This is a genomic window from Rhodococcus sp. C1 (assembly GCF_020809065.1).
GTDB lineage: Bacteria > Actinomycetota > Actinomycetes > Mycobacteriales > Mycobacteriaceae > Rhodococcus_F > Rhodococcus_F qingshengii.
On sequence record NZ_CP078080.1, the window covers coordinates 2,532,527 to 2,590,197 of the forward strand.

Consider the following 57,671-nt stretch of genomic DNA (forward strand, 5'->3'; position numbering starts at 1 on the left):
TGAACCCCGACAAACTCCGTGCGGGCCTCGATCAGATCAAGCAGACTCTCGACGACAACGGGATCGACGTCCTGATCCCGATCGGCGGCGAAGGCACTCTCACCGCGGCCAGTTGGCTTTCCGAGAGCGGCGTACCCGTGATCGGTGTGCCCAAGACGATCGACAACGACATCGATTGCACTGACGTGACTTTCGGTTTCGACACCGCCTTGGCTGTCGCCACCGACGCCATCGACAGGCTCCATACAACGGCCGAATCGCACCAGCGCGTCATGCTCGTCGAGGTCATGGGCCGGCATGCGGGCTGGATCGCGCTGCAGGCCGGACTGGCGTCGGGGGCACACCTGACTCTGGTTCCGGAACAGCCGTTCGACGTCGACGAGGTGTGCGCGATGGTCAAGAAGCGCTTCCAGCGTGGCGACTCCCACTTCATCTGCGTCGTGGCTGAAGGTGCGATGCCCGATCCCGCGTCGATGACCCTGCGCGAAGGTGGCATAGACGAGTTCGGCCACAAGATCTTCACCGGTGTCGCGCAGCAGCTCGGAAACGAGATCGAGCGCCGGATCGGCAAGGAAGTTCGCACCACCGTCCTCGGGCACATTCAGCGCGGTGGCACCCCGACGCCGCACGACCGCATCCTCGCCACTCGCTTCGGCGTTCATGCCACCGACGCAGCTCACCGCGGAGATTTCGGTCAGATGGTCGCGTTGCACGGAACGTCCATCGACCTCGTTCCGCTCGCCGAGGCGACCCGCAAACTCAAGACGGTGCCCAAGGAGCGCTACGAGGAGGCAGCCGCATTCTTCGGCTGAGCCGCAGACGCATAAACTGATCACCATGACTGCTGTCGATGCGCCCGACATCCTCGATTACGACGAAGTACTGACCAAGTACGAGCCTGTGATGGGTATGGAGGTGCACGTAGAACTCGGCACCGCGACCAAGATGTTCTGCCCGTGCCCCACCGAGTTCGGTGCCGAACCCAATACCCAGGTGTGCCCGGTCTGTCTGGGCATGCCCGGTTCGTTGCCGGTGGTGAACGCAGCCGCTGTCGAGTCCGCGATCCGGATCGGCCTTGCGCTCAACTGCTCCATCACGCCGTGGGGCCGATTCGCACGCAAGAACTACTTCTACCCGGATCAGCCGAAGAACTACCAGATCTCCCAGTACGACGAGCCGATCGCAACCGAGGGTTACCTCGATGTGATCCTCGACGACGGCACGACGTGGCGCGTCGAGATCGAGCGCGCCCACATGGAGGAGGACACCGGTAAGTCCCTCCACGTGGGTGGCGCTACCGGTCGTATCCACGGTGCCAGCCATTCGCTGCTCGACTACAACCGTGCGGGCGTTCCCTTGGTGGAGATCGTCACCAAGACCATCCACGGTGCCGGTGAGCGCGCCCCCGAGGTTGCTCGCGCGTACGTCACGGCGCTTCGTGATCTGCTGAAGTCCCTCGACGTCTCCGACGTCCGCATGGACCAGGGATCGATGCGCTGCGACGCCAACATCTCCCTCATGCCGATCGGTTCCACCGAACTGGGGACCCGCACCGAGACCAAGAACGTCAACTCCCTCAAGAGCGTCGAGGTCGCAGTTCGCTACGAAATGCGCCGTCAGGCAGCAGTTCTCGACGCCGGCGGTGAGGTCATCCAGGAGACCCGCCATTTCCAGGAAGGCGACGGCACCACCGCCGCGGGACGCCGGAAGGAGACGGCCGAGGACTACCGCTACTTCCCGGAACCGGATCTCGAGCCCGTCGCTCCGAGCGCCGAGTGGGTCGAAGAACTGCGCGGTACCTTGCCGGAGCTTCCTTGGATTCGCCGTGCGCGGATCCAGAAGGACTGGGGAATCTCCGACGAAGTCATGCGCGACCTCGTCAACGCCGGTGCCATCGATCTGGTGATCGCGACCACCGAGGCCGGTGCTTCGCCCGAGGCAGCGCGCTCCTGGTGGCTGTCCTACCTGTCACAGCAGGCGAACACCCGTGGCGTCGAACTCGGCGCTCTGCCGATCACCCCGGCGCAGGTTGCCCAGGTCGTAGCTCTCATCGACAGCGGCAAGCTCAACAACAAAGTGGCTCGCCAGGTCGTCGATCACGTCCTCGACGGCGAGGGTGACCCGGAGCAGGTTGTCGCGGCCCACCCGGAGTTGGTCGTCGAACGTGACGAAACCAAGCTCAAGGCAGCCGTCGACGAAGCGCTCGCAGCGAACCCCGACATCGCGGACAAGATTCGCAGTGGCAAGGTGCAGGCCGCCGGAAAGATCGTCGGCGACGTCATGAAGGCCACTCGTGGACAGGCAGACGCGGCTCGTGTGAAGGAACTTGTCATCGAGGCGTGCAGCTAGCGCACACTGAATTTCTGACACTGATGCCCGGCCGAATCGAATTCGGCCGGGCATCAGTGTTTTTCGCTGTCGTTTTGCCGCTGTCGGTCTACAGACCAGGGACCACAACCGCGCGGCCGCTGAGCGTTCCGGCGGCCAGTCGTCGATACGCTTCGGCGCCGTTGTCGAGACTGAAGGTCTCCACCGCGATGTCGAAGATGCCGGCGTGCGCCAGGTCGATCAATTCGATCAGCTCGTTGCGGGCACCCCAGTACGGAACTGTCACAGAAGCCTCGTAAGGACTTTGGAAGAACCCGACTTTGGCATGGGCCTGCCCGTCGCCGATCCCGACGATCGTGACGTCCGATCCGACGCCGGCGACAGCCATCGCGGTGTCGATGGTGGTCTGATAGCCGACGAAGTCGAGAACCAGTGCGGCGCCCTGACTTCCGGTGATCCTGCGGACGTTCTCGGCCGCGTCCTTGTCGGACAGAACCACTTCGTGAGCTCCTACCTTGGTTGCCAGTTCGAGCTTGTCCGCGCTCACGTCGAGTGCGATGACGGTTGCTGCCGAGAGGTGGCGGAGGAGTTGGATGGCGACATGGCCGAGACCGCCGGTACCGATGACGACGGCGTACGAGCCACCGCGAAGTTTCGGCAGTGAACGCTTGATCGCGTGATACGGAGTCAGACCGGCGTCGGTCAGCGGCACCGTCTTGACCGGATCGAGGTCGCCGATCGGGACGAGGTGGCGAGGTGAATCGACGATCATGAATTCGGCCAACGCGCCGGGTGCACCGAGACCAGGAGGATTGATGCCGAGTTCTTTTGCTCGAGAACAGTAGTTTTCGAGTCCTTGCGAGCAGTGCCAACAGCTGCCACAGCCCCAGGGTCCGTAGACGACGACATTGGTTCCGATGTCGAGCCCTTCGACGCCCTCGCCGACGGCGGCGACCCGGCCGGCGCCCTCGTGGCCGAGCGTGAGAGGAAGGCCGTAGGTGTACTGCTCCTCGGGCAGGCTCATGATGAAGTCGTCCGAGTGGCAGACGCCGGCAGCGGTGACTTCCAGGAGCACTTCACCTGGACCGGGCTCGGGTTTGGGAATCTCCGTGAGTTCGGGTTCTGCGCCGATTCTCGTGTACTGGATTGCCTTCATACCGACTCCTTTGTCGTGGTTGGGCCAACCGGTCCTGGCGAATGCGTGGTGTTTAGCCCCGCTAACAAAAGAGTACGCATCTGTGCATGTTCGGTCACGGGATCCGTGACCGAACAGACATGGCGGCTCAGTCGATCCCGCCGCTGCCACTCGGCATCGGGATCTTCACCACCTTGTCGTCGTTCGGACCCGGCTCGCCCGCGGTTTTGTTTATCGTGCTCGCCCACATCAAACCGTCGGATCCGAGTGCCAAACCGCCCAGCTGGCCGTACGTGTCTTTCGCCACTGCCGACGGCGCGGTCGTAACTGCTCCTGTTCCTGGATCTGCGGCCAGCGCCGAGATCGCTTTGCCGGCCCCCAGCGCGACAGCTACCACTCCCTGCGCCGCGATGCACCCGCCGACTCCGGGTCGGTCGGGCCACGTCCATGCGGGGGATGTCACCGTGCCGTCGGCGCCGACGCGTTGGAGGCGATCCTCGAGAGTGGTTCGGTCCGTGACCCACGTCGCGATTCCCGGATCGACGCACACGCCGCCGCCGTTTCCGATTCCGGACAGAACAACTTCCGGGCGAGGCGGCGCAGCGTTGGGTGTCAGCGATCGGACCCGCAAGAGTTTCCCCGCCAACGAGGCGGGATCCTGAGCAACCGCGGGGTTTCCGGTATCGCCTGTCAGAACCATGAGCTGGTCCGGGGCCGCGAACTCCAGTGACCCGCCGTTGCCGCTCGCGCCGCGCGGGATTCCACCGAGTACTTCCTTGGCGGTGTCACCCGGAGCGATGCGGACCACCCGGTTGTCCGTTCCGGTGGTGACGTAGGCATAGATCAGGTTGTCTTCGACAAACGTGGGGGAGAGTGCGATGTCGAGCAGGCCGCCGTCACCGCTGCCGTCGACGTCGATCTTGGCTACCTCGACCGGTGTCGTGTTGGGAGCTACCTGCATGATCCGGCCGGTCCGCCGTTCGGCGACCAGTCCGGAGTTCCCGTCCGGGAGTGTGACGAGCCCACCCGTGGTGTCGAGACAGGTTGCGATCACGGCGGTGTCGGCATCCTGACACGGTCCGAGGGGGCCGGTCCGCGGCGCCGGCGGCGTGGTCGACGGCGGCGGGTTCTCCGGCTGCACTTCCGCGCTGGCCTGGTTGGTCGGTTCGGGTGTGAACGGCGAGGCAGTCGATTCGTCGAAGTCGGCGCAACCTGCGAGCAACGATGTCCCGAGCACCAGCGCCAGTGCGCCCAGCGCTGCATGCCTACCCGTAGTCATGCCCAAGACGTTACGTAATGCACGGCAGATGCCGCCACGCCGGACCAAGGTTCCCCGTCGAGTTCGTGAATCGGTCATAGGCTCACCTACGTGACTGACGAGCGAAAAGATCCCAGCGAGTTGTCGGATGCGGACAAGCCGACGGGCAATGTGTCCAGTCCGTATGATTCGCCCACCGAACAATTTCCGACGGTGAGCGCCAAGAATCCGTTGCCGCGGACCGACGACGATCTCGATTTCGGTTCCACGAACGCCAACTCCCTGACCGAACAGATACCGACATACCGAGCACCTGGCGCGGATCAGCCGACCGTGGCTCTCGAGCGTGAGACGGCGTACGACGCTCCGATCGCCGCCGTTCCCACCGCCGAAGCCGTGGCAGGTACAACTGAGTCTCCGCGGGGCCGAGGCACTCTCGACCTCGGGTTGCTTGCACTGCGATTGGCCGTCGGTGGAACTGCGTTGGTGCACGGTCTGCAGAAGTTGACCGGTATCTGGAACGGGCCGGGGCTGAACGGGTTCGAGTCGATGCTGGCGGACGCCGGGTTCCAGCAGGCGAAGTGGATGGCGATACTCGGCGCCGTCGGTGAAGTCGCAGGTGGCGCCCTCCTGATCCTCGGGTTGCTGACTCCCGTTGCGGCAGCGTCGGTTCTGGCGGTGATGATCAATGCGTGGGCGCTGCGTCAGGCGAGCGCACCCGGCCTGGAGTACTTCGCCCCGGCCGGGACCGAGTACGAGATGCTGCTCGGAATCTGTGCGGGCGTCATCATTTTGACGGGACCAGGTCGTATTGCGCTCGACGGTCGTCGTGGCTGGGCAACTCGTCCGTTTATCGGATCGCTCGTGGTTTTGATCCTCGGTATCGCTGCCGGCGTCTGCACCTGGATCTTCCTGAACGGTGCCAATCCGCTCATCTGAAACTCGCGCCGTCGAACCAACGAACCGCCGCTCTCCGAATCGGAGAGCGGCGGTTCGTTTGTAAAGGATCAGTCCTTGACGAGTACCGGGTCGGCGTTCGCGGACGGGATGGCCGTTCCGTCCTTGAGCTTGCGACCGAGGACCGACTTGCGGTGACCGTAGGCGAAGTACACGAGCACACCGATGGCCATCCAGACGAGGAACCGGATCCAGGTCTCGACCGAGAGGTTGAGCATCAGCCAACCGCAGGCGAGCACGGCGACGATCGGAACGAACGGCACCAGCGGGACGCGGAATCCGCGCGGCAGGTCGGGGCGGGTGCGGCGAAGGACGATGACACCGACACAAACCAGGACGAAGGCGAACAGCGTTCCGATGTTGACCATCTCTTCGAGCGTGCCCATGGGGAAGAACGCTGCCAGGACGGCAACGATGCCACCGACGATCAACGTGATGCGCATCGGGATGCCCTTGGCGTTGGTCTTGGCCAGGCTGCGCGGCATGAGGCCGTCACGGGACATGGCGAAGAGGACGCGGGTCTGGCCGAGCATCATGACCATGACAACTGTCGTGAGGCCGGCCAGGCCACCGAAGTTGATGGCGGTTTGTGCCCAACCAATGCCGTTGGCCTCGAATGCGGTTGCGAGGGTGGCGCTGGAATCGCCGACCAACGGACTGCCGTCCTTGAGTTCGGTGTACTTGACCATGCCGGTCAGTACGAGCGTGACGGCAACGTAGAGAACCGTGACGATGGCGAGCGAGCCGAAGATTCCTCGCGGCAACGACTTCTGCGGGTTCTTGGTTTCCTCGGCGGTGGTGGCGACGACGTCGAAACCGATGAAGGCAAAGAACACGAGGCTGGCGGCTGCGAGCAATCCGTAAGCGCCGTAGCTACTTCCGCCTGCGCCGGTCAGCCAGGAGAACAGGGTCTGATGGATTCCGCTTGCAGAACTCTCGGTTCCTTCGGACGGCGGGATGAAGGGGGAGTAGTTCTCCTTCTTGATGTAGAACGCGCCCACGACGATGACGAGCAGGACTACTGCGATCTTGATCGCGGTGATGATTGCGGAGACTCGCGAGGAAACCTTGGTGCCGATCGCGAGGATCAGCGTGATCGCGCCGATGATGAGCAGAGCGCCCCAGTCGAAGCTGATCGAACCGATGTGGGCGGTGGTGCTTCCGCTGGCCCCGATGACGTTGCCGAGGTACAGCGACCAGCCCTTGCCGACGACGGCGGAGGCGAGAGCGAACTCGAGAATGAGGTCCCAGCCGATGATCCAGGCGGCGAACTCCCCGAACGTGGCGTAGGAGAACGTGTATGCGCTGCCTGCGACGGGGACGGTGGAGGCGAACTCCGCGTAACACAGCGCGGCGAGGCCACAAGCGATGGCAGCGAGAACGAAGGCCAGTGAAATGGAGGGTCCTGCGACATTGCCTGCGGTTCGAGCAGTCAGCGTGAAGATGCCTGCGCCGATGACGACGGCGACTCCGAATACCGTGAGGTCCTTCGCGGTCAGTTCCTTCTTGAGCTTTGTCTCAGGCTCGTCGGTGTCCGCGATCGATTGCTCGACGGATTTGGTGCGCCATATGCCGACTCCGGGCATGTATTGCTCCTTGGTTGTTTCCCGTCGACCTTGTGGGTGACGGGCGGTGGCTGACTGTCGTCGTTGTGATGTGCGTCTCAGCGACCTGATGAGGGAACCACTGGTGAGCGCCGTGTGCAAGTCGGCTCGCTCGAACTGACCGAAATGATCACCTGACTGAAAGTCATCCCCCCTCATGTATCTGAATTGATCAGCTGGTGTCTGAAACCCTACGTCCAAGTGAATTCGCTCACGAGCCGGACGCGCGATTCGGTCTGAAATGTCTGATAGCTCATATCGTTCCGTTGGTGCTCCGCGTGTCGCCCGACTATTCGGTACCTGTCGGTCGGTCTTGCTGTCGATGAGTTGCACTGTCGCTGTACCAGCACGTCCCATTTCACCCGTATCGGGGCGACAGGCGAGAGGACCACCGCGTACCTGGATCCGGTCGAGCGTCCATCACGCGTCGTGGCAGAGTGTGTCGGCGACGGGATGATCGGATTGGGTTGTGGTTCAAGCTCATACAACACCGGAGGAAGTATGGCGTGTTCGGACGCAGTCGGTCCCGCGTTCTTCTCCGAGGTGAAATGAACCCGACTCTGTCGACCCTCTGTCGTGGCCCGTTGGCGAGCATTCTCGTGGAGCTGAGTTGGTTGCCGCACGTGCGGCTGCCCGAAAACCTTGTGTGACTGTCACATCGGCTACGGGCGTCTCGAGCCGCACGAGCGCTGACAGAAAAAATCCCCGGCCGAAAAGCGGCCGGGGATTTTTTCGATTCGTGGCAGAACTTACGGAACGTAGCGAACCGCGCCCTTGTCGGCGGACGTCGCCAGAGCGGCGTAGGCGCGCAGTGCTGTCGTCACGGTGCGCTGACGATCGACCGGCTGCCACGGGCGCTCCGAGGCCTCCATCTTCGCGCGTCGCTCGGCGAGGACGTCGTCGTCGACCAGGATCTCGAGCGTGCGCGAGGCGACGTCGATGCGAACCTGATCGCCGTTCTGGACGAGACCGATGATTCCGCCTGCGGCAGCCTCGGGGGAGATGTGACCGATGGACAGCCCGGAGGTTCCGCCCGAGAAACGACCGTCGGTGATCAGCGCGCATTCCTTACCGAGGCCTGCGCCCTTGAGGAAGGCAGTGGGGTGCAGCATTTCCTGCATGCCGGGGCCACCCTTGGGGCCTTCGTAGCGCACGACGAGAACGTCGCCGGCCTTGATCTTCTTCTGCAAGATGACCGAGACGGCTTCTTCTTGGGATTCGACGACGAGCGCCGGGCCCTGGAAGGAAAACAGTTCCTCGTCGATGCCGGCCGTCTTGAGGATTGCGCCGTCGAGTGCGATGTTGCCGCGCAGGACAACCAAGCCGCCTTCGACGGTGTAGGCGTTCTCGACGTCGCGGATACAGCCGCCGGCCGCATCGGTGTCGAGGGCAGACCAACGGTTGTCCGTGGAGAACGGTTCGATGGTGCGCACGCCGCCGGGAGCCGCGTGGAAGAGTTCGATTGCCTCGTCGGTTGCCTTGCCGGAGCGGATGTCCCAGTCGTCGAGCCACTGGTCGAAGCTCTTGGTGTGCACGGTGGACACGTCGGTTTCGAGGAGCCCGCCGCGGCGAAGCTCACCGAGCAGGGCGGGGATTCCGCCGGCGCGGTGGACGTCTTCCATGTGGTAGTCCGAGTTGGGAGAGACCTTGGACAGGCACGGAACCTTTCGGCTGATCGCGTCGATGGTGTCGAGGTCGAAGTCGACCTCGCCTTCCTGCGCCGCAGCCAGCGTGTGCAGGACGGTGTTGGTGGAACCACCCATGGCGACGTCGAGAGCCATCGCGTTGCGGAACGCTGCCGGGGTTGCGATGTTGCGTGGCAGCACCGACTCGTCGCCGTCGCGGTAGTACTTGAGGGCCGCCTCGACCACGGTGGTGCCCGCACGAGAGAAGAGTGCGTGACGAGCCTTGTGAGTTGCCAGCGTGGAGCCGTTGCCCGGCAATGCGAGGCCGAGGGCCTCGGTCAGGCAGTTCATGGAATTGGCGGTGAACATTCCGGAGCAGGACCCGCATGTCGGGCACGCGCTGCGCTCGACCTCGTCGAGGCCTTCGTCGGACACGGCATCGTTGGCAGAGGCGGAGATCGCGGTGATGAGGTCGGTGGGGGCTTGGGCCACGCCGCCGACGACCACTGCCTTACCGGCCTCCATCGGACCACCGGAGACGAAGACGGTCGGGATGTTGAGACGCATCGCAGCGTTGAGCATGCCGGGAGTGATCTTGTCGCAGTTGGAGATACACACCAGTGCGTCGGCCGTGTGGGCGTTTGCCATGTACTCGACCGAGTCGGCGATGATCTCGCGGCTCGGGAGCGAGTAGAGCATTCCGCCGTGGCCCATTGCGATGCCGTCGTCGACTGCGATGGTGTGGAACTCACGAGCGACGCCGCCGGCCGCACTGATGGCCTCGGCAACGATCTCGCCCACGTTCTTGAGATGCACGTGGCCGGGTACGAACTGGGTGTACGAGTTCGCTACGGCGACGATCGGCTTTCCGAAGTCGGAATCCGTCATTCCTGTGGCGCGCCACAGGGATCGGGCTCCGGCAGCATTACGTCCGATGGTGGTGGTGCGTGACCTCAACGGGGGCATGGGCGTGTTCCTTATGTGATCGTTGCTGGTCCACTCAAATAGAAGCGAGGGCCTTTCAACGCTACTCGCGTGCTACGGGCGCTTCTCTTCGGGCTGGTCCTGTGTGTTCTCGACGAGCTCGGATTCTGCTTCTGCTTCTGCAGCTGCTTCTTCCTCTTCGGCTTCCTTGGCGGCGAAGGCTTCTGCGGCAGATGCATAGGGATCGGTGATGCGGCCGCCGCTGGCGATCGCGATCTCGGGAAGCCTGACGAAGCTGACCGCAGGCAGGGTCACCTCGGTTCCGTCGGTGAGTTCCGCGCGCGCCCAACTCCGCTTCGGGAAGCGGAAACCCTTGACGTCGTCCCAGGCGAGGGTGCGCTTGGAGAACGTCGAGCGGACCTCGAGGCCGTCAGGGCTGACGGTGGTGCGCAGTCGCGCGACGAGATAGACGGCGATGATCGGAAGGATCAGCAACCAGCTGAAGGCGACGGGCCACCCGAAGATCGGGAAGCTGACCGCGAACAGAAGGAACGCGCACGCCATGTAAGCGAGCTGCGAAATGCGGATGACGTGCCGAAGTGGTTTCGGCGTGTGGGATGATTGAGCCGGTGGCACGGGCTGCTGCGAAGTTGACACCTCTACATCTTCGCATTGCAGCCGATGTATCTCAGATTCTGGGACGGTCGACTCACCAAGTTTGCCGTTCGCGACTAGCGCCTCTACTGTCGAGTGCGTGAAACAGAATGAGTTGCTCGTAATCGGCCGGCGCGTCGTCGCCTGAGTCGATTTTTCAACTCACCAGATAACGACGCGCCACCCTCGCTCAGCAGATGCTGACGGGGGTTTTTTGTTGCCCGGAGCCAGAATCAGAGGATTTCCCAGTGAGCGCACCAACAGCACGGCCTCAACCCACGCCGCGCAAGTCAGGGACACCGAGCCCGACAACCGCGGCTGCCGCAACCCAGACGGCCAACCGTCGCCAGCTCCCGCCTGAGCGGGTAACCGGCGCGCAGTCTGTGGTTCGAGCCCTCGAAGAGCTCGAGGTCGACACGGTATTCGGCATTCCCGGCGGTGCCGTGCTCCCGGTTTACGACCCACTCTTCGATTCGGTCAAGGTCCGCCACGTGCTCGTGCGCCACGAGCAGGGTGCAGGCCACGCTGCCACCGGTTACGCCCAGGCGACCGGCAAGGTCGGCGTCTGCATGGCCACCTCGGGTCCCGGTGCGACCAACCTGGTCACGCCGCTGGCCGACGCGCAGATGGACTCCGTTCCGATCGTCGCGATCACCGGGCAGGTGGCGCGCTCGCTGATCGGTACCGACGGCTTCCAGGAAGCCGACATCTCAGGCATCACGATGCCGGTCACCAAGCACAACTTCCTGATCACCGACGCGATCGACATCCCGCGCATCATGGCCGAGGCCTTCTACCTCGCGGCCAGCGGTCGCCCCGGCGCCGTCCTGGTCGATATCCCCAAGGACATCCTGCAGTCGCAGACCACGTTCTCGTGGCCGCCGGAGATGCGTCTGCCGGGCTACCGCCCGGTGACCAAGCCGCACGGCAAGCAGGTTCGTGAAGCTGCACGTCTGATCGCCGACGCCAAGTCGCCGGTTCTGTACGTCGGTGGCGGCGTCATCAAGTCCGACTCCTCGCCGGAGCTGCTCGAATTGGCCGAGCTGACCGGTATCCCCGTCGTCACCACGCTGATGGCCCGCGGCGCGTTCCCGGACAGCCACGACCTCAACTGCGGTATGCCGGGAATGCACGGCACCGTTGCCGCAGTCGCCGCTCTGCAGCGTAGCGATCTACTGATCACCCTCGGTGCGCGTTTCGACGACCGCGTCACCGGTCAGTTGAATTCCTTCGCGCCCGACGCCAAGGTCATCCATGCCGACATCGACCCGGCCGAGATCGGCAAGAACCGCTACGCGGACGTCCCGATCGTGGGCGACTGCAAAGAGGTCATCACCGAACTCATCGAGGCGATCCGTGCCGACATGGCCACGGGCACCACGTTCGACCTCACCGAGTGGTGGGCGTACCTGAATGACATCCGTCGTACGTACCCGCTGAGCTACGACCGTCCCACCGACGGTCAGCTGAGCCCGGAGTACGTGATCCAGACCGTCGGCAAGCTCGCCGGACCGGATGCCATCTACTGCGCCGGCGTCGGTCAGCACCAGATGTGGGCCGCGCAGTTCGTCGGCTACGAGAAGCCGCGCACGTGGCTCAACTCGGGCGGGCTCGGCACCATGGGGTACGCGGTTCCCGCAGCCATGGGCGCCAAGATGGGTATGCCCGACACCGAGGTGTGGGCGATCGACGGCGACGGCTGCTTCCAGATGACCAATCAGGAACTCGCAACCTGCGCACTCGAAGGTATTCCGATCAAGGTTGCCCTCATCAACAACGGTAACCTCGGCATGGTGCGCCAGTGGCAGACACTCTTCTACGAAGAGCGCTACTCCAACACCAACCTCGGAACGCACGGCGCCATCCGCATCCCGGACTTCGTGAAGCTCGCAGAAGCATTGGGCTGCCACGGAATTCGTGTCGAGCGTGAAGAAGATGTCGAAGCTGCGATCCGTGAGGCGCAGTCCATCAACGACAAGCCTGTCGTGATCGACTTCATCGTCACCGCCGACGCACAGGTGTGGCCGATGGTCGCTGCCGGAACGAGCAACGACGAAATCATGGCGGCCCGGGGCATCCGGCCGCTGTTCGACGACGACGAGGCAGTTGCCGAGCCCGCCGTCATCCACGAAGCCATGTCACGCGAGCAAGCCGGACCCGCCGCGGGCACAGGGGAGGATCAGAAGTGAGCACCAGTCACACCCTCAGTGTTCTCGTCGAGGACAAGCCAGGCGTGCTGGCTCGCGTCTCCGCACTTTTCTCCCGCCGCGGATTCAACATCGAATCCCTTGCGGTGGGCGGAACCGAGATCCCCGAGATCTCACGTATGACCATCGTCGTCACGGTCGACGAGTTCCCTCTCGAGCAGGTGACGAAGCAGCTCAACAAGCTGATCAACGTCATCAAGATCGTCGAGCAGGACGGTGAAGCATCCGTCGCTCGCGAGCTCGTGCTCATCAAGGTGCGCGCTGATGCAAGCGTGCGCACGCAGGTCATCGAAACGGTGAACCTGTTCCGCGCCAAGGTGATCGACGTCTCTCCGGAGTCCGTCACCATCGAGGCGACCGGTACTCGGTCCAAGCTGGATGCACTGCTGCGGATGCTTGATCCGTACGGTATCCGGGAGATCGTTCAGTCCGGGGTCGTGGCAGTCGGTCGAGGGCCGAAGTCGATCACGGCCACCCGCTAGTACTTTTAGACACGTAAAAATCCAAGGAGAGGTTGAGAACTGTGGCAGTCGAGATGTTCTACGACGACGATGCCGATCTGTCGATCATTCAGGGCCGCAAGGTTGCTGTGATCGGCTACGGAAGCCAGGGCCACGCCCATTCGCTGAGCCTGCGTGACTCGGGCGTCGATGTGCGCATCGGCCTCAAGGAAGGCTCGAAGTCGCGTGAGAAGGCTGAAGAGCAGGGGCTGACGGTCGGTACGCCGGCAGAGGTTTCCGAGTGGGCCGACGTCATCATGGTGCTCGCACCTGACACCGCTCAGGCGAGCATTTTCACCAATGACATCGAGCCGAACCTCAAGGACGGCGACGCGCTGTTCTTCGGTCACGGCCTGAACATTCACTTCGACCTGATCAAGGCTCCGGAGTTCGTCACCGTCGGCATGGTCGCCCCCAAGGGCCCCGGCCACCTGGTGCGTCGTCAGTTCGTCGACGGCAAGGGCGTTCCCGCGCTCATCGCCATCGACCAGGATCCCAAGGGTGAAGGCCAGGCTCTCGCTCTGTCCTACGCCAAGGGCATCGGCGGAACCCGCGCAGGCGTCATCAAGACCACGTTCAAGGAAGAGACCGAGACGGACCTCTTCGGCGAGCAGGCCGTGCTCTGCGGCGGCACCGAGGAACTGGTCAAGACCGGTTTCGAGGTCATGGTCGAGGCCGGCTACGCACCCGAGATGGCGTACTTCGAGGTTCTGCACGAGCTCAAGCTCATCGTCGACCTCATGTACGAGGGTGGCATCGCCCGCATGAACTACTCGGTGTCCGACACCGCTGAGTTCGGTGGATACCTCTCCGGCCCGCGCGTCATCGACGCCGACACCAAGGAGCGCATGAAGGCGATCCTGGCCGACATCCAGTCCGGCGAGTTCACCCGTCGTCTGGTTGCCAACGTCGAGAACGGCAACACCGAGCTCGAGGGCCTGCGCAAGGCCAACGCCGAGCACCCCATCGAGGTCACCGGCAAGAAGCTGCGCGACCTGATGAGCTGGGTCGATCGTCCGATCACCGAAACCGCGTAATTCGCAGTTTCACGCTCCACGTCTCCACTGGCCTGATGCCGCGCCGGTTCAATTACGTTGAACCAGCGCGGCATTGGGCCGGAGTCGTTTTCCGGGTCGTCTGAGTCCGGATTCATATTCCGTCGAGAATTTGCCCGCGAAAGTGTCCACTATGTGGTATTGCCTACCGCGTTGTGGATTCCAAGTGAGCGCGCACTAAACTATCGGTGGTTAAACCACCTTCACACCCACCTAATCAGGGAGTTTGCACGTGAGCCAGCCTGGCCGTCCCGTTGTTCTGATCGCCGACAAGCTCGCGCCGTCCACAGTCGAGGCGCTCGGTGACGGTGTGGAGGTGCGTTGGGTCGACGGACCCGACCGCCCGGCGCTGCTCGCCGCGGTACCCGAGGCCGACGCGATTCTCGTCCGTTCCGCCACTACCGTCGACGCCGAGGTTCTGGCTGCCGGCACCAAGCTGAAGATCATCGGCCGCGCCGGTGTCGGCCTGGACAACGTCGAGATCCCCGCGGCCACCGAGCGCGGCGTGATGGTCGTCAACGCACCGACCTCCAACATTCACTCCGCTGCCGAGCACGCTGTCGCGCTCCTCATGTCGACCGCTCGCCAGATTCCCGCAGCAGACAAGACCCTGCGTGAGAACACCTGGAAGCGAAGCAAGTTCAACGGTGTCGAGATCCTCGGCAAGACCGTCGGTGTCGTCGGACTCGGCCGCATCGGCCAGCTCTTCGCGCAGCGTCTCGCTGCGTTCGAGACCACGATCATCGCGTACGACCCCTACCTGCCCGCAGCGCGCGCAGCGCAGCTCGGCATCGAACTGGTCACCATCGACGAGCTCGTCGAGCGCGCCGACTTCATCTCCGTGCACCTGCCCAAGACCAAGGAAACGGCCGGCCTGATCAACGCCGAGCGCCTCGCCAAGGCCAAGGACGGCGTCATCATCGTCAACGCCGCTCGCGGTGGTCTGATCGACGAAGATGCGCTCTACGACGCACTCGTCTCCGGCAAGGTCCGAGGCGCCGGTCTCGACGTGTTCAGCACCGAGCCGTGCACCGATTCCAAGCTTTTCGAGCTCGACAACGTCGTTGTCACCCCGCACCTCGGAGCATCGACGTCCGAGGCTCAGGACCGCGCAGGTATCGACGTGGCCAAGAGTGTTCTCCTCGCTCTGGCAGGCGAATTCGTTCCCGAGGCCGTCAACGTCTCCGGCGGCCCCGTGGGCGAAGAAGTTGCTCCGTGGCTCGAGCTCGTCCGCAAGCTCGGTCTCCTCGCTGCGACGTTGTCGCCCGAAGCTGTGCAGACCGTGCAGGTTGTCGCCACCGGCGAGCTGTCTGCCGAAACCGTCGACATCCTCGGCCTGGCTGCACTGCGCGGCGTGTTCTCCGCCAGCAGCGATGAGGCTGTCACGTTCGTCAACGCTCCGGCACTGGCCGAGCAGCGCGGCGTGACCGTGTCGGTCGAGAAGCACTCCGAGGCTCTTGCTCACCGCAGCGCGGTCGAGGTGCGTGCAGTTGCCGCCGACGGCACGGTCACGTCGGTCACGGGCGCACTCACCGGTCTGCAGCAGGTCGAGAAGATCGTCAACATCAACGGACGCAGCTTCGACCTGCGCGCCGAGGGCCACAACATCGTCGTTCACTACAGCGATCGCCCGGGCGTTCTCGGTGTCCTCGGCACCGTCCTCGGAAACGCGGGCGTCGACATCCTCGCAGCAGCACTGAGCCAGGATGCCGAAGGCGAAGGCGCAACTGTCATCTTGCGCGTCGATCGCGTCGTCGGTGACGCCGAGGTCGAGGCAATCGTCTCGCAGCTCGACGCTCGCGTCGCCCAGGTCGACCTTTCCTGATTGTTTTTGCTGTGCGCCTTTATCAACCGCCCGCGGTTGATAAAGGCGCACAGTTCTACTGAGATGAGGACTCCATGAAGCTTGCGGTCATTCCGGGTGACGGAATCGGCGTCGAGGTCACTGCCGAGGCGCTCAAGGTGCTCGGCAAGTTGGTTCCAGATCTGGAAACCACCGAATACGATCTCGGTGCCCGTCGCTACAACGCCACCGGCGAGTTGCTTCCGGCCGACGAGCTGGACCAGATTCGTCAGCACGACGCAATCCTGTTGGGCGCCATCGGTGATCCGCGGATCGTCGCACCCGGCATCCTCGAGCGTGGTCTGCTGCTGAACATGCGCTTCCAGCTCGATCATCACGTGAATCTTCGCCCCGCACAGCTGTATCCGGGTGCGCTGTCGCCGTTGGCGGCGCAGCCGGAGATCGACTTCGTCGTGGTTCGTGAAGGCACCGAGGGTCCGTACACCGGAAACGGTGGAGCGATCCGCGTCGGCACCGATCACGAGATCGCGACCGAGGTGTCGATCAATACCTGGTTCGGTGCCGAGCGCGTGGTGCGTTACGCATTTGCCTTGGCGCAGACCCGGTCCAAGCACCTCACCTTGATTCACAAGACCAACGTGCTCTCCAACGCGGGCGCAATCTGGACGCGTGCAATCGAGACCGTCGGTGCCGAGTTCCCGGACGTCGAAACCGCGTACTGCCACATCGACGCGGCCACGATCTACATGGTCACCGACCCGTCGCGCTTCGACGTGATCGTCACGGACAACCTCTTCGGTGACATCATCACCGACCTCGCCGGCGCCGTAACCGGTGGCATCGGTTTGGCCGCAAGCGGAAACATCGATGCCTCGGGTACCAACCCGTCGATGTTCGAGCCCGTTCACGGCAGTGCTCCGGACATCGCCGGCAAGGGAATCGCTGATCCCACCGCCGCGATCCTCTCGGCCGCACTGCTTCTTCGCCATCTCGGACGCGAGGACGACGCCGCTCGGGTCGAGGCTGTGGTCGCTGCCGACCTGGCTACCCGCGGCGAAGGTCCCATCTCCACAACGGAGATCGGCGACCGGATCACTGCAGCGCTGTAAGGAATTCTTTCACGAGACTGACGCGCGTAAGCCTTTCGGCTTGCGCGCGTCAGTCGTTTCCGGCACCCCGATAGACTGGCCGGCATGCGTCTTGGTCGAATTGCCAGTCCCGATGGTGTTGCGTTCGTCAGTATCGAAGGTGAAGAGGATGCCCTCGTCGCCAAGGAAATTGCGGAGCACCCGTTCGGGAACCCCACATTTACCGGCCGAAGTTGGCCGCTCGCCGATGTCCGTCTGCTGGCTCCGATTCTCGCCAGCAAGGTGATCTGCATCGGCAAGAATTATGCAGATCACATCGCGGAGATGGGCGGAGAGGCTCCCGCGGACCCCGTGATCTTCCTCAAGCCCAACACGTCCATAGTTGGCCCGGGTGCCCCGATCGTCTTGCCTCCCACCTCGAACGAGGTGCACTTCGAGGGTGAACTCGCGGTCGTCATCGGTCAACCGTGCAAGGACGTTCCGGCGGCGAAGGCGTTGAGCGTGGTCCTCGGTTACACGATCGCCAACGACGTGTCGGCGCGAGATCATCAGCGTCACGACGGGCAGTGGACGCGCGCGAAGGGCCACGACACTTTCTGCCCACTCGGACCGTGGATCGAAACCAGTCTGGATGCGTCCGACGTCGACATCAAGACCGAAGTGAACGGTCAGGTCAAGCAGGACAGCAGCACGGCTTTTCTCCTCCACGACATTCCGAAGATCATCGAGTGGATCTCGGCGGTGATGACTCTCTTGCCTGGCGACGTCATCCTCACCGGCACCCCCGCCGGAGTAGGCCCGATCGTCGACGGCGATTCCGTGTCGGTCACGGTCTCGGGGATCGGCACGCTCACGAACCCGGTGACCGCCAAGAGCTGATCCTGACCCGGTTCGTTCAGTCACGCGACTACGGAGGCCCCATCCAACCGGATGGGGCCTCCGTCGTGGTGTGAGGTCGAGAGGTGTCTGTCGCAGAAAAGTTGCAAGATGGTAACTATCGCCAGTGGATTGATCGGGATTGCCAACCGACTCGAAGAAATCAGGCTCCGGGACTGACCTGCGGGTTTCATGACCCAGGCGAAGCTTCGCCTCTGATCCTCCTGGCGTTATGTCGGATTTGGCCAGGTTGGGAGAGTTCGCCACACGGTTTGCTGTCGCGGCCCGTAACAGACCAAATTCCCTGAAATGTAACGCTGAGCAGTAGGGTGACCGATAACTGGATAGAAGCCGATGGGGCAATCGAGTGGATTGCGCAGAAACGTGGTGATACATGACGACCTTCGCGGAAGCCTCCCGGACAGCGGCAGGGCAAGCGCGGAACGGGCAGCGGCCGGTGTGGCGAGACAAGAAGCGCTACCTGTGGCCACTGGGTTTGCTGGTTCCTCTCAGCCCGTTCGCTGCGTGGTTCCTGGTCGACAAATTCAGTCTCGGGCTCTTCTGGGCCATCGGGGCGTGGCTGATCGTCATCGTCATTCCCCTGATCGATCTCCTGGCGGGCGAGGACGGTAACAGCCCACCGGACGAAGCGATCCCTGAATTGCAAGAGGATCGTTTCTACCGCTGGTGCACGTACTTGTTCCTGCCCCTCCAATACGTCGGGCTGGTGTTCGTCGCGTGGTGTTGGGTGAACGCGCCGATGGCGGCGGGGGAGAAGTTCGCGCTCGCGATGACTGCCGGCGTGGTTGCCGGTGTGGGGATCAACGCGGCGCATGAATTGGGGCACAAGAGTGAGAAGCTCGAGAAGTGGCTCGCGAAAGTAGCGCTCGCGCAGTCCTTCTACGGCCATTTCTACGTCGAACACAACCATGGTCATCACGTCCGCGTCGCGACGCCGGAGGATCCGGCCAGCTCGCGGTATAAGGAAAACTTCTGGTTCTTCTTGCCTCGCAGCGTCATCGGCGGCCTGCGCTCGGGATGGCGGATCGAAAGCGCTCGTCTGAGGCGTCAGGGGAGACGGACGTGGAGTTACCGCAACAACATCCTGAACGCGTGGGCGATGAGTGTGGTTCTGTTCGGCAGTCTGATCGCCGCGTTCGGCTGGGAAATTGCGCCGTGGCTCGCCGTTCAGGCAATTGCAGGCTTCACGTTCCTCGAGACCGCCAACTATCTCGAGCACTACGGCTTGCTACGTGCGAAGCGGCCTGACGGCTCGTACGTCCGGTGCTCGCCCGAGGACAGCTGGAACAGCGACCACGTCGTCAGCAATCTGTTCCTCTATCAACTTCAGCGTCACAGCGACCATCACGCGAATCCGCGTCTGCGGTACCAGAGCCTGCGAAGTGCGGCCGAAGCGCCGCAACTTCCAGCGGGTTACGCAGTCATGATCGTCTGCGCGTGGGTGCCGCCGCTGTGGCGAAAGGTCATGGACAAGCGACTGCTGGCCTACTACGACGGCGACATGACACGCATCAACGTCCTGCCGGGTAAGTGATCGGCCGGATGGAGGAAGGGCTGCCGGACTAACCTGTAGTACGACCATCCATCATCGCCGAGCCAAGTGAGCCATGACCAACAGCGAAGTACGCGTCCGTTTCTGTCCGTCACCCACCGGAACCCCGCACGTGGGTTTGGTGCGCACCGCCTTGTTCAACTGGGCATTCGCACGACACCACGGCGGCACATTCGTGTTCCGTATCGAAGACACCGATGCGCAGCGCGACAGTGAAGAGTCCTACCAGGCCATCCTCGACGCCCTCCGCTGGTTGGGGCTCAATTGGGACGAAGGCCCGGAGGTCGGTGGGCCGCACGCACCGTATCGCCAGTCCGAGCGTCGCGACCTGCATCTCGACGTTGTTGCCAAGTTGCTGGCCGCGGGCGAGGCCTACGAGTCCTATTCGACCAACGAGGAGGTCGAAGCGCGACACAAGGCGGCCGGACGCGATCCGAAGCTCGGATACGACAACTTCGATCGCGAGCTCAGCGACGAGCAGCGCGCTGCCTACATCGCCGAGGGGCGCAAGCCCGTCGTCCGCCTCCGGATGCCCGATCATGATCTGACCTGGAACGACCTGGTGCGGGGCGAGACCACGTTCAAGGCAGGCACCGTTCCGGACTTCGCGCTGACTCGCGGCAACGGCATTCCGCTGTACACGTTGGTCAACCCGGTTGACGACGCGTTGATGAAGATCACCCATGTACTGCGCGGCGAAGATCTGCTGTCCTCGACTCCGCGTCAGCTCGCGTTGTACGAGGCATTGATTCGTATCGGTGTCGCCGATTTCACACCGTCGTTCGGGCACTTGCCTTTCGTGATGGGTCAGGGCAACAAGAAGCTTTCCAAGCGCGATCCCGAGTCCAACCTCTTCATCCACCGCGATCGGGGCTTCATTCCCGAGGGATTGCTGAACTACTTGGCTCTGCTCGGGTGGAGCATCGCCGACGATCACGACGTCTTCTCGCTCGACGAGATGGTTGCGGCCTTCGACGTCTCCAAGGTCAACTCCAATCCTGCCCGCTTCGACCAGAAGAAGGCCGACGCGATCAATGCCGAGCACATTCGTCTGCTCGAGCCGGCCGACTTCGCCGGTCGTCTGAAGTCGTTCCTGGTGGAGCACGGACATATCGGCGCCGACGTCGACGAAGCGACGTTCACTGTTGCGGCGGACCTCGTGCAGACGCGCATCGTCGTCCTGTCCGACGCGTGGGATCTGCTGAAATTCCTGTTCGTCGACGAGGCGTCGTTTGCTCTCGATCCGGCCGCGGCGGCAAAGAACCTGAAGGAAGATGCCGGTCCGGTTCTGGACGCGTCTCTTGCGGCGCTCGATGCCATCTCAGAGTGGTCGGCGGCCAGTATCGAGGAAGCACTCAAGAAGGCCCTCATCGAGGATCTGGAGCTCAAACCGCGTAAGGCCTTCGCTCCGGTTCGGGTCGCGATCACGGGCTCTCACATCAGCCCTCCGCTGTACGAGTCGATGGAATTGCTCGGTCGTGAGGTCTCGCTCGCTCGGTTGCGCGCCGGTAGGGCAGCGGTAACCGCCTAGATCGGACGGTCTTCCGGCCGAAAATGAAGCAAAAACCTCCTGTGACCATACGATTTGGTATTTGGGGCAGGGGTACTGGTAATCTTCTTTTCGGCCGGAGACGAGCCGCCGAGCACAACAGCGAAGCGGATCGAGCAAGGCTGGTGAGCAAGACCTTGGGGTATGGTGTAATTGGCAACACAGCGGTTTCTGGTACCGCCATTCTAGGTTCGAGTCCTGGTACCCCAGCGGAAATCCGGTCGATTTTGTGGCCGGACTCAGACAAGCTAAGCTTGCTGAGCATCCAAGAGCAAGACTGAAATACCACGTTTAAAAGCGTGTCCTGGCCCCGTCGTCTAGCGGCCTAGGACGCCGCCCTCTCAAGGCGGTAGCGCGGGTTCGAATCCCGTCGGGGCTACAAAGGAAAGACCCTCTGATCATTGATCGGGGGGTCTTTTCGTATGTGCGGGAAATGTATCCGGCGATGCGAAAAACGATCACCCCCAGTCGAATTCGACTGGGGGTGATCGTCATCTCACTCTGTTGTCCGCGATCGGTTATCCGCTCTTACGGCGGAACTCTCGCTTGTGATCGGCCGGGCCATGCGTGTTGTGGACCTTGGACTGTCCGTCGCGATGGTCGGTCGATTTGGCGTTCTGATGATTCTTCCGTTCGAGGGCCTCACGGAACTTTCGTTTGGTTTCCTCCGATTGGGATTCGGGTTCGGACGGGGTGTTGCTGTCGAGATCGCTCATATGCTCACTCCTTGTTGTTGGGCCTGTTGGTGAAACTACGCCGGCCCGAATTCGATTGCTCGTGATTTTTCCGCTCACGAATCTCAGGGCTGCGGCGGCGGTGCGGTAGAGCCGGAAAGAGGCATCGCAGGCATCCCGAGCTTGCGGTGATCCCACGAACGAGTTCGATCGGGAACGAACCGTACCGCGACGCGCTTGTGGAGCATCGCGTCGACGGCCGGGCGGAGATCGTCGGTGTACGGGCCCGTGTACCGCTCCCAGACGCTGATTCCCACAGCGAAGAGGGCTTCCGGATCTTCGACGATGACCCCGGTACCCTCCATCGAGACTCCTCGGAGCGTGTCGTACGTCTGACCGTCTTCGATCAGGACGGACATTCGGGCGTCCCGGCGAAGATTGACGGCCTTCTGCGACTTGGCTTTGGTCTCGAACCAGATTTCGCCGTCGACTATCGCGAACCACATCGCGATCAGGTGAGGCATTCCGTCGGCGCTCAACGTCGCCATCGTTGCCGTACGGCTCTTTTCGACGAAGCTCGAGATTTCGGCCTCGGTCATCGTGATCTGACTACGCTGCTTTCCTGCCATGGTCGCGTCGTACTCCTACGTGCTCGAGGATCTGAAGGCCTTACTGTGTCACGAATTACAGACGCTTGTGGAGCGCTTCGGCAGCTGCGAGAAGGTCCGCCGCCCAGCGGGCTCCCGGTCGTCTACCCATCCGATCGATGGGGCCGGAGACCGAAATCGCGGCAATGACAGCGCCTGCCGAGTCTCGGACGGGAGCCGCGACGCTGGCGACACCGGGCTCACGTTCGGCCGCGCTCTGTGCCCAGCCGCGCCGGCGAACCTCGAGGAGCACTCGTTCGCCGAAGGACGCATCGGCGAGGACGGTCCGTTGGGTTTGTGGATCTGCCCATGCGAGAAGGACCTTGGCGCCGGATCCGGCGTTCATCGGCAGTCGGGCTCCGACGAGCACCGTGTCACGCAGGCCGGTCGGTGGTTCCATCGACGCGACGCAGATGCGTTGTGTGCCTTCGCGACGGTACAGCTGGACGCTTTCGCCGGTGATTTCGCGAAGGCGGGGGAGGATGAGTCCGGCCGCAGCAATGAGTGGATCATTAGCGGTGGCAGCGAGTTCGGCGAGTCCGGGCCCTGGGCACCACTGACCGTCCGAGTCGCGAGTGAGGAGTCGATGGACTTCGAGACCGACGGCGAGTCTATGGGCGGTCGCGCGCGGCAAACCGGTTCGTGCACAGAGTTCGGTGAGGCTGCACGGTTCCTCAGCTACTGCATGAAGCACGCCCATTGCTTTGTCCAGGACGCCGATGCCGCTATGCTGTCTCATAGGTCGATACCAGTTTCTCGCATAGTGGGATGCTACCGCATTTCCTGGAGGGATAGCGCATTTCCTCGGGACAGTCTGCATCTGCTGTGAAGGCTGGGGACCTACTTCACGCGCGGCGGGCCAGCCCGTAGTCCGCCGACGCGAGGCTACGTACAGAGGTGGAAGACATGGCACAGAAAGCACGCACTCTCGCCGAGAAGGTGTGGGACGACCACGTTGTCGTGAAAGGGGAGGGGCAGGATCCCGACCTCATCTACATCGATCTCCACCTCGTTCACGAAGTGACGAGCCCCCAGGCATTCGACGGACTTCGCCTGGCGGGACGCCAGTTGCGCCGTCCCGACCTGACGATTGCCACCGAGGACCACAACGTTCCGACGATCGACATCGACAAGCCGATCGCAGATCCTGTGTCCAAGACTCAGGTCGACACCTTGCGCCGAAATTGCGAGGAGTTCGGAGTTCGCTTGCACCGCATGGGCGATCTCGACCAAGGCATCGTGCATGTGGTCGGACCGCAGCTCGGCCTGACGCAGCCCGGAACCACCGTGGTGTGCGGCGACAGTCATACGTCGACGCACGGCGCATTCGGTGCGCTCGCAATGGGAATCGGCACCAGCGAGGTCGAGCATGTGATGGCAACGCAGACATTGTCGTTGCGCCCCTTCAAGACCATGGCGATCACGGTCGACGGCGAGCTGCCTCCCGGCGTCACGAGCAAGGACTTGATCCTCGCAGTCATCGCCAAGATCGGCACCGGCGGCGGCCAGGGCTACGTACTGGAGTACCGCGGCGAGGCCATTCGCAAACTGTCGATGGAAGCTCGTATGACCATCTGCAACATGTCGATCGAGGCCGGAGCCCGCGCGGGCATGATCGCACCGGACGAGACCACTTACGAGTTCATCAAGGGCCGTCCGCATGCACCGTCCGGCGCAGAGTGGGACGAAGCCGTCGCCGCGTGGGAGTTGCTCAAGACCGACGAGGGCGCGGAATTCGACAACGAGGTTCACATCGACGCAAGCGCATTGACGCCTTTCGTCACGTGGGGAACCAATCCGGGACAGGGTGCGCCGCTCGGCGACCGTGTGCCTGATCCCGAACTGATCGTCGACGAGAGCGAGCGTCAGGCAGCCGAGAAGGCGCTCACCTACATGGGTCTCGACGCCGGTATGCCGCTTCGGGATGTTTCTGTCGACACCGTGTTCGTCGGTTCGTGCACCAACGGACGCATCGAAGACCTGCGCGCAGTGGCGGAGGTGCTCGAGGGTCGCCATGTGGCAGAGGGCGTTCGGATGCTCATCGTTCCCGGCTCGATGCGGGTGCGGGCTCAAGCCGAAAGCGAAGGTCTCGGTGAAATCTTCACAGCGGCAGGGGCTGAATGGCGCCAGGCCGGTTGCTCGATGTGCTTGGGAATGAACCCTGACCAGCTTGCTCCCGGCGAGCGTTCGGCATCGACGTCCAACCGGAATTTCGAAGGCCGACAGGGTAAAGGCGGCCGGACTCATCTGGTTTCCCCGCTCGTCGCGGCTGCCACGGCGGTCCGCGGAACGCTCTCGGCACCGGCCGATCTGGTCTGACCCACTTACCATCTCGAGGAGAATTTCGATGGAATCCTTTACCACGCACAAGGGTATCGGCGTCCCGCTGCGACGCTCGAATGTCGATACCGACCAGATCATCCCTGCCGTGTACCTGAAACGGGTGACGCGCACCGGATTCGAGGACGGGCTGTTTGCAGGCTGGCGTACCGACCCCAACTTCATTCTAAATCTGGCTCCGTACGACAAGGGAAGCGTCCTCGTGGCCGGTCCCGATTTCGGCACGGGCTCTTCGCGTGAGCATGCCGTGTGGGCTCTCTCCGACTTCGGATTTCGGGTCGTCATTGCTTCCCGGTTCGCCGACATATTCCGCGGAAACGCCGGAAAAGCCGGTCTCGTAGCGGCACAGGTCGAGCAGAGCGACGTCGAATTGCTCTGGAAGTTGCTCGAAGAGCGGCCCGGACTGGAATTGACAGTAGATCTCGAGAATCGGACCGTCAGCGCCGGAACTACGGTGGTGCCGTTCAATATTGACGACTACACACGGTGGCGTCTGCTGGAGGGTCTCGACGACATCGGACTGACATTGCGGCAGGTAGACGCGATTTCCGAGTTCGAAAAGTCAAGGCCTTCATGGAAACCGACTACCCTTCCAGCCCGAATTTCGCAGGGCTGAACCGAAATCCGCAACTCCGCGCGGGAAGAGAAATAGGTCACCATTTCGCAGTCACGTTGAATGAGAATTGGCGTGGCACATAGACTCTTGCCGTTATCAGGTTTACCGTGGTTCTCAGTCGGTCCGACGGTGGACCACAATTAGCGGAGGAATTTCAATGAACAAGGCAGAGCTCATCGATGTTCTGACTGAAAAGCTGGGTTCGGACAGGCGCACAGCGACCGACGCAGTGGAGCACGTCGTGGACACCATCGTCCGCGCCGTCCACCGTGGCGAGAGCGTGACCATCACCGGCTTCGGAGTCTTCGAGCAGCGTCGTCGTGCAGCACGTGTTGCACGCAACCCGCGTACGGGCGAGACCGTCAAGGTCAAGCCGACGTCGGTTCCGGCTTTCCGTCCGGGTGCGCAGTTCAAGGCTGTTATCGCTGGTGGACAGAAGCTTCCGGCCACCGGCCCGGCAGTCAAGCGTGGCGTAGCAGCACCGGCCACCAAGGCTGCAGCCAAGAAGGCTGCTGCCAAGAAGACCGCAGCCAAGAAGGCTCCGGCCAAGAAGGCTCCGGCCAAGACCGCAGCCAAGAAGACGGTTGCCGCGAAGGCTCCCGCCAAGAAGGCTCCGGCCAAGACCGCAGCCAAGAAGACGGTTGCCACCAAGGCTCCCGCCAAGAAGGCTCCGGCCAAGACCGCAGCCAAGAAGACGGTTGCCACCAAGGCTCCCGCCAAGAAGGCTCCGGCCAAGACCGCAGCCAAGGCTCCGGCCAAGAAGGCTCCGGCCAAGAAGGCTCCCGCCAAGACCGCAGCCAAGAAGGCTCCGGCCAAGAAGGCTCCGGCCAAGCGCGCAAAGTAGTCGCGTTCGGGTGAAAAACCCGATGCCGTAAGACAAAGAGGTGCAGCCGCGGATCAGATCCGCGGCTGCACCTCTTTTTTGCTGTCTGGGAGAAGTGTGAATTCTCCTGTGTTTCAGTGCTTTGCAAAACTACCGAATCGAGCTGAGTGTCGGTTGGTCCAAATCCCTCAGGAGTTGGCGACTTTGGGGAGCGGGCTGTCGAGGTGATCCGCGGCTACCAGACGGCCGTCGAGGAACGAGAGCACCCAAGTGCTCGCCTTACGGTTGCGCGCCGAGGGCAGTGTTACACCGGCCGTATCAGCCCACCAGCGCATCAAATCGGGGATGACGCCTCCTTGGCTGCAGATTACGGGAGTGCCCTCCAGTGCGGCGATCTGCAGCGCACGCGCCCTGGCGGCGTCGGGATCGGCCTCGTAACCTTCTTCGGTCAGAAGAGGTTCCGTCGAAATCTCTACACCCAATGCCTCCGCCAATGGCATCACAGTGTCGATGCAGCGCGTACGGTCAGCCGCGAAAACCGAATCGGCTCCGAAGATTTTCAGCTGTTCGACCAAGGCGGCGGATTGCTCTTTGCCCTTGGCGTCGAGTGGACGCACATTGTCGTCGCCCTTGTATCGCTTACGGCTTCCAGCTTTTGCGTGGCGGACGAGTAATACCGTTTTCGTGTCAGGCCGAAGGGAAACGAAGCGGCGAAGAATCATTCGATCCATCGGGTAGGAAAGATGATCGGCGACCTCGGTGACCGGAAGCCAATAGAGAACATCCACTTCGCTATTCGGCCCGAAATCTCCGTCCACTGCTTCGGCCGACCAGTATTCGACCCGTTTGAGTTTGCGATGTCCCGGGATCGGGTACGTCACGCCACCGAGGTGCCTTCCGAAACGTCCGGTGATCGAGGTCTCTTCGCGGACCTCGCGAACTGCTGCGGTCAAGAAGGTCTCGCCGGGATCGAGCTTTCCTTTGGGGAATGACCAGTCGTCGTACTTCGGTCGATGTACGACGGCGATCTCGATGGCGGAAGGATCCTGAGGAGCCTTCCGCCACAGAACCGCGCCTGCGGCAAAGATGTTGGCTTTGACCGGCTTGTCGCTCATTGTGTGATCCGAGCCCGTCAAGACCCGCTGGCGGTGCGGCTGCGCATCAACGACTGTTGATGCTCACGTACGTCCTCACCGCGTTCGGGGGCAGCGACCCAACTCCCGTCCGGATGCAGTACCCAGCAGCGAGTTCGGGGATCGAGCGCGGAGTCGAAGATGTCACCGAGTTGCTTCGACAGTTTCGGGTCCTTGACCTGCACCATGACCTCGACGCGGCGATCGAGGTTGCGGTGCATCATGTCTGCGCTGCCGATCCAGAATTCGTCGGCCGAGCGGAAATGGAACATTCGCGAGTGTTCGAGGAAGCGTCCGAGAATGGAACGTACTTCGATGTTTTCGCTGAGGCCGGGAACGCCCGGCTTGAGCGCGCAGATTCCGCGAACCACGATCTCGACGGGGATACCGGCCTTGGACGCGCGGTACAACGCGTCGATGACCTGCTCGTCGACCAATGCGTTGGCCTTCAAGCGGATACCGGCATCGCGGCCTGCGAGCTTGTGCGCGATCTCGTTGTCGATCCGCTCGATGATCCCGCGGCGAACCCCATACGGCGCTACGAGAAGGTTGCGGTAGCTCGTCTTTCGGGAGTATCCGGTCAGCGAGTTGAAGAGGTCGGTGAGGTCTGCACCGATCTCCGGTGCTGCGGTGAGCAATCCGACGTCCTCGTACATGCGCGCGGTCTTCGGATTGTAGTTGCCCGTGCCGATGTGGCAGTAACGACGAATGGTCGAGCCCTCTCGCCTGACGACGAGGCACGTCTTGCAGTGAGTCTTGAGACCGACGAGACCGTAGACGACGTGAACGCCGGCCTGCTCGAGTTTGCGAGCCCACTTGATGTTGGCCTGCTCGTCGAAGCGGGCCTTGATCTCCACCAGCGCGACAACCTGCTTGCCCGCTTCGGCGGCGTCGATCAGTGCGTTGACGATGGGGGAGTCGCCGGAAGTGCGGTACAGGGTCTGCTTGATCGCGAGCACCTGCGGGTCGGCGGCGGCCTGTTCGATGAAGCGTTGAACGCTTGTGGAAAACGAGTCGTATGGGTGGTGGACGAGCACGTCGCCTTCGCGCAGGGTCGAGAACACGCTCTTCGGAGTCTCGCGTTCACCGAACGCCGGATGCGTCGCCGGGACGAACGGAGCGTCTTTGAGAGCGGGGCGGTCGACGGCGTAAACCTGCCAGAGGCAGGACAAGTCGAGGAGACCGGAAACCTCGATCACGTCGGCCGGATCGACGTCGAGTTCACGCAGAAGCAGTTCGAGCATGTGCTCGGTCATGTCGTCGGCAACTTCGAGGCGAACGGGTGAACCGAAACGACGACGCGCCAATTCACGTTCGAGTGCCTGCAGCAGATCCTCGTCCCGATCTTCTTCGACCTCGAAATCGGCGTTGCGTGTGATTCGGAAAGCGTGATGTTCGACGATTTCCATTCCGGGGAACAGCACGTCCAGATGAGCCGAAATCAGTTCTTCCATCGGGAGGAAAGAATCGATGGTGGACGAAGATGTCGTGCTCTTGACTCGCACGAACCGGCCGACGTTGTCGGGAACCTTGACGCGAGCGAAGTGTTCGCCGCGGGTGACGGAGTCCTTCACCGTCACGGCGAGGTTGAGGCTCAGTCCGCTGATGTAGGGGAACGGGTGAGCGTGATCGACTGCCAACGGCGTCAGTACCGGGAAGACCTGCTCGTGGAAATGCGCCGAGAGCCGGCCGTGATCGTCGGCACTGAGGTCGGCCCATCGAACAATTGAAATGCCTTCTGCCGCCAGGGCAGGGCGGACCGAGTCGAGAAACACGTGTGCGTGCTTGTCAGCGAGTTCCTGGGTGCGACGCGCGATGAGCGCCAATTGTTCGCGTGGGGAGAGGCCGTCGGCGGACCTGACCGACAGTCCCGTCTCGTCGCGGCGCTTGAGTCCGGCGACCCGGACCATGAAAAATTCGTCGAGATTGGAAGCGAAGATGGCGAGGAACTTTGCGCGTTCGAGCAACGGCAGTGACTCGTCGGCAGCCAATGCGAGAACACGGGCATTGAAATCGAGCCAGCTGAGTTCGCGGTTGAGGTAACGATCCTCGGGAAGTCCGACGAGCAATTCGGGTAGCTCTGCCTTGGTAGCTGCAGGGGGAGCGCCCGGGATGTTGGTGGCGACCGCGACGGCCTGAGATCGCGGCGAGGTGGCCGCGCCGTTCTCGTGCCGGCCGGAGCTGTGGTCTCCGTCCGACTGGTCTTCGGAAATACGGTTTTCGAGTGCTTCGCCATTGCTCACTCGTCGATCATCCCCCACAATCGCGCGGTCCGACAATCGATGAAAGAAAATTCATCGACTGTTCGACGGCGTGGCCTTGAGTCTGGTCAACGAAGCCGATGTCGCGGGGCCTACTCCCAGTGCTCGCACAGTGCCGAGATCGGCATGGGTGTCGACGTCGGTGCGCAGTCCCGGCCATTGGCCGTTGAGTGGACGAGCACCTGAATTGGCATGTCCAAGTGCGGATTCCGGCCCGAACCGAGGGTCGAGCGCGCTTTCGCCGCACGCAAACAATGCGGAAGTGCCGGTGCCGTGGTGATCGACGACGACTGAACGTCCGCCGCTTCGGGCCGCGGCCACGGCCTCCGTCAGTTCGCTCGGTTGCATGGCGGGCAAGTCGGCTTGCAGCACAACGAGGTCGACCACTCCGCGCTTGGCTCGGATATCGGCGGCCGCTGCACTCAACGCCGCGTTGAGGGTTTCCTCCGTGCGCGGTGTTGCGCCGTTGGTTCGGGCGCCGTCGGGAGCTGGATCGGCGTAGACCGTCACGCCGACGGAATATGCAAGGGCGGCAACGGTGGGGTCTGGGGTGACCACTGTGACGCTGTCGATGGCCGAGACGGCTGCAACTGTGGCGAGGGTGTCGTGAAGCATGGCCAACACGAGGTCTGCACGCGCGTCCGAGTCGAGTTCGCCCGCGAGGCGGGACTTGGCCGATCTCAAGGACTTGACGGCCACTATCGCATGCATGGGGCGTTCGATCTCCGTGCGCGCATGCGGTGTCTCCACGGCGTGTGGGTACGGGGGTTCCGCGCTGTCCATCCCTCGATCTTGCCAGTCATCACGCTCGGTGTCCGCGGCTGCCCACCGCAGTGCACCACAGGCGATACTCTGTGCAGACGATTTTTCTGGCGGCGACCCGCTTCGCCGGGTAGACGGGGTGAGCGTGTGAGTAAGGCAGCTGTATTGGGCGCAGGTTCGTGGGGAACGGCGTTGGCGAAGGTGATGGCCGAGGCCGGAACCGACGTGACGATGTGGGCCAGGCGTGAAGAGGTCGCGAAGCGCATCGACACCACGCACGAGAACAGCGACTATCTGCCGGGCATTGCTTTGCCTTCGTCGATTCGCGCGACCCACCACCACGAGGAGGCGATGGCAGGTGCTGACTTCATCGTGCTGGCGGTTCCCTCGCAGTCGCTACGAGCAAACCTGGAGCAGTGGAAAGGCTCGATCGGACCCGATGCGACTCTGCTGAGTCTGGCCAAGGGAATCGAGACCGGGACGCTCATGCGCATGAGCCAGGTCATCGTGTCGGTGACCGGCGTGGAACCGGGGCGCGTCGCGGTGCTCTCGGGCCCGAACCTTGCACACGAGATCGCCGGCGGGCAGCCCGCGGCGACGGTGATCGCCTGTTCGGATTCCTCGCGTGCCCTCGCTCTCCAGGATGCTTGTGCTACCGGCTATTTCAGGCCGTACACCAACTCCGACGTCATCGGATGCGAGATCGGTGGTGCGTGTAAGAACGTGATCGCGCTGGCCTGCGGCATGGCCGCCGGCAGTGGATTCGGCGACAACACGGTTGCCAGCATCATCACCCGTGGGCTCGCCGAGACGATTCGTCTCGGCGTTGCGCTCGGCGCCAAGGCGTCGACTCTTGCAGGCTTGGCGGGCGTCGGTGACCTGGTAGCGACCTGCACGTCCGAGTTGTCGCGAAACCGGACGTTCGGAGAGCGGCTCGGACGAGGCGGGTCGATGGAGTCGGCACAGAAGGCAACCAACGGTCAGGTCGCCGAGGGCGTGAAGTCGTGCACGTCGGTACGCGCACTCGCTGCCGGATACGACGTGGAGATGCCGTTGACCGACGCGGTCCACCGGGTGTGCCACGAAGGCATGGCCGTCAGCGATGCGATCGGTCAGTTGCTCGGACGCCGGACGAAGCCGGAATGAGTGAAATCGGTGTGGGTCGCTTCGAGGATTACGGGGATTCGACGCGCAGCGTGAGCGCCGTCGCGCGCGAACACGCCGCGGGTCAGCCCATGCAACTGGGCCCGATATTCGCTGCGCCGTACCAACTTTCGGCGGACGAAGGTTCCGAGTCCGATACCTATGCACGTGCATCGAACCCGGGTTGGCGCGGACTCGAATCCGCGCTCGCGGCGCTCGAGAGAGCGGACCACGCCCTCGTCATGGGATCGGGGATGTCCGCGATCACCGCTACCTTGCGCAGCGTCCTCGTCGCGGGGGATACCGTCGTCGTGCCCTCGGACGGGTATTACCAAGTGCGGTTGTACGCGAACGAGCGCCTCGCGCCGTTGGGAATCACCGTTCGCGAGGTTTCGACTCTGCAGATGGGCGACGCGAGCTTCGTAGATCTGCTCGACGCGTCACCGGGCCGCGTGGTCGTCGTCGCCGAGACGCCGTCCAACCCGGTGCTGGACGTGGTCGACCTTCGCGTGCTCGCCGACGTGTGCCACCGTTCGGGTGCGCTGCTGATCGTCGACAACACGACCGCGACACCGCTGGGTCAGCGCCCGCTCGAATTGGGTGCCGACGTCGTGGTGGCCAGCGGTACCAAGGCTCTCAGCGGGCACAGTGACCTCCTGATGGGTTACGTCGCCACCTCCGATACGGCGGTGAGTCGGCAAATCGAGCGTGAGCGACTTCTCTCGGGAACGGTGCTCGGCCCCTTCGAGACGTGGCTTGCGCACCGGAGTCTCGGCACGGCAGGCCTGCGATTCGGGCGTCAGTGCGACAACGCGCTGGCGCTTGCCGAGATGTTGGTGGATCACAAAGCAGTCCGGTCCGTTCGTTACCCCGGCCTTCGCGGTGACCCGTCCTATGCAACGGCATCCGGTCAGATGAATCGATTCGGTGGATTGGTGAGCGTCGAGTTGGATTCGGCTCAGGCATTCCACTCGTTCGTCGAAGCGAGCGCTCTCGTCACGGCTGCTACCAGCTTCGGCGGGATCCACACGACGGCGGATCGCCGTGCGCGCTGGGGCGATCCGGTCAGTGCGGGGTTTGTCCGAATCGCTTGTGGCATCGAGGACACCGCCGATCTCCTGGCCGACATCGAGCGCGCACTCGACGCGTAAACGGGCCGGGTCGACGAAATCGGTCCGGCCCGATCGCGTGCCGCAGTCGATTCGGCGGTACGGTTTGACGCGTGAACAGCAGTCGTACCCGCGTGGCCGTGATCTTCGGTGGCCGGAGCAATGAGCATTCAGTGTCCTGTGTTTCCGCCGGAAGCGTCCTGAGCAACCTCGACCCCGATCGGTACGACGTCGTACCGATCGGCATCACCGTCGACGGTTCCTGGGTGCTCGGTTCGAGCGACCCCAGTTCCCTCGCGATCAGCGGGCGCGCGCTGCCGTCGGTCGACAAAGACGGAACGTCGGTGGTCCTCAGCGCGGACCCCACCCGCGAGGGCGAGGTAATCTCCTTCGACGGCTCCGACGCCGGTGCTGTGCTCGCGTCGGTCGACGTCGTGTTCCCCGTTCTTCATGGGGCTTACGGCGAAGACGGCACGATTCAGGGTCTGCTCGAACTTGCCGGGGTTCCGTACGTCGGACCCGGAGTTCTGGCCAGCGCCGCCGGCATGGACAAAGAGTTCACGAAGAAGCTTCTTGCTGCTGAAGGACTTCCCGTCGGAGTGCAGGTCGTGCTTCGACCGGGAACCGCAACGCTGACCGAAGAGCAGAAGGCGGAATTGGGCCTTCCGGTTTTCGTCAAGCCCGCTCGTGGAGGCTCGTCCATCGGCATCACTCGGGTGAGCAATTGGGACGGTCTGGACGGGGCGATCGCTCATGCACGCCTGCATGATCCCAAGGTGATCGTCGAAGGCGCGATCATCGGCCGCGAGGTGGAATGCGGCGTCCTCGAATTCCCGAACGGCGACGTCAAGGCGAGTGTGGTCGCCGAGATCCGGATGCCGGATTCCGACGCCGATTCGGACGCGTTCTACGACTTCGATACCAAGTACCTCGACGACGTCTGTGAATTCGACATCCCCGCGAAACTCGACGAGTCGGTGAGCGACCAGATCAGGGAGCTTGCTGTCCGCGCGTTCAAGGCACTCGATTGCCAGGGACTCTCGCGGGTCGATTTCTTCGTCACGGCTGACGGCCCGGTGATCAACGAGATCAACACGATGCCCGGGTTCACTTCCATCTCGATGTACCCGAAGATGTGGAACGCCACCGGAATCGATTACCGCACTTTGATTTCGACTCTGGTCGACACCGCCGTCGCTCGCGGCACCGGCCTTCGCTGATCAGGGAACCGCGACCGGCGCCGGGTCGAGAGGCTTCTGTTCGAGAGTCGCCGTGATGGTGTCGGAGATTTCCTGAATCGGCGTCGGACCGGTCCCGTCGGGGATCGTGATACCGATGTATTCACCGCGGTCTACGGCAAACCAAGTGCTCGCCGCCAAACCGATGTCGGTTCCCGAGACCTGGAACCACTGGACACCGTTCACGACCTGTAGTGCTGCAGCCTGGTCGAACTCGGACGGACGGTCGAGTCCGCAGCGCAAGACGATCGGCTCTCCTTCGCTGCGCTGCCACGCTGCCGCACCGGCCGGAGCAGGTTCTACCAATTCGGCTTTCGTGAAGTCGTCGATCTTGTCGGGGAGCGCGCCGAGAAGGGAAACGCAGGCCGGCGACTCCGCTGCCGGTGCCGGCACGGGTCCCAATGCAACCGGCGAGAGTTCAGCGTTGTTTCCCGCGACGACGGCCGCGATCACTACTCCGACGATCAGGGCTACCGGGAGTGCGATGGCGGTGGCGATCAGCGCCGGACTGCGGCGCTCTGACGGATCGTCGTCGCCGTCGGGGTCGATGTCGGCGTTGTCTGCGGTGGAGGTGTTTTCTGCCATGCTCAGTTCTTCGCTCGGGTCCTGGTCCAGTCGATCAGCGGTCTTGTCACTTCTGAGAGCATGTCGGTGAATCGGTAGGATTGCCGACACACGCGTGAGCTTGCAGAAGCATTCACGACCACAGCTAGAAGGTACCGCAGGCCGCTTACGAGCGAATTGCGTCGGCATTGGAGAGACTCATCGCATCATCGGAGTTCACTGCATCATCGGAGTTCGGGTCGGAGCCCACTGTCGAGCAGGTGGGGGAGTTCGACGTGATCGCGCGATCTCTTCTCGGCCGAATCCAACCGGTCACCACTGAATTGGGGCCGGGTGACGATGCCGCCATCGTGACTTCCGGAGACGGCCGTGTGGTTGTCTCGTCCGACATGTTGGTCGAAGGTCGACATTTCCGAATGGATTGGTCTTCACCACGCGACATCGGCCGGAAGGCAGTGGCACAGAACGCTGCTGATGTGGTCTCGATGGGAGCGCGGCCGACGGCCTTCACGGTGTCTCTGGGGTGCCCGCCTTCGACACCCGTCGACGTGGTCGACGCAATCTCCGCGGGAATCTGGGACGCGGCAACCGATCTGGGTGCCGGTGTGGTCGGCGGTGACCTGGTCCAGTCACCGGTGATCGTGGTGTCGGTGACCGTGCTCGGCGATCTCGGTGGCCGTGCGGCAGTTCTGCGTTCGGGAGCAAAGATCGGTGACAAGATCGCGGTCGCCGGGTTGTTCGGTTGCTCGGCAGCAGGGTTGGCACTACTGCTCGACGAAGCCGTACTGCTCGACAAGCCCGCAAACTTTCCAGATTTGCTTGCCTCCCATCGCGTTCCGAATCCTCCGTATCAATCGGCATGGGACGCCGCAGAATCAGCACATTCCATGACGGACGTGTCCGACGGATTGATCGCGGATCTTCGACATCTCGCAGAGGCCTCGCACGCGCGGTTCGACATCTTCTCGGCTGCGGTTCCGACCTCACCCGATGTCGCATCGGCGGCCGAGGCGCTCGACGTCGATCCGCTGGACTGGATCCTCTCCGGTGGTGAAGATCACGGATTCGCAGCAACTTTCGGGCCTGAGGTCGAGATTCCGTCGGGTTGGATCGTGATCGGTGAGGTTGCCGCCGGTTCGGGCGTGAGCGTCGACGGTTCGCTTCGCGAGAGCGGCGGGGGCTGGCACAGCTTTTCGACCACCGGTACCACCGCGGTATAGGTTGCTTTCATGGCTGTATACGCACTTGGAGACAGAGTTCCGGACATTCATCCGGACGCATACGTCCACCCGGACGCGGTGGTGATCGGCGCCGTGACTCTCGCAGCGGGTACCTCGATCTGGCCGCAAGCGGTATTGCGTGGTGACTACGGAACCATTTCGGTGGGAATCGGATCGAACATCCAGGACGGAACCGTCATCCATTGCACCGCCATCGACGCGACTGTCATCGGTTCCGGTTGCGTCGTGGGCCACAACGCGCACATCGAGGGATCGACCATCGAGGACCATTGCCTGATCGCGTCGGGGTCAGTTGTTCTCAACGGAACGGTGATCGGGACGGGGTCGATCGTCGCCGCTGGTGCGGTGGTGGCCAACAAGATGCAGGTTCCCCCGCGCAGCATGGCACTCGGTGTGCCCGCCAAGGTCCGTGCGGGATACGAAGTTCCGCTCGGCCACCTCGACGGAAACGTCAAGATGTACGCAGCCAATGCGGCGTACTACCGCGACGCGTTGCGCAGGCTCGACTGATGGCGCCGCTTGCAGAGATCGTCGATCCAGGGTGGGCGCGGGCACTCGAACCGGTCTCGGAGCAGATCTCCGCGATGGGTAAGTTCTTGCGCGAAGAGATCGCTGCGGGACGGGAGTATCTGCCTGCGGGAGAGAACGTCTTGCGTGCATTCACGAATCCGTTCGACGACGTTCGGGTGCTCATCGTCGGTCAAGACCCCTATCCGACGCCCGGTCATGCTGTCGGGTTGAGCTTTTCGGTTGCCCCGGACGTGCGGCCGGTTCCGCGAAGTCTCGGTAATATCTACAAGGAGTATCACCAGGATCTCGGGTTGCCGATACCGCCGAACGGCGATCTGACGCCGTGGTCGAAACAAGGTGTGCTGCTTCTCAATCGCGTACTCACTGTGCAGCCGGGTCAAGCCGCTTCTCATCGTAAGAAGGGCTGGGAGCCGGTGACCGAGCAGGCTATCCGCGCTTTGGTGGCGCGGTCGTCACCGATGGTGGCGATCTTGTGGGGTCGTGACGCGGCCACTCTCGCGCCGATGCTGGGCGACACACCGATCATCGAATCAGCGCACCCGTCACCGCTTTCGGCTTCGCGCGGGTTCTTCGGTTCGCGCCCGTTCAGTCGTGCGAACGAACTCTTGACCGGACTCGGAGCTGACCCGGTGGACTGGAATCTGGGCTGATCGATCAACGTCTGCACTCACCCGGCATGCCGAACGTCGTGACACGACATTCGGCATGCCAGCTGACTAGGCCTGCTTTGCGGAAGTGAAATCGGGCCGACGCTTGTCGACGAACGCGTTGACGCCCTCGCGTCCGATCGGGCTGTTCGCTGCGATGGCGATGGACGCGGCTTCGGCGTCGAGTTGCTCGGCGAGCGAGTTCGTCCGCGACGAACGCAGCAGTGCTTTGATTCCCGAGTACGACGTACTCGGTCCGTTGGCCAGAGCGCGGGCGAGGCGAGCTGCCTCTTCTTGGACCTCGTCGTCACCGACGAGTCGGGTGAGGATCCCCAGGCGGACGGCTTCGTCGCCACCGATCACCGAATCGTTGAGAAGAATCTCGCGAGCGCGTGCCACGCCGACGATGCGTGGAAGCGTCCACGACATTCCGCCGTCCGGGGTGAAACCGATGGAGGGGTACGCGGGGCGAAGCTTGGTGCCGGTGCCGCCGATTGCGACGTCGGCGAGGCAGACCAGGCTCATTCCGGCGCCGGCAGCCCATCCGTGGACCCCGGCCACCACTGGAGCGGTCGCAGCGTCGAGCGCGCGAACGAACACGTGGAAGACGCGGGCAACCTCGGCGACGTACTCGCCGCGGTCAGGGGCTGCGGCGAACGCACGGACGTTGCCGCCGGCACAGAAGTTTGCGCCTTCGCCGACCAGAAGGATGCTCCCGATGTCGTTTCCGACTGTCTCGAGCGCCTGCGCGCCCTGAACCAGTCCTTCGTCGTCGAGGGAGGTGCCGTTGGCGGCGGTGGAAATGGTGATGCGGAGTACGCCCTCGTCGAGGGTCACTTTGCTCAGGTCATCGATGGAAGTCACTCAACGCACATTACGGGTGTCCGACAGCCATACGAAACACGGGGACACATAGATACAGCCACATAGATACAGCCACATAGATACAGCTCTGCCCCCGTCACCGAAGTGACGGGGGCAGAGCCTGCAATAGTTTGTGCTCGGGCAATCAGCCCCGAGCGACCTTGCCTGCCTTCAGGCAGGAGGTGCACACGTTGACCTTACGGGTGTTACCCGGGGCAACCTCGGTACGAACAGACTGAATGTTCGGGTTCCAGCGACGATTGGTACGCCGGTGCGAGTGCGAGACCGACTTACCGAAGCCGGGCCCCTTGGCGCATACGTCGCAGACGGCAGCCATAGTCGCGAACTCCTTGTTAGAAATGAATATTGAAGTGGTTACCCTACACGGTAGGGCAGCCAGAATTACAATCCGAATATACTCGACTTCGAACCGATCCTTGACCGCTCACTGTGCAGTCGAACGTGAAAACAGTCAATCAGCAACAAACAAAGTGCAGCATTATTTCGTGTAGCCCGTTCGAGGCAACCGTGTAAGAGTAACCGCTTCCGGCCCGAATGGCCAAACCGCCCGGTAATGACGGTTGCGCAGAAGCGTCGGACTACCCTCGACTGCACCGATCACCGATCTCTTTTTCATCGTCAGTCTTTCCATCGTCGAGGGGAACCGTCAGTGGGGGAAGTGCAACGCGTCGCCGAGGAAGCGGAATCCGTCGCGGACGGACATCTGCTGCGGCGCTGGGCCCGCCGGGCGGTCGACAGCCTCCAGAAACGTCGCGGTGAGATCAACAGCCTCAACGTCTTTCCCATCCCTGATTCGGATACCGGCACCAATCTGCTGTTCACGATGCGGGCTGCACTCGATTCCGCCGAGACGATCGAGGACGACGTCCGCAGTGCGGGCCGCGTCGCCAACGCTCTGGCTCGGGGCGCCGTGTCCGGTGCTCGCGGTAATTCCGGAGTGATCCTCTCCCAGGTGATCCGGGGCATCGCCGAGAGCGTTCAAGGTGAGCACATCGACGGCCGTAGCTTCGCGAACTCGCTGACCACGGCGACGACGCTGGCCTCTCGGGCTGTCTCCGATCTGGTGGAAGGCACCATCGTCACGGTATTGCGTGCATCGGGAGAAGCAGCGCAGGAGTGCGTCGACACCAGGACACCGAGCGGCGAGGATCTTGCATCCGTGGTTGCCGCCGCTGCCGATGCCGCTGCGGTCGCACTGAACAAGACGCCGGAGCAACTGGACGTTCTCGCGTCCGCCGGGGTGGTCGATGCCGGGGGATTCGGTCTGGTTCTGATCCTCGACGCCTTTGTCGAGGTGCTGACCGGGAAGCCGCAGGTTCGCGAAGATCTGGGGACGCCGGACCCGAGGTCGAGCGCAGTTGTCGACGTCAGCGCATTCGATCACGATTGGGCTCACAAGAGCCCGATCGAATGTGGTGATCACTCGGAACAGGATTTCGAGGTCATGTACCTCGTCGACGACTCCGACGACGATCGCATGACGGCGCTGCGCACGCGGCTGTCCGTCCTCGGAGATTCGACGGTCATCGTCAGCGACGGTTTCGGCGGCTGGTCGGTGCACGTGCATTGCTGCGATGCCGGTGCAGCCGTGGAAGCCGGCCTCGAGGCCGGGAAGGTGCACGGTATTCGCATCAGCAGTTTTCTCGTCGACGAACGCGACCAGTTGGTGGCACGGGCGGAGAGGCGATTCCCCGGGGCCGGCGCGCGCGGCGTACTGGCCGTCGTTGCCGGTGACAGCGCGGCGGCGTTGTTCGAGAGTGAGGGTGCGACGGTTCTTCGGTGCGACGATGCGCCGGTGACACGCGCACAACTGCTCGGCCGCATTCGTCAGATGGAACGCAGCGAAGTTCTGGTGCTTCCGAACGGAGCTTTGACCGCGCAGGAACTCGTCGCAGTCAGTGCCGCTGCACGCGATCCGCTTCACCAGGTTCTGCTGCTGTCGACGTCGTCGATGGTCCAGGGCTTGGCAGCACTTGCCGTTCACGACCCTCAGCGCAACGTCGCCGACGACGGCTTCACGATGTCCGAGGCGGCGGCCGCCACGCGCTGGGGATCGTTGCGGATCGCGGTCGAGCGTTCGCTGACCTACGTCGGGACATGTGATCCGGGTGACGCGATCGGTCTGATGGGGCACGAGGTGGTGCTCATCGGTCCCGACGTCGCGGAGTCGAGTGCGCGACTGGTCGACCTCGCGCTCGGATCCGGCGGCGAACTCGTGACCCTACTCATGGGCGCCGACGCGCCGGACGACCTGGCCGGGCAGCTCGAGGCGCACGTCGTCGCGCACCACCCGGGCGTCGACGTGCTCGTCTATCAGGGTGATCAGCCGGGTGACCTGTTCCAGTTGGGTGTGGAGTGATCGAACCTGGTCTGTCGGTGACTGCTGATATACGAACACATGTGCTTACCGCGACACTGTGCTGGAGGAACTGATGGCGACGCTCGCCGACCCACTCGATCGGCTGCTGGGAAAGAAGACCGCGGACGCGCTCGACGAGGCATTCGAGATCCGCACCGTCGAGGACCTGCTGCGTCACTACCCACACCGGTACGCGTCGGCAGGCAAGGAACTCGCCGAGAAGGAGCCGCCCGAGGGTGAGCACATCACCATCATCGCGCGGGTGGCGTCGGCCGCCGTCGTGAAGATGAAGAACCGTCCGGGGCAGATGTTGCGAGTATCGCTGGCGACTGATTCGCAGACCGTCGACGTCACGTTCTTCAACCCGCAGAAGGTGCGGCACGTCATCAAGCCCGGCGTTCGGGCGATGTTCTCCGGGACGGTGAAGTACTTCCGCGGCAAGTGGTCTCTCACTCATCCGAGCTACCTGATTCTCCCGGAACCTCGTGTCGGCGAAGAGGATTCGGTAGTTCCGCTTGCATCCATCAAGGGAGCCGGTGACCTTGCGGGCCTGGCTCGCGCAAATCAGGATCCCGGCGCCGAACTCGATCTGTCCGTCTTCGACCGCGCGTTGATCCCGCTGTACCCGGCGACCCGCGAGGTCGAGAGCTGGACCATCATGCGGTGCGTGCGGCAAGTGCTCGACCAACTCGATCCGATCGAGGAGCCGTTGCCCGCCGAGACTCGGGCCGAGCACGGATTCATCGGTTTGGACGAGGCGCTGCGCACCGTTCACCTGCCAGATACCAAGGAAGACATCGAACGAGCACAGGATCGTCTGCGTTTCGACGAGGCGCTGTCTCTGCAGTTGGTCCTCGCGATGCGTCGTCACGACAATTCCGAGCGTGTGGCTCCGGCCTGCGCTCCGGTCGCCGGCGGGATCGCGGACCAGTTCGAGGAGATGCTCCCGTTCACTCTGACGGAGGGACAGCAAGCAGTCGCGGAGGAGATCTCCACCGACCTTGCCCGCCCACACCCGATGAGCCGCCTTCTTCAGGGCGAGGTCGGGTCAGGCAAGACGATCGTGGCTCTGCGCGCGATGCTGCAGGTCGTCGATGCGGGTTATCAGTGCGCGTTGCTCGCACCCACCGAGGTCCTGGCAAATCAGCACGCGCGATCACTGCGCAAGATGATGGGCTCGCTGGCTGCAGGTGGTGAACTCGGTTCTGCCGAACATTCCACCCGTATCGCCCTTCTTACCGGCTCGCTGCCAGTCGCTGCGAAGCGCGCAGCTCTGCTCGAAGCCGTGACCGGCGACGCCGGGATCGTCATCGGTACCCATGCGCTCATTCAGGACAACGTCGAGTTCTTCAACCTCGGCATGGTTGTCGTCGACGAGCAACACCGCTTCGGCGTCGAGCAACGTGATCAGTTGCGATCACGTGCCCGTGAAGGACTGAGTCCGCATCTGCTGGTGATGACGGCAACGCCGATTCCGCGAACCATCGCCATGACCGTGCTCGGCGACCTCGAGGTCTCGACCCTGCGAGAGCTTCCACGTGGGCGAACCCCGATCAAGAGCAGTGTCGTGCCCGCGAAGCAGAAGCCGCAGTGGGTCGATCGCGCATGGGAACGAATCCGTGAGGACGTCGCCGACGGCCGTCAGGCGTATGTCGTGTGCTCGCGGATCGGTGACGGCGAGCAGGGTGCAGGCGAAGATCAGTTCACCGAGGAGAAGCAGCCCGAGACCAAGTCGGCGGTCGACGTCTTCGAAGAGCTGTCGAGTGGTCCGCTGGCCGATCTGCGAGTCGGGTTGCTGCACGGTCGACTGCCTTCCGACGAAAAGGACGTGGTGATGAGCGCGTTCAACGTCGGTGACATCGACGTCCTCGTCTGTACGACCGTTGTCGAAGTCGGTGTCGACGTTCCGAACGCGACGGTGATGGTGATCGTCGACGCCGAGCGGTTCGGCGTCAGTCAGCTCCATCAGTTGCGTGGCCGCGTCGGTCGAGGGAAACACCAGGGACTGTGCATCCTCGTCACCGGAAGCAATCCCGGGGGACCGGCGTACGAGCGGCTCTCGGCGGTGGCAGCGACCAACGACGGGTTCGAACTGGCTCAACTCGACCTCGCGACCAGACGTGAAGGAGACATCCTCGGTGCGGCGCAGTCGGGCACAACCTCGAATCTGCGGCTGCTTTCCCTCATGGCCCATGGAGACATCCTCGAGTCCGCCAGGGAGTTCGCTCAGGGAATCGTCGACTCCGATCCGTCGCTCGACGGTCATCCCGCCCTCGCTTCCATGGTGACCGCTGCCCTGGACTCCGACCGGATCGAGTACCTCGAGAAGTCGTGAAGGGTATGACGACAAGCTGAAATCGAATAGCACGAGGACCGCCGGGTTGGTTTCTCGATTCAGTCCGAAATATGAGACTCCGCATGTAGACGCAAGATGAAATCGGGGTAGTTTTCTCGAATGTTCTCCAAAGTGCTCGTCGCGAACCGCGGCGAAATTGCGATCCGTGCCTTCCGCGCCGCCTACGAACTAGGTGCCGGAACCGTCGCGGTGTTCCCGTACGAGGATCGGAATTCGATCCACCGTCTCAAGGCAGACGAGAGCTACCAGATCGGGGAGAAGGGTCACCCCGTTCGCGCTTATCTCTCGGTCGAGGAAATCGTCGCCGCCGCCAAGAGCGCCGGAGCCGACGCCATCTACCCCGGTTACGGCTTCCTCTCCGAGAACCCGGACTTGTCGGCGGCGTGTGCCGAGGCAGGCATCAAGTTCGTCGGCCCGTCCGCCGAGATCCTCGAGTTGACCGGAAACAAGGCTCGGGCCATCGCAGCGGCAAAGGCCGCCGGTCTCCCGGTGCTCGCGTCTTCGGAGCCGTCAGCGGACATCGACGAGTTGCTCGCAGCCGCCGAGGACATGACCTTCCCGCTCTTCGTCAAGGCTGTCGCAGGCGGCGGTGGGCGCGGAATGCGCCGCGTTGCGGAGCGCTCACAGCTCAAGGAATCGATCGAAGCCGCAGCACGCGAAGCGGAATCGGCCTTCGGCGATTCGACGGTCTTCCTCGAGCAGGCCGTCATCGACCCCCGGCACATCGAAGTGCAGATCCTCGCTGACGAGCAGGGCAACGTCATCCACCTCTTCGAGCGTGACTGCTCGCTGCAACGTCGCCACCAGAAGGTGATCGAGCTCGCTCCGGCGCCCAATCTCTCGGAAGAGTTGCGCGCCAAGATCTGTGCCGACGCCGTCGCCTTCGCGAAGGAGATCGGATACACGTGCGCGGGCACCGTCGAGTTCCTTCTCGACAAGCGCGGCAACCACGTCTTCATCGAGATGAACCCGCGAATTCAGGTCGAGCACACCGTCACCGAAGAAGTGACGGACGTGGACCTGGTCCAGTCGCAGCTCAAGATCGCGTCCGGTTCGACGCTTGCAGAACTTGGTCTGTCACAGGAGACGATCAAGCTTCGCGGCGCGGCGCTGCAGTGCCGCATCACGACCGAGGATCCGGCAAACGGATTCCGCCCGGACACCGGCCGTATCACCGCGTACCGCACCCCGGGCGGAGCCGGTATCCGCTTGGACGGTGGCGCCACACTCGGCGCCGAGGTCGGAGCGTACTTCGATTCCATGCTGGTCAAACTCACTTGTCGCGGTCGCGACCTCGAAGCCGCTGTGGCGCGAGCTCGCCGCGCGGTCACCGAGTTCCGCATTCGTGGTGTCTCGACCAACATTCCGTTCCTGCAGGCGGTTCTCGACGACCCGGACTTCCGGGCCGGACGTGTGACGACCTCCTTCATCGAGGAACGTCCTCAGTTGCTGACTCTGCGTTCTTCGGCAGACCGCGGCACGAAGATCCTGACCTACCTCGCGGATGTGACGGTCAACAAGCCTCACGGTGAGCGGCCCTCGGCGGTGTACCCGCAGGACAAGCTGCCCAAGATCGATCTTTCGACGCCTCCTCCTGCCGGTAGCCGTCAGCGCCTGCTCGAACTCGGACCCGAAGGTTTCGCGAAGGCACTGCGTGAGCAGAAGGCCGTCGGCGTCACCGACACCACCTTCCGTGACGCGCACCAGTCGTTGTTGGCCACGCGAGTTCGAACCAGCGGACTGCTCGGAGTTGCCGGGCACGTTGCGCGGTTGACGCCGGAACTGCTCTCGATCGAAGCCTGGGGCGGCGCGACCTACGATGTGGGACTTCGCTTCCTGCACGAGGATCCGTGGTACCGGCTTGCCGCACTGCGTGAGGCGATTCCCAACATCTGCCTCCAGATGCTTCTTCGCGGTCGAAACACGGTGGGCTACACGCCGTATCCCGAAAAGGTCACGCGCGCATTCGTTCAGGAAGCCACCGACACCGGCATCGACATCTTCCGAATCTTCGACGCGCTCAACAACGTCGACCAGATGCGCCCTGCCATCGACGCGGTGCGTGAGACCGGAACGGCTCTCGCCGAGGTGGCGTTGAGCTACACCGGCGATCTGTCGGATCCGAACGAAACGCTGTACACGCTCGACTACTACCTGAAGTTGGCAGAAGAGATCGCCGATGCGGGCGCTCATGTGCTCGCGATCAAGGACATGGCGGGCCTGCTGCGCGCTCCGGCGGCCACCAAGCTCGTGACGGCGCTACGCAGCAACTTCGATCTTCCGGTTCACGTCCACACGCATGACACCCCCGGTGGACAGTTGGCCACGTATTTCGCCGCGTGGCAGGCGGGCGCCGACGCAGTCGACGGTGCTTCGGCGGCACTGGCCGGAACCACCAGTCAGCCTGCGCTCTCGGCCATCGTTGCCGCCGCTGCGCACTCCGAGTTCGACACCGGACTGAACCTGCAGAACGTGTGCGACCTCGAACCGTACTGGGAGGCGCTGCGAAAGGTGTACGCGCCGTTCGAATCCGGACTGCCGGCGCCGACGGGACGTGTGTACACGCACGAGATTCCGGGCGGCCAGCTCTCCAATCTCCGGACCCAGGCCGTTGCTCTCGGTCTCGGCGACCGGTTCGAAGAGGTCGAAGCCAAGTACGCCGACGCGGACCGCATGCTCGGGCATCTCGTGAAGGTGACGCCGTCGTCGAAGGTCGTCGGCGACCTCGCCCTCCACCTTGTCGGCGCCGGCGTGCCTTCGGAGGAGTTTGCCGCAGATCCGGCGAAGTTCGACATTCCCGACTCCGTGGTGGGCTTCCTGCGCGGTGAACTCGGTACGCCTCCCGGTGGTTGGCCGGAACCGTTCCGCAGCAAGGCACTCGAAGGACGTGGCCAGGCCAAGCCCGAAGCGACGTTGTCCGCTGAGGACGAGGTGCTGCTCGAGGGCTCGTCGAAGGACCGTCAGGCGACGCTGAATCGTCTGCTGTTCCCCGGCCCGACAAAGGAATTCCTCGAACACCGCGAGAAGTACGGTGACACGTCGCGGCTTTCGGCGAACCAGTTCTTCTACGGTTTGCGGCGCGGCGACGAACACCGCGTCGAGTTGGCTCCCGGCGTTGAGCTGATCATCGGTCTCGAAGCGATCTCCGAGCCCGACGAGCGCGGCTACCGCACTGTCATGTGCATCCTGAACGGCCAATTGCGCCCGGTCTCGATCCGCGATCGCTCCATTGCCAGTGACGTACCGGTGGCGGAGAAGGCCGACAAGAACAACCCGGGCCACGTGGCGGCACCGTTCGCGGGCGTCGTGACGCTCGCGGTGAAGGAAGGCCAGAAGATCGAGGCCGGCGACACCGTGGCCACGATCGAAGCAATGAAGATGGAAGCGGCGATCACCTCGCCGCGCGCCGGCGTCGTCTCTCGGATCGCGATCAGCGCCGTCCAACAGGTCGAGGGTGGAGACCTGCTGGTAGTCGTCTCGACGGGGGAGAGCGCCGCAGAGTGACACGCATCATCTCGGGACTCGCGGGCGGTCGACGCCTGCGAGTCCCGCCGAGCGGCACCCGTCCGACGTCGGATCGGGTTCGTGAGGCGCTGTTCAGTGCTCTCGAAGCGCGCATCGATCTCGAAGGGTGCGTGGTTCTCGACCTCTTTGCGGGTTCGGGTGCTCTCGGCCTCGAGGCGCTCTCGCGGGGAGCCGAGCACGTTGTTCTCGTGGAATCGGATGCCAAGGCTGCTGCCGTCATCAAGGCGAACATCGGCACTGTCGCGTTGCCTGGGGCGACGGTTCGCGCCGCTCCGGTTGCGGCCGTGGTCTCGGGTCCGAGCGCGCGTGAATACGACATCGTGATCGCGGACCCACCGTATGCGGTAACCGACGAGGCCGTCGTGTCCATGCTCACCGATCTGCAGGCCAACAAATGGGTGGGGGAGGGCACGATCGTGGTACTCGAACGATCGTCGCGCTCGCCGGAGACCGTGTGGCCTCAGGGCTACGAGCCGATCAAGGCCAAGAACTACGGTGAAGCCCGCATCGAGCTGGCCACCTGCTACGGTCTGGACTCATGACTGGCGCCGTCTGCCCCGGATCCTTCGACCCTGTGACCAACGGTCACCTCGACGTAATCGGAAGAGTTGCTGCGCAATTCGACGAGGTCGTGGTCACCGTGCTGATCAACAAGAGCAAGCGTGGCATGTTCACGATCGACGAGCGGATCGAGATGCTCGAAGACGCGACGAGTCACCTGCCCAACGTTCGCGTCACGTCGTGGCACGGATTGTTGGTCGACTACGCGAAACAAGAAGGCCTCAGCGCGATCGTCAAGGGTCTGCGCGGCGCGAACGACTTCGATTACGAGCTGCAGATGGCTCAGATGAATCAGAAGCTCACGGGCGTCGACACACTGTTCGTCGCCACGAATCCGACGTACAGCTACCTGTCGAGTTCTCTGGTGAAGGAAGTCGCGACTTTCGGCGGCGACGTCTCCGACATGTTGCCGGCCAAAGTGCATTCTCGGCTACTCGCACGTATCGCCGAGCGAGCAGCCGAAAACAGCTGATCCCCGACACACCGACCACGACGACACCCCGTTGGCCGTTCTTCCGGCAAACTTGGACAGGAACGGGCACAGGTCCGAGTGGACCGGTGACGATGTGGGCCGATTTCGGCCGGTAGAGATTGGGGTTGCTTGTGTACCGCGTATTCGAGGCACTGGACGAACTGGTCGCAATTGTCGAAGAGGCGCGCGGTGTTCCCATGACCGCAGGGTGTGTTGTGCCTCGCGGTGACGTACTCGAGCTACTCGACGACGTCCGGGACGCAATTCCGAGCGAGCTGGACGACGCTCAGGACGTCCTCGATCATCGCGACAAATTGGTCGGTGACGCGCGAGCAAACGCCGAGAAGACGGTCAGCAGCGCCAATGCCGAGGCAACCTCGACTGTGGAGAACGCACGCGACGACGCCGACCGGATTCTGTCCGATGCCAAGGCTCAGGCCGATCGCATGGTTGCCGAAGCGCGTGCGCACGCCGATCAGTTGGTCGAGGACGCCGAAGCAGAAGCGGAACGGACCGTCACCGACGGCCGTCGTGAGTACGAGGCCGTCACCGGACGGGCGCGTGCCGAGGCCGATCGGATGATCGAGTCCGGCCAGGCCTCGTACGAACATTCGGTGGCGGAGGGAACGGCGGAGCAGGCTCGTCTGGTGTCGCAGACCGAGGTTGTCCAGTCAGCTCACGCGGAATCCGCGCGAGTGATCGACGCCGCTCATGCCGAGTCCGACAGGATGCGTTCGGAGTGTGACCTGTACGTGGACACCAAGTTGGCCGAGTTCGAAGAGTTCCTCACCGGAACGGTTCGATCGGTCGGGCGTGGTCGTCAACAGCTTCGAACGGGTTCGGGGGTTCCCGACTACCAGGACGACGATCGTCGTTCCGAGCGGCGCCGATAGAGCAGACAAGTCAGTCGAGGGTGGGTCGTCCGATATGGGGCGGCCCACTTTTTCGTGGATCGAATTGGGATTTGCCTTGTAGCTGCCGTATTGTGGAGTGGTTGCCCATACCAGTTTCAACAGTTAGGTGAGTTCTCTTTGTCAACGCATCGTCGTAGTTCGTCGCATCAGTCAAGTGATGCGGGATTTTTGCTGGACACGGTCAAGCTCGGTCGTCGTCCAGGGTCGATGCGTACCGTCGAGAGAACAATTCAGTCCCCGAACCGTATCGGTCTCGATCTGATCGCGATCGAAGCGGGCGCGGACATAGATCTCGATCTTCGTCTCGAAGCAGTGTCCGAAGGCGTTCTCGTCACCGGAAACGTGCACGCACCCACCAAGGGTGAATGCTCGCGGTGCCTTGAACCTTTCACCGACACCGTGGACATCTATCTCACGGAGTTGTTCGCTTACCCGGACAGCACCACCGAGGAGACGACGGAAGAGGGAGAGGTCTACGCGGTCGAAGACGACGAAATCGACCTCGAACCGGTCATCGTCGATGCAGTCGGGCTGGCGCTTCCGCTCCAGCCTCTGTGCAGTGACGATTGCCTGGGATTGTGCTCAGAATGTGGCATTCGCCTGGCGATTGCGGAATCTGGGCATGGGCATGACATACTTGATCCTCGCTGGGCTGGTCTCGCGGCCAAATTTGGCGTGGAATCAAACACCAGCGAAAATCTTGTGATCACCGAAGCCGAGGAGAAGTAGAAGTGGCTGTCCCCAAGCGCAAAATGTCGCGATCCAACACGCGGTCGCGTCGTAGCCAGTGGAAGACCACTGTGCCCACCCTCGTTACCTGCCCCAACCGTGGCTGTGGCGAGCAGACCCTTCCCCACATCGCATGCCCGTCATGCGGTACTTACAAGGGCCGCCAGGTAACCGCTGCTGTCTAGTTCTCCCCGGAGAAAGACTATGACGAGCGAAAATACAGTTTCAGCCGCCGGCGGCGAGGGCAATCACGACAAGCTCCTCGCCGCTGTCGGCGTAGATATAGAGCCCGGTCTTCTGACCCTGGCTCTCACGCACCGCTCGTACGCGTACGAGAACGGCGGACTGCCCACGAACGAGCGCCTCGAGTTCCTCGGGGATTCCGTTCTCGGCGTCACGGTGACCGAAAATCTCTACCTGTCCCACCCGGACAAATCCGAAGGTGATCTGGCGAAGATCCGTGCCAGCGTGGTCAACATGCATGCACTCGCCGAGGTTGCCAGGACTCTGGGTGAAGGTGGACTCGGAGCACACCTGCTGCTGGGTAAGGGCGAGGAAATGACGGGCGGCCGTGACAAGCCGTCCATTCTCGCCGACGGTATGGAGTCGATTCTCGGCGCCATCCACCTGCAGCACGGCATCGAGACTGCGCGACGCGTCGTCCTCGATCTGTTCGACGATCTACTCACTCGCGCACCGCTTCTGGGCGCGGGTCTGGATTGGAAGACGAGTCTGCAGGAACTGACCGCAGAACACGGTGCCGGAGTTCCCGTTTACGAGATCACCGCCACCGGACCCGATCACGACAAGGAATTCACGGCCACCGTTCTCATCAGTGGCAAACCCTTGGGTGTCGGTGTCGGTCGTTCCAAGAAGGAAGCCGAGCAGAAGGCAGCAAGTTCGGCATGGAAGACGATGTCGGAGAATGCCGCTGCTACCGCAGTCGCTGCTGACGACACGCCTGATCTTGCCGGCTGAGTTCACTCTTGCCTGAGCTTCCCGAAGTCGAAGTCGTTCGCCGCGGCCTACAGTCCCATGCTGTAGGTGCGGCGATCGAGGCCGTCGAGGTACTCCATCCCCGCGCGATCAGGCGCCACATTCTCGGTTCCGAGGACTTGATCGGCCAACTCACCGGGCAGACCATCGCTTCGGCAGAGCGTCGCGGCAAGTACCTGTGGCTGGTTCTCGAGCCTGCCGGTGTCGGACTGGTGGTTCATCTCGGGATGAGCGGACAGATGCTGGTCCAACCCCCGACAGTCGACTGGGAAAAGCACCTACGCATTCGGTTGGCCCTCGATTCCGGGGCCGATCTTCGATTCGTCGATCAGCGGACCTTCGGTGGCTGGTCGATTTCACCCCTCGTCGAGGTCGACGGAACGATGCTGCCCGAGTCGGTGGCGCACATCGCTCGCGATCCCATGGATGCGGCGTTCGATCTCGAATCCGTCGTGAAAGTCCTGCGGGGCAAGCACACCGAGATCAAGCGCGCGATTCTCGACCAGACGGTGGTCTCCGGAATCGGAAACATCTACGCCGACGAATCATTGTGGCGCGCCAAGATTCACGGCAACCGTATCGCCGAAACGCTTACCAGGCCCAAACTTCGAGAACTGTTGACCGCGGCACACTCGGTGATGGGTGAAGCGCTCGATCAGGGCGGTACGTCCTTCGACGCGCTGTACGTGAACGTCAACGGGGAATCGGGCTACTTCGACCGGTCGCTGTCGGCGTACGGGCAGGAAAATCTCCCGTGTCCGCGATGCGGCGCGCCGATCAAGCGTGAGAAGTTCATGAATCGATCGTCGTTCAGTTGCCCGCGGTGCCAGCCGACCCCGAGGGCACGGCGAATCGCCTAGGTCTCCCGCTCCTTCGGTACGGCGGAGTGGCAAGATTGCGTCATGGCTGAACAGACTCCCGACACCACTGCAACCGCCCCGGCTCACACGGAGCTTTGGGTCGAACGAACCGGAACCCGCCTCTACACCGGCAAGAGTTCGCGCGGCGCAGAGGTTCTCATCGGCTCCGAATCGGTGCCAGGAGTCTTCACGCCCGGCGAACTCCTCAAAATTGCACTGGCCGCATGCACGGGGATGAGCTCCGACTTCCCGATCTCGCGCCGGCTCGGTGACAACTACGACGCGACGGTCCGAGTGTCCGGAGCCGCCGATCGTGAAAACGAAGTCTACCCGCAGCTCGACGAGGTCCTCGAGCTCGATCTCAGCGAGTTGGATGCCGAGGCACAGCAGCGCCTCATCACTCTCGTCGAGCGTTCCGTGGACAAGGTATGCACGGTCGGGCGCACCCTCAAGGCCGGAACCAAGGTCACTCTGTCGTTCGACACGGAAGCCTGATGTTCCGCGCCGGCAGCGTTGTCGCTGCGATCGCACTGGGTTCCGTTGTGGCGCTGAGTGCTCCGGCACAGGCCTCGGTCCCGGCCGACGGCTCGGCCGGTAGTTGCGGCACATGGACGTCGAGCGTCGTGACGACTGGTGCCGGACTGCTCGAGAACCTCGAATTCGACGGCAACGGATCGATGGTGTTGTCGCAGTCGGCTCTGATCGGGCCGGGTGCACTGCTGAAAGTGGCGCCGGACGGAACACGGACAACTTTGGTCGGTGACGTCACCGGACCTGGCGGTCTGGTCGCGCGTGAGGGATCCGTGTACTTCACCACGGGCAACTCGACTGTCTCGGGACTGTTCGGAATCGCCGACGGCAGCCTCCGCAAGGTCGACGTCGCAGACGGGTCGGTGACAACGATCGCCGACGGTCTGGTGATGCCGAACGGGCTTGTGCAGCTGGACGATAACCGTTTCCTCACTGTCCGCACACTCACCAGGCCGGGGCTCACGGTCGTCAACAGTGACGGAAGCAGTTCGATCGTTCGTGAAGACCTCGGCACCGTCGACGGCCTCGCACGCTCCGGTTCGACGATCTACGTGAGCACGACCTTCGACATGGTCACCGCCGTCCACATCCTCGACGCAAACGATCTGGGCGGGCCGGTGCGAACGATCACGCTCCCCGGGTTCGGTCCGGCAAACATGGCGGACGATCTGACCGTCGGACCGGACGGCGCGTTGTACGTCGCATTCAATGCAGGCGGCAAAGTTGTTCGCGTCGATCCGGATTCGGGATCTTCGTGTGAGATCGCCTCGGGTCTGCCGTTCACATCTGCGGTCAAGTTCGGCGCCGGACCGGGCTGGGATCCCAACGCGCTCTACACCACCGGATTCCTGGGTGACGTTCACCGTCTCGAACGTGTGGCGGGCTGAGCGTCATGGCTGAAGCAGCGCCTGTGCGGTTGACGGCGTGGGTTCACGGATACGTTCAAGGCGTCGGGTTCCGGTGGTGGACCAGGGCCCGCGCACTCGAACTCGGATTGATCGGATATGCGTCCAATCAGCGTGACGGTCGAGTGCTCGTCGTGGCGGAGGGCGAACGCACGCAGCTCGAGCGATTGGTGGAGCTGCTGCGCTCGGGTACTACCCCAGGCTCGGTGGATCTCGTGGTCGACAGCTGGGACACCGCAAGGGGCGACCTGACAGGGTTCGTCGAACGCTGACCGGTTTGGCGGTAAAGTTTCCCCCCATGCACCTCAAGAGTCTGACACTCAAGGGATTCAAATCCTTTGCGTCGGCAACGACTCTTCGGTTCGAGCCGGGAATTACCTGTGTGGTCGGCCCGAACGGCTCGGGTAAATCCAACGTCGTCGATGCGTTGACCTGGGTGATGGGCGAGCAGGGCGCCAAGGCCCTGCGCGGCGGCAAGATGGAAGATGTCATCTTTGCCGGCACCTCCGGCCGCGCGCCGCTGGGCCGCGCCGAGGTGACCTTGACCCTCGACAACGCCGACGGGGCGCTCCCGATCGAGTACTCCGAGGTGTCGATCACGCGCCGCATGTTCCGCGACGGCGCGGGGGAGTACGAGATCAACGGCTCGTCCTGCCGTCTGATGGACGTCCAGGAACTGCTCAGCGACTCCGGCATCGGCCGCGAAATGCATGTCATCGTCGGGCAGGGACGGCTCGCCGCGATCCTCGAATCCCGTCCCGAAGATCGACGCGCCTTCATCGAAGAAGCCGCGGGAGTCCTCAAACATCGCCGCCGCAAGGAAAAAGCGGTGCGCAAACTCGATTCCATGCAGGCCAATCTCGCTCGCCTCAGTGACCTCACCGCGGAACTGCGTCGGCAACTCAAACCGCTGGGACGCCAAGCCGAGGTTGCTCGGCGAGCACAGACGGTCCAGGCTGACCTGCGTGATGCAAAGATGCGTCTGGCCGCTGACGATCTGGTGACCCGTCGAAACCAGTTGAACGACCAGGCGCAGGACGAGAAAGCGGCCCGTGAACAGCACAACCAGGTGGCGGCTGCGCTCGACGAGGCCAACCTCGAACTCGGGCGCCAGGAGCAAGCTCTCGCTCGTCTGACTCCGGGATCGGAAGCGGCTGCACAGAGTTGGTTCCAGCTTTCCGCGCTTGCCGAACGCGTGAACGCCACTGTGCGCATCGCCCGCGAGCGTGCGCGTCATCTCGACTCCGAACCCGTCGGCAACCGCGGCCAGGACCCGGACGAGATGGAGGCGCGCGCCGAACGTCTTGCTGCCGAGGAGGCCGAACTCCTCGAAGGCGTCGAAATCGCGCGAGCGGCGTCGGAAGCTGCTCGGGACCAGCTCGCAGCCACCGAAGATGCTGCAGCAGAAGCGGAACGGGCGCACATGGCGGAAGTTCGTGCCGTCGCCGACCGCCGTGAAGGTCTTGCTCGACTCTCCGGTCAGGTCGACACTCTGCGTACCCGCGTCGAATCCGTCGACGCGGAAGTGTCTCGGCTGACCGAGGCGATCGACGAGGCTCGTCTGCGTGGCGATGCCGCACAGGCCGAGTTCGACACGGTGCAAGAAAGCATCGGGGACCTCGACGCCGGTGAAGTCGGCCTCGATACCAATCACGAACGCGCCATCGAGGCTCTCGAGATGATCGACGCGCGCGTCGAAGAGCTTCGTGAGGAAGAAAAAACGAGCGGGCAACGCATCGCTTCGCTCCGGGCGCGCATCGAGGCACTGTCGATGGGTTTGCAGCGCAAGGACGGTGGCGGCTGGCTGCTCGAACACCGCGGCGACGACGGCATCACCTCGCTGGTCGGATTGATTCACGTCGAACCCGGCTACGAGGCCGCGATCGCTGCCGCGATGGGGCCGGCGGCGGACGCCGTCGTGGCGCAGTCGCTGGACTCTGCTCGTTCCGCTGTCACAGCACTGGCCGATCAGGACGGTGGACGTGCATCACTGATCGTGAGCGGTGAACCGGCGATCAAGCGCGAGGCCGAGATCGCGCCGGGTAGTCGTCCGGCCGTCGACGTCATCGACTGCCCTGACGAGTTGCGTGCCGGATTGACCGCCATCCTCGATGGCGTCGTCCTGGTCGAGACTCTCGATGACGCGATTCGAGTTGTTGCTGACCACAAGGGAATTCGCGCAGTGACGCGTTCTGGCGATCTGCACGGTTCGGGGTGGATGATCGGTGGCTCGGATCGGCAACCGAGCACGCTCGAGGTGCAGGCGGCGATCGACGCGTCAGCAGCGGAACTGGCGGCAACGGAGAGCCGATCCGAGGAACTCGACGCGGCGCTGTCCGGCGCTCTGGCCGAACAGGCCGCTCGACGCGAGACCGCGGAGCAAACTTTGGCCGCGCTCAACGAGTCGGACGCTGCCATGTCCGCCATCTACGAGCAGTTGGGCAGATTGGGGCAGGCAGCACGAGTCGCCCACGCGGAATCCGAGCGGTTGACCGCCCAGCGAGTGCGTGCCGAGGAGGGCCGCGGTGAGTCGCTGACAAAGCTCGCGGATCTGGAGGAACGTCTGCGCGTCGCCGAAACCGACGGCAGTGCACCGGGACACGGTGCGGAATCGACCGCTGCCGATCGCGAAATGGCCGCAGCAGCGCTCGCCGAAGTGCGCATCGTCGAAATGGATGCTCGCCTTGCCGTGCGCACCGCCGAAGAGCGTGCGGAATCCGTACGCGGAAAGGCTGATTCGCTTCGCCGCGCCGCGGCCGCCGAACGAGAAGCGCGGATCCGCGCCGAACGGGCTCTGCGCGCCAGGGCGCACGCTGCGGAGGTCGCAGCTGCCGTGGCCGAATCGGGACAGCGTGTGGCGGCCGAACTCGAGACCGTCGTCGCCGCGGCTCTTGCTCACCGTGACGAGTTGGCTCGGGCCCGCACCGAGTGCACGGCCAAGCTGGATCAGGTCCGCGAGATAGTCCGAGCACTGACTGGACAACTCGCTTCGCTCACCGACGCCGTCCACCGCGACGAGGTAGCGAAGGCACAGGCAGCGCTGCGCATCGAACAACTCGAGGAGTCGATCCTCGATCAGTACGGTATCGGCCTCGACGATCTGATCGCCGAGTACGGGCCCGAGGTCGAACTGCCGCCGACCGCTCTCGAAATCGAGGAGTACGAGCAGGCCAAGGAGCGTGGGGAGCAGGTCACCGCCCCCGCTCCGCTTCCGTACGACCGCGCGACTCAGGAACGGCGCGCCAAGCGGGCCGAGAAGGACCTCGCCACCCTCGGCAAGGTCAATCCGCTGGCGCTCGAGGAATTCGCAGCTCTCGAGGAGCGGTACACCTTCCTCTCCACTCAGCTCGAGGACGTCAAGACCGCACGCAAGGACCTTCTTGCTGTGGTCGCAGACGTCGACGCACGAATTCTGCAGGTGTTCACCGAGGCCTATGCCGACGTCGAGCGTGAGTTCGTGGGAGTGTTCGAGAAATTGTTTCCCGGGGGAGAAGGGCGGCTGGTCCTCACCGATCCCTCGGACATGCTCACCACCGGCATCGAAGTCGAGGCGCGTCCGCCCGGTAAGAAGGTCAAACGGTTGTCGTTGCTGTCGGGCGGCGAGAAGTCGTTGACCGCGGTGGCCATGCTGGTCGCGATCTTCCGGGCACGCCCGTCCCCGTTCTACGTGATGGACGAAGTCGAGGCGGCGTTGGACGACACCAACCTGCGGCGGCTGATCGGACTCTTCGAACAATTGCGGGAGAAGTCGCAGTTGATCGTGATCACTCACCAGAAACCGACGATGGAAATCGCCGATGCGTTGTACGGCGTCAGCATGCGCGGCGACGGCATCACCACCGTGATTTCGCAGCGACTTCGCGGTCAAGACATGGCCTCGACGTAAGCCCTGCTCACTTTCCGGGTCGGAGCCTGAAACAATGGGCCGGTGACTACCCAGGCTTGGATCATCATCGCGGCTGTAGCGGCCGTACTACTCGTCGTTCTCGTTGCCGGATTCCTGCGCTACCGCAAGGGGCAGGTATCGCTGAAGGCGCCCGAGACGAAGCCGGAGCTCGGCGCCCCCGAGAAGGACAAGTCAGGCGGCTACAAGGCCGGTGGCGGGTTCAACTTCAGTCAGGGGTCGACGGCAACGGCGCCACCTCCGGTGGTTCCGACACCGCCGGTCGCCGAGAAGCCGCCCGTCGTCGAAGAACCTGTCGTCGAAAAACCGATCGTCGAAGAACCGGTTGCGGAGAAGCCGGCCGTTGTCGAGGAGCCGGTTGTCGAAGAACCCGCTGTTGTCGAGGAACCGGTTGTCGAAGAGCCGGTAATCGAAAAGCCGGTCGTAGAAGAACCAGCGGTAGCAGAACCTGTTGTCGAAGAACCTGTCGTTCCCGAACCTGTCGTTCCCGAACCTGTCGTCGTTCCCGAACCCGTCGAGCCTGCACCGCGCGTGCTGGACGAGATCGACCCGACCGAGGGTCGGTTGGACCGACTGCGCGGGCGCCTTTCCCGCTCGCAGTCAGCAGTCGGCAAGAGCTTGCTGGGTCTGCTCGGTGGCGGCGATCTGGACGAGGACTCGTGGGAAGAAGTCGAGGACACCCTCCTCATCGCGGACCTCGGCTCCGCGACCACGGAAAAAGTCGTCACGAAGCTTCGTGAGCAGATGGCGGCCCGCAGCGTCCGGACCGAGGCTGCCGCCCGCGCCCTTCTGCGCGAGGTGTTGATCGCCGAACTGCGTCCCGAACTGGACCGCTCCATCCGCGCATTGCCGCACGATGATCACCCGGCTGTTCTGCTCGTCGTCGGCGTCAACGGGACCGGCAAGACAACCACCACCGGCAAGCTGGCTCGCGTGCTCGTCGCCGACGGTCGTCGCGTCGTGCTCGGTGCCGCGGACACGTTCCGCGCCGCCGCCGCCGATCAGCTCCAGACGTGGGCCGAGCGTGTCGGCGCTGAAGTTGTTCGTGGCAAGGAGGGTGGCGATCCCGCTGCGATTGCCTTCGACGCGGTCTCACGGGGCATCGCGGACGGCGTCGACGTGGTCCTGATCGACACCGCCGGCCGTCTGCACACCAAGACCGGTCTGATGGACGAGCTCGGCAAGGTCAAGCGGGTTATCGAGAAGAAGGCCTCGGTCGACGACGTTCTGCTGGTTCTCGATGCGACGGTCGGCCAGAACGGATTGGCGCAGGCTCGAGTGTTCGCGGAGGTCGTGGACATCACCGGCGTCGTACTGACCAAGCTGGACGGAACCGCCAAGGGCGGAATCGTCTTCCAGGTTCAGCATGAACTGGGTGTGCCGGTGAAGTTGGTCGGCCTCGGTGAAGGTGCCGACGACCTGGCGCCGTTCGAGCCGGGTGCGTTCGTCGACGCCCTCCTGGGCTGACGCCCCCGTGCGCCTTTTTGGTAGCGCGAACTACCGAAAAGGCGCACAGGGTTGGTAGAACCCCCTGGCGAAACCTGTTTGCAACAAAGTTGGGCAATTGGTTCACGTCTGCGAAACGCGACAGCGCCATGGACGAAACACCAGCCCAGCACTCTTCTCCTTAACGACGTGCTGCCCGGCACGTGCGACTAGGAGGTAGTAAGTGAGTACCGACGATTTGTTGGCGAACTCCGGTAACGCCGCATGGATGCTGATGGCTGCATCTCTGGTCTTGCTGATGACACCCGGCCTCGCTTTCTTCTACGGCGGGATGTCTCGGTCCAAGTCCGTCCTGAACATGA

Annotated in this window: 50 protein-coding genes and 2 tRNA genes (2 of these 52 running past the window's edge); 38 read left to right on the forward strand and 14 right to left on the reverse strand. The window is 63.2% G+C overall.

Annotation, left to right across the window (positions count from 1 at the left end; genetic code table 11):
• Nucleotides 1-812, forward strand: partial view of an ATP-dependent 6-phosphofructokinase gene (locus tag KTR60_RS11695; RefSeq protein ID WP_019747919.1) — the 3' portion only. 220 nt of this gene lie to the left of the window's left edge; only the last 812 of its 1,032 coding nucleotides appear in the window; the start codon falls outside the window, past its left edge; the stop codon is at nt 810-812.
• Nucleotides 813-837: 25 nt separating this feature from the next.
• Nucleotides 838-2,349 carry an Asp-tRNA(Asn)/Glu-tRNA(Gln) amidotransferase subunit GatB gene (gatB, locus tag KTR60_RS11700; protein ID WP_007729370.1) on the forward strand — a complete coding sequence of 504 codons (1,512 nt, stop codon included), beginning with the start codon at nt 838-840 and terminating at the stop codon, nt 2,347-2,349.
• 88 nt (nt 2,350-2,437) lie between these two features.
• Here the strand turns inward: gatB and KTR60_RS11705 are convergent, their stop codons facing one another.
• Both KTR60_RS11705 and KTR60_RS11710 read right to left on the reverse strand, forming a co-directional pair.
• Nucleotides 2,438-3,484: an NAD(P)-dependent alcohol dehydrogenase gene (locus KTR60_RS11705; RefSeq protein WP_228402166.1), complete on the reverse strand. Its 1,047-nt coding sequence runs from the start codon at nt 3,482-3,484 to the stop codon at nt 2,438-2,440.
• 127 nt (nt 3,485-3,611) lie between these two features.
• A complete protein-coding gene (locus KTR60_RS11710) occupies nt 3,612-4,742 on the reverse strand; it encodes a PQQ-dependent sugar dehydrogenase (RefSeq protein WP_003944688.1) in 1,131 nt (376 codons plus the stop codon).
• A 90-nt stretch (nt 4,743-4,832) separates the two neighbouring features.
• On the opposite strand from KTR60_RS11710, the gene KTR60_RS11715 reads away from it, so the two are divergent.
• The gene (locus tag KTR60_RS11715) at nt 4,833-5,660 is read left to right on the forward strand and encodes a DoxX family protein (protein WP_003944742.1); all 828 of its coding nucleotides are present in this window, start codon (nt 4,833-4,835) and stop codon (nt 5,658-5,660) included.
• 68 nt (nt 5,661-5,728) lie between these two features.
• Here the strand turns inward: KTR60_RS11715 and KTR60_RS11720 are convergent, their stop codons facing one another.
• The 3 genes from KTR60_RS11720 to KTR60_RS11730 all read right to left on the reverse strand — a co-directional run bounded on the left by KTR60_RS11720 (nt 5,729) and on the right by KTR60_RS11730 (nt 10,467).
• Entirely contained in the window at nt 5,729-7,264 is a 1,536-nt protein-coding gene (locus tag KTR60_RS11720; RefSeq protein ID WP_003944693.1) for an amino acid permease, read from the reverse strand.
• A 767-nt stretch (nt 7,265-8,031) separates the two neighbouring features.
• Entirely contained in the window at nt 8,032-9,873 is a 1,842-nt protein-coding gene (ilvD, locus tag KTR60_RS11725) for a dihydroxy-acid dehydratase (protein WP_007729361.1), read from the reverse strand.
• Between the two features lie 72 nt (nt 9,874-9,945).
• Nucleotides 9,946-10,467 carry a PH domain-containing protein gene (locus KTR60_RS11730; protein ID WP_039973093.1) on the reverse strand — a complete coding sequence of 174 codons (522 nt, stop codon included), beginning with the start codon at nt 10,465-10,467 and terminating at the stop codon, nt 9,946-9,948.
• A gap of 266 nt (nt 10,468-10,733) precedes the next feature.
• On the opposite strand from KTR60_RS11730, the gene KTR60_RS11735 reads away from it, so the two are divergent.
• The 10 genes from KTR60_RS11735 to KTR60_RS11780 all read left to right on the forward strand — a co-directional run bounded on the left by KTR60_RS11735 (nt 10,734) and on the right by KTR60_RS11780 (nt 21,516).
• The gene (locus KTR60_RS11735; RefSeq protein WP_030535411.1) at nt 10,734-12,674 is read left to right on the forward strand and encodes an acetolactate synthase large subunit; all 1,941 of its coding nucleotides are present in this window, start codon (nt 10,734-10,736) and stop codon (nt 12,672-12,674) included.
• Nucleotides 12,671-13,174 (forward strand): acetolactate synthase small subunit, encoded by a 504-nt coding sequence (gene ilvN, locus KTR60_RS11740; protein WP_003944718.1) that lies wholly within the window; start codon nt 12,671-12,673, stop codon nt 13,172-13,174. The genes KTR60_RS11735 and ilvN overlap by 4 nt, the downstream gene beginning before the upstream one ends.
• 53 nt (nt 13,175-13,227) lie before the next feature.
• A complete protein-coding gene (gene ilvC / locus KTR60_RS11745) occupies nt 13,228-14,229 on the forward strand; it encodes a ketol-acid reductoisomerase (RefSeq protein WP_030535412.1) in 1,002 nt (333 codons plus the stop codon).
• 250 nt (nt 14,230-14,479) lie between these two features.
• Complete coding sequence (gene serA, locus KTR60_RS11750) at nt 14,480-16,072, forward strand: phosphoglycerate dehydrogenase (protein WP_003944758.1); 1,593 nt, start codon at nt 14,480-14,482, stop codon at nt 16,070-16,072.
• A 74-nt stretch (nt 16,073-16,146) separates the two neighbouring features.
• Nucleotides 16,147-17,160 carry a 3-isopropylmalate dehydrogenase gene (locus tag KTR60_RS11755; protein ID WP_003944691.1) on the forward strand — a complete coding sequence of 338 codons (1,014 nt, stop codon included), beginning with the start codon at nt 16,147-16,149 and terminating at the stop codon, nt 17,158-17,160.
• Nucleotides 17,161-17,244: 84 nt separating this feature from the next.
• Nucleotides 17,245-18,018 carry a fumarylacetoacetate hydrolase family protein gene (locus KTR60_RS11760; protein ID WP_003944722.1) on the forward strand — a complete coding sequence of 258 codons (774 nt, stop codon included), beginning with the start codon at nt 17,245-17,247 and terminating at the stop codon, nt 18,016-18,018.
• 391 nt (nt 18,019-18,409) lie between these two features.
• Nucleotides 18,410-19,570 (forward strand): alkane 1-monooxygenase, encoded by a 1,161-nt coding sequence (locus KTR60_RS11765; protein WP_030535413.1) that lies wholly within the window; start codon nt 18,410-18,412, stop codon nt 19,568-19,570.
• Between the two features lie 73 nt (nt 19,571-19,643).
• Entirely contained in the window at nt 19,644-21,119 is a 1,476-nt protein-coding gene (gene gltX, locus KTR60_RS11770; protein WP_003944712.1) for a glutamate--tRNA ligase, read from the forward strand.
• 156 nt (nt 21,120-21,275) lie between these two features.
• A tRNA-Gln gene (locus KTR60_RS11775) sits at nt 21,276-21,347 on the forward strand.
• Nucleotides 21,348-21,443: 96 nt separating this feature from the next.
• Nucleotides 21,444-21,516, forward strand: a tRNA-Glu gene (locus KTR60_RS11780).
• Between the two features lie 139 nt (nt 21,517-21,655).
• Here the strand turns inward: KTR60_RS11780 and KTR60_RS11785 are convergent.
• The 3 genes from KTR60_RS11785 to KTR60_RS11795 form a co-directional block, all read right to left on the reverse strand.
• Nucleotides 21,656-21,853, reverse strand: a complete 198-nt coding sequence (locus KTR60_RS11785) for a DUF5302 domain-containing protein (protein ID WP_007729345.1) — start codon at nt 21,851-21,853, stop codon at nt 21,656-21,658.
• Between the two features lie 83 nt (nt 21,854-21,936).
• Entirely contained in the window at nt 21,937-22,440 is a 504-nt protein-coding gene (locus KTR60_RS11790; protein WP_003944740.1) for a pyridoxamine 5'-phosphate oxidase family protein, read from the reverse strand.
• 55 nt (nt 22,441-22,495) lie between these two features.
• The gene (locus tag KTR60_RS11795) at nt 22,496-23,197 is read right to left on the reverse strand and encodes an IclR family transcriptional regulator (protein ID WP_007729342.1); all 702 of its coding nucleotides are present in this window, start codon (nt 23,195-23,197) and stop codon (nt 22,496-22,498) included.
• Between the two features lie 158 nt (nt 23,198-23,355).
• Between KTR60_RS11795 and leuC the strand changes: the two genes are divergently transcribed.
• The 3 genes from leuC (at nt 23,356) to KTR60_RS11810 (ending at nt 26,258) form a co-directional block, all read left to right on the forward strand.
• Nucleotides 23,356-24,777: a 3-isopropylmalate dehydratase large subunit gene (leuC, locus tag KTR60_RS11800; protein WP_003944727.1), complete on the forward strand. Its 1,422-nt coding sequence runs from the start codon at nt 23,356-23,358 to the stop codon at nt 24,775-24,777.
• Between the two features lie 28 nt (nt 24,778-24,805).
• The gene (gene leuD / locus KTR60_RS11805) at nt 24,806-25,414 is read left to right on the forward strand and encodes a 3-isopropylmalate dehydratase small subunit (protein ID WP_228402167.1); all 609 of its coding nucleotides are present in this window, start codon (nt 24,806-24,808) and stop codon (nt 25,412-25,414) included.
• 157 nt (nt 25,415-25,571) lie between these two features.
• Nucleotides 25,572-26,258 (forward strand): HU family DNA-binding protein, encoded by a 687-nt coding sequence (locus KTR60_RS11810; RefSeq protein WP_047271271.1) that lies wholly within the window; start codon nt 25,572-25,574, stop codon nt 26,256-26,258.
• 167 nt (nt 26,259-26,425) lie between these two features.
• Here the strand turns inward: KTR60_RS11810 and KTR60_RS11815 are convergent, their stop codons facing one another.
• From KTR60_RS11815 to cofC, 3 genes are all read right to left on the reverse strand, one after another.
• Entirely contained in the window at nt 26,426-27,352 is a 927-nt protein-coding gene (locus KTR60_RS11815) for a bifunctional NUDIX hydrolase/histidine phosphatase family protein (protein WP_007729338.1), read from the reverse strand.
• Between the two features lie 17 nt (nt 27,353-27,369).
• On the reverse strand, nt 27,370-29,484 hold the full coding sequence (locus KTR60_RS11820) for an RNA degradosome polyphosphate kinase (RefSeq protein ID WP_235867855.1): 2,115 nt from the start codon (nt 29,482-29,484) through the stop codon (nt 27,370-27,372).
• A 180-nt stretch (nt 29,485-29,664) separates the two neighbouring features.
• On the reverse strand, nt 29,665-30,414 hold the full coding sequence (cofC, locus tag KTR60_RS11825; protein ID WP_080552786.1) for a 2-phospho-L-lactate guanylyltransferase: 750 nt from the start codon (nt 30,412-30,414) through the stop codon (nt 29,665-29,667).
• Nucleotides 30,415-30,540: 126 nt separating this feature from the next.
• On the opposite strand from cofC, the gene KTR60_RS11830 reads away from it, so the two are divergent.
• The 3 genes from KTR60_RS11830 to KTR60_RS11840 all read left to right on the forward strand — a co-directional run bounded on the left by KTR60_RS11830 (nt 30,541) and on the right by KTR60_RS11840 (nt 33,865).
• Nucleotides 30,541-31,539, forward strand: a complete 999-nt coding sequence (locus KTR60_RS11830) for an NAD(P)H-dependent glycerol-3-phosphate dehydrogenase (protein WP_030535420.1) — start codon at nt 30,541-30,543, stop codon at nt 31,537-31,539.
• Nucleotides 31,536-32,687 (forward strand): cystathionine gamma-lyase, encoded by a 1,152-nt coding sequence (locus KTR60_RS11835; protein ID WP_042925741.1) that lies wholly within the window; start codon nt 31,536-31,538, stop codon nt 32,685-32,687. Before KTR60_RS11830 ends, KTR60_RS11835 begins: the two co-directional genes overlap by 4 nt.
• Before the next feature lie 71 nt (nt 32,688-32,758).
• Nucleotides 32,759-33,865, forward strand: a complete 1,107-nt coding sequence (locus tag KTR60_RS11840) for a D-alanine--D-alanine ligase family protein (RefSeq protein WP_042450837.1) — start codon at nt 32,759-32,761, stop codon at nt 33,863-33,865.
• Here KTR60_RS11840 and KTR60_RS11845 read toward each other — a convergent pair whose 3' ends face one another.
• On the reverse strand, nt 33,866-34,558 hold the full coding sequence (locus KTR60_RS11845; RefSeq protein ID WP_007729332.1) for a DUF3515 domain-containing protein: 693 nt from the start codon (nt 34,556-34,558) through the stop codon (nt 33,866-33,868).
• A gap of 164 nt (nt 34,559-34,722) precedes the next feature.
• Between KTR60_RS11845 and KTR60_RS11850 the strand changes: the two genes are divergently transcribed.
• The 3 genes from KTR60_RS11850 to KTR60_RS11860 are packed head-to-tail and all read left to right on the forward strand — an operon-like array spanning nt 34,723 to nt 36,869.
• The gene (locus KTR60_RS11850) at nt 34,723-35,667 is read left to right on the forward strand and encodes a thiamine-phosphate kinase (protein ID WP_030535423.1); all 945 of its coding nucleotides are present in this window, start codon (nt 34,723-34,725) and stop codon (nt 35,665-35,667) included.
• Between the two features lie 9 nt (nt 35,668-35,676).
• A complete protein-coding gene (locus tag KTR60_RS11855; RefSeq protein ID WP_007729328.1) occupies nt 35,677-36,198 on the forward strand; it encodes a gamma carbonic anhydrase family protein in 522 nt (173 codons plus the stop codon).
• Nucleotides 36,198-36,869: a uracil-DNA glycosylase gene (locus KTR60_RS11860; RefSeq protein WP_020907272.1), complete on the forward strand. Its 672-nt coding sequence runs from the start codon at nt 36,198-36,200 to the stop codon at nt 36,867-36,869. Before KTR60_RS11855 ends, KTR60_RS11860 begins: the two co-directional genes overlap by 1 nt.
• Before the next feature lie 66 nt (nt 36,870-36,935).
• Here the strand turns inward: KTR60_RS11860 and KTR60_RS11865 are convergent, their stop codons facing one another.
• Nucleotides 36,936-37,730 (reverse strand): enoyl-CoA hydratase-related protein, encoded by a 795-nt coding sequence (locus KTR60_RS11865; RefSeq protein WP_228402168.1) that lies wholly within the window; start codon nt 37,728-37,730, stop codon nt 36,936-36,938.
• Nucleotides 37,731-37,875: 145 nt separating this feature from the next.
• A complete protein-coding gene (gene rpmB, locus KTR60_RS11870) occupies nt 37,876-38,067 on the reverse strand; it encodes a 50S ribosomal protein L28 (RefSeq protein ID WP_003942669.1) in 192 nt (63 codons plus the stop codon).
• A gap of 333 nt (nt 38,068-38,400) precedes the next feature.
• Between rpmB and KTR60_RS11875 the strand changes: the two genes are divergently transcribed.
• The 16 genes from KTR60_RS11875 to KTR60_RS11950 form a co-directional block, all read left to right on the forward strand.
• The gene (locus tag KTR60_RS11875; protein ID WP_003942755.1) at nt 38,401-40,110 is read left to right on the forward strand and encodes a DAK2 domain-containing protein; all 1,710 of its coding nucleotides are present in this window, start codon (nt 38,401-38,403) and stop codon (nt 40,108-40,110) included.
• A gap of 73 nt (nt 40,111-40,183) precedes the next feature.
• Nucleotides 40,184-42,445, forward strand: coding sequence for an ATP-dependent DNA helicase RecG (gene recG, locus KTR60_RS11880; RefSeq protein ID WP_003942757.1), 2,262 nt, complete (start codon nt 40,184-40,186; stop codon nt 42,443-42,445).
• Between the two features lie 120 nt (nt 42,446-42,565).
• Nucleotides 42,566-45,970, forward strand: coding sequence for a pyruvate carboxylase (locus KTR60_RS11885; RefSeq protein WP_228402169.1), 3,405 nt, complete (start codon nt 42,566-42,568; stop codon nt 45,968-45,970).
• Nucleotides 45,967-46,533, forward strand: a complete 567-nt coding sequence (gene rsmD, locus KTR60_RS11890; RefSeq protein ID WP_228402170.1) for a 16S rRNA (guanine(966)-N(2))-methyltransferase RsmD — start codon at nt 45,967-45,969, stop codon at nt 46,531-46,533. Before KTR60_RS11885 ends, rsmD begins: the two co-directional genes overlap by 4 nt.
• Nucleotides 46,530-47,024: a pantetheine-phosphate adenylyltransferase gene (gene coaD, locus KTR60_RS11895; RefSeq protein WP_003942776.1), complete on the forward strand. Its 495-nt coding sequence runs from the start codon at nt 46,530-46,532 to the stop codon at nt 47,022-47,024. Before rsmD ends, coaD begins: the two co-directional genes overlap by 4 nt.
• Nucleotides 47,025-47,155: 131 nt before the next feature.
• Complete coding sequence (locus KTR60_RS11900) at nt 47,156-47,917, forward strand: DivIVA domain-containing protein (protein WP_003942696.1); 762 nt, start codon at nt 47,156-47,158, stop codon at nt 47,915-47,917.
• A 189-nt stretch (nt 47,918-48,106) separates the two neighbouring features.
• Nucleotides 48,107-48,667 carry a YceD family protein gene (locus tag KTR60_RS11905; protein WP_007729319.1) on the forward strand — a complete coding sequence of 187 codons (561 nt, stop codon included), beginning with the start codon at nt 48,107-48,109 and terminating at the stop codon, nt 48,665-48,667.
• A 2-nt stretch (nt 48,668-48,669) separates the two neighbouring features.
• Complete coding sequence (gene rpmF / locus KTR60_RS11910) at nt 48,670-48,852, forward strand: 50S ribosomal protein L32 (protein WP_007729318.1); 183 nt, start codon at nt 48,670-48,672, stop codon at nt 48,850-48,852.
• A 19-nt stretch (nt 48,853-48,871) separates the two neighbouring features.
• Nucleotides 48,872-49,645: a ribonuclease III gene (gene rnc / locus KTR60_RS11915; RefSeq protein ID WP_003942759.1), complete on the forward strand. Its 774-nt coding sequence runs from the start codon at nt 48,872-48,874 to the stop codon at nt 49,643-49,645.
• An 8-nt stretch (nt 49,646-49,653) separates the two neighbouring features.
• The gene (gene mutM / locus KTR60_RS11920) at nt 49,654-50,523 is read left to right on the forward strand and encodes a bifunctional DNA-formamidopyrimidine glycosylase/DNA-(apurinic or apyrimidinic site) lyase (RefSeq protein ID WP_003942752.1); all 870 of its coding nucleotides are present in this window, start codon (nt 49,654-49,656) and stop codon (nt 50,521-50,523) included.
• 42 nt (nt 50,524-50,565) lie between these two features.
• Nucleotides 50,566-51,018, forward strand: a complete 453-nt coding sequence (locus tag KTR60_RS11925; RefSeq protein ID WP_003942740.1) for an OsmC family protein — start codon at nt 50,566-50,568, stop codon at nt 51,016-51,018.
• Complete coding sequence (locus KTR60_RS11930; RefSeq protein ID WP_228402171.1) at nt 51,018-51,941, forward strand: SMP-30/gluconolactonase/LRE family protein; 924 nt, start codon at nt 51,018-51,020, stop codon at nt 51,939-51,941. The genes KTR60_RS11925 and KTR60_RS11930 overlap by 1 nt, the downstream gene beginning before the upstream one ends.
• Nucleotides 51,942-51,946: 5 nt before the next feature.
• On the forward strand, nt 51,947-52,231 hold the full coding sequence (locus KTR60_RS11935; RefSeq protein ID WP_037130369.1) for an acylphosphatase: 285 nt from the start codon (nt 51,947-51,949) through the stop codon (nt 52,229-52,231).
• A 26-nt stretch (nt 52,232-52,257) separates the two neighbouring features.
• The gene (gene smc, locus KTR60_RS11940) at nt 52,258-55,845 is read left to right on the forward strand and encodes a chromosome segregation protein SMC (protein WP_228402172.1); all 3,588 of its coding nucleotides are present in this window, start codon (nt 52,258-52,260) and stop codon (nt 55,843-55,845) included.
• A 42-nt stretch (nt 55,846-55,887) separates the two neighbouring features.
• Nucleotides 55,888-57,330, forward strand: a complete 1,443-nt coding sequence (gene ftsY, locus KTR60_RS11945) for a signal recognition particle-docking protein FtsY (protein WP_228402173.1) — start codon at nt 55,888-55,890, stop codon at nt 57,328-57,330.
• A gap of 247 nt (nt 57,331-57,577) precedes the next feature.
• Nucleotides 57,578-57,671, forward strand: the beginning of a protein-coding gene (locus KTR60_RS11950; protein WP_051649690.1) for an ammonium transporter. The gene runs 1,166 nt beyond the window's last position; only the first 94 of its 1,260 coding nucleotides appear in the window; it begins with the start codon at nt 57,578-57,580; its stop codon lies beyond the right edge, outside the window.

Excerpts from the sequence above, each read along its gene's own strand:
- gatB (WP_007729370.1), top strand. The coding sequence starts at position 838 with ATGACTGCTGTCGATGCGCCCGACATCCTCGATTACGACGAAGTACTG.
- KTR60_RS11705 (WP_228402166.1), bottom strand. The coding sequence starts at position 3,484 with ATGAAGGCAATCCAGTACACGAGAATCGGCGCAGAACCCGAACTCACG.
- KTR60_RS11710 (WP_003944688.1), bottom strand. The coding sequence starts at position 4,742 with ATGACTACGGGTAGGCATGCAGCGCTGGGCGCACTGGCGCTGGTGCTC.
- KTR60_RS11720 (WP_003944693.1), bottom strand. The coding sequence starts at position 7,264 with ATGCCCGGAGTCGGCATATGGCGCACCAAATCCGTCGAGCAATCGATC.
- ilvD (WP_007729361.1), bottom strand. The coding sequence starts at position 9,873 with ATGCCCCCGTTGAGGTCACGCACCACCACCATCGGACGTAATGCTGCC.
- ilvC (WP_030535412.1), top strand. The coding sequence starts at position 13,228 with ATGTTCTACGACGACGATGCCGATCTGTCGATCATTCAGGGCCGCAAG.
- KTR60_RS11755 (WP_003944691.1), top strand. The coding sequence starts at position 16,147 with ATGAAGCTTGCGGTCATTCCGGGTGACGGAATCGGCGTCGAGGTCACT.
- KTR60_RS11760 (WP_003944722.1), top strand. The coding sequence starts at position 17,245 with ATGCGTCTTGGTCGAATTGCCAGTCCCGATGGTGTTGCGTTCGTCAGT.
- KTR60_RS11765 (WP_030535413.1), top strand. The coding sequence starts at position 18,410 with ATGACGACCTTCGCGGAAGCCTCCCGGACAGCGGCAGGGCAAGCGCGG.
- gltX (WP_003944712.1), top strand. The coding sequence starts at position 19,644 with ATGACCAACAGCGAAGTACGCGTCCGTTTCTGTCCGTCACCCACCGGA.
- KTR60_RS11785 (WP_007729345.1), bottom strand. The coding sequence starts at position 21,853 with ATGAGCGATCTCGACAGCAACACCCCGTCCGAACCCGAATCCCAATCG.
- KTR60_RS11790 (WP_003944740.1), bottom strand. The coding sequence starts at position 22,440 with ATGGCAGGAAAGCAGCGTAGTCAGATCACGATGACCGAGGCCGAAATC.
- KTR60_RS11795 (WP_007729342.1), bottom strand. The coding sequence starts at position 23,197 with ATGAGACAGCATAGCGGCATCGGCGTCCTGGACAAAGCAATGGGCGTG.
- leuD (WP_228402167.1), top strand. The coding sequence starts at position 24,806 with ATGGAATCCTTTACCACGCACAAGGGTATCGGCGTCCCGCTGCGACGC.
- KTR60_RS11810 (WP_047271271.1), top strand. The coding sequence starts at position 25,572 with ATGAACAAGGCAGAGCTCATCGATGTTCTGACTGAAAAGCTGGGTTCG.
- KTR60_RS11815 (WP_007729338.1), bottom strand. The coding sequence starts at position 27,352 with ATGAGCGACAAGCCGGTCAAAGCCAACATCTTTGCCGCAGGCGCGGTT.
- cofC (WP_080552786.1), bottom strand. The coding sequence starts at position 30,414 with ATGGACAGCGCGGAACCCCCGTACCCACACGCCGTGGAGACACCGCAT.
- KTR60_RS11835 (WP_042925741.1), top strand. The coding sequence starts at position 31,536 with ATGAGTGAAATCGGTGTGGGTCGCTTCGAGGATTACGGGGATTCGACG.
- KTR60_RS11855 (WP_007729328.1), top strand. The coding sequence starts at position 35,677 with ATGGCTGTATACGCACTTGGAGACAGAGTTCCGGACATTCATCCGGAC.
- KTR60_RS11860 (WP_020907272.1), top strand. The coding sequence starts at position 36,198 with ATGGCGCCGCTTGCAGAGATCGTCGATCCAGGGTGGGCGCGGGCACTC.
- rpmB (WP_003942669.1), bottom strand. The coding sequence starts at position 38,067 with ATGGCTGCCGTCTGCGACGTATGCGCCAAGGGGCCCGGCTTCGGTAAG.
- recG (WP_003942757.1), top strand. The coding sequence starts at position 40,184 with ATGGCGACGCTCGCCGACCCACTCGATCGGCTGCTGGGAAAGAAGACC.
- KTR60_RS11885 (WP_228402169.1), top strand. The coding sequence starts at position 42,566 with ATGTTCTCCAAAGTGCTCGTCGCGAACCGCGGCGAAATTGCGATCCGT.
- coaD (WP_003942776.1), top strand. The coding sequence starts at position 46,530 with ATGACTGGCGCCGTCTGCCCCGGATCCTTCGACCCTGTGACCAACGGT.
- rnc (WP_003942759.1), top strand. The coding sequence starts at position 48,872 with ATGACGAGCGAAAATACAGTTTCAGCCGCCGGCGGCGAGGGCAATCAC.
- KTR60_RS11925 (WP_003942740.1), top strand. The coding sequence starts at position 50,566 with ATGGCTGAACAGACTCCCGACACCACTGCAACCGCCCCGGCTCACACG.
- KTR60_RS11930 (WP_228402171.1), top strand. The coding sequence starts at position 51,018 with ATGTTCCGCGCCGGCAGCGTTGTCGCTGCGATCGCACTGGGTTCCGTT.
- KTR60_RS11935 (WP_037130369.1), top strand. The coding sequence starts at position 51,947 with ATGGCTGAAGCAGCGCCTGTGCGGTTGACGGCGTGGGTTCACGGATAC.
- smc (WP_228402172.1), top strand. The coding sequence starts at position 52,258 with ATGCACCTCAAGAGTCTGACACTCAAGGGATTCAAATCCTTTGCGTCG.